This is a genomic window from Pseudomonas sp. CROZ-RG-20F-R04-15, assembly GCF_022662375.1.
In the GTDB taxonomy this organism is placed as follows: Bacteria; Pseudomonadota; Gammaproteobacteria; order Pseudomonadales; family Pseudomonadaceae; genus Aquipseudomonas.
This window is the reverse complement of record NZ_JAKNQL010000031.1, coordinates 1-55,743: the sequence shown is the minus strand read 5'-3', so window position 1 is coordinate 55,743 and position 55,743 is coordinate 1. Positions and strand designations below refer to the sequence as shown.

Sequence of the window (55,743 nt, the reverse complement as noted above, 5' to 3'; positions counted from 1 at the left end):
GTAAGCGTCTTTCTTGTCGAAACTGAACGCGACGATCAAGCGGTGGTTCAGGCATTTGTCTGCAGATTCACAGAGCGGGCCGACCAGATACTTGTCGCCATCTTCAGTCACGGCATTCATCTGTTGGTCAGGCGCGCCGGAGAGATTCATCACCCATTCCGGCAGGCGTTCTTCCTTCCTCACCACGCCTTCCCAGGTCTGTCGATACTGCGGGTCGGAACTCAACAGTTCGTTGACCCGCGTCTGGCCGTCATTGGCCGCCATCGCCATGGCACTACCGCCCAGAAGCAGGGCGGCTGCCAGTGTCTTTAAAACAGTCATCGTTAACCTCGGCCGCGACGGCCAAAGAAGAAGGAAGCGATGAACATCACCAGGAACACGACAAAGAGAATCTTGGCGATACCCGTGGCGGTGCCCGCGATACCACCGAAGCCCAGTACTGCAGCGATGATGGCAATGATCAAGAATGTAATTGCCCAGCTCAACATGGTGATTCTCCTTACTTCTCTATTTAGGGGTGTTACGTGTTCCGGCGCTGCGCGCCCGAATTCATGTGTTCTTTAGAAAACCCAACGCTCTTCACGTGGCAGTTGATCCAGTGGCTGCGCCTGGTCGACGTCCATCATGCGCATCGAGGCGCTCTCAGCCTGGCTGCTGCTGACGGCGCTGAAGTGCGTTTGCGTGCTGTGCTGGATCGAGATCAGCGGCTCAACCTGCTGGCTGTTTTCCCAGCGCAGGTATTGCTGGCAGGCGATCAGGGTGATCAACAGCGCCAATACGCCAAACAGACCTTGCTGGATATGCAGTGGCGAGATACGCACTTGGGCGGCACGTGGGCGAGTCATCCTGGGTTCCTCACTCTTATTCGGTTGGGGCAGTTCATGTTCTGCCCGGGCTGAGTAAGGTATTGCAGCCTGCATGCCAGTTTTTTATTTGAAAAATACTCAATAAAATCAATAAGTTATATCTGTCTCGAAAAGCGATGACGACGCATCCTGCACGATAGGTCATCTTGGATCGTGCGCAATGCACGATTTTTTCGTAGGAGATTTCATTCTTATGGAATTGAGAGCAGGGCGCAGATGTCAGAAATGTATGCAGGGAATGCCCTGCAAGTCGGTGATTGTTTAAAAAATCAACAAAACCAACAACTTGGCCGTAATGGCAGGAGAGAGCTACCCTCCTATGGCTGGCATCGTTCAGAATCAACCATGCAACTTGCCCGATTTTTCCGGGACTAACCCAAGACCAATCACTATGGAGCGTAGGAAAAATGGAATCTGCCACTGAGCATCAAGGCCGCATTCTGCTGGTGGACGACGAATCCGCCATCCTGCGTACTTTCCGTTATTGCCTCGAAGACGAGGGCTATACGGTGGCCACCGCCAACAGTGCGGCTCAGGCCGAAGCATTGTTGCAACGCCAGGTCTTCGACCTGTGCTTCCTTGATTTGCGTCTGGGTGAAGACAACGGTCTCGACGTACTGGCGCAAATGCGCATTCAGGCGCCGTGGATGCGCGTGGTGATCGTGACCGCGCATTCGGCCGTCGACACTGCCGTCGATGCGATCCAGGCCGGCGCTGCCGATTATCTGGTCAAGCCATGCAGCCCTGATCAACTGCGTCTGGCCACTGCCAAGCAACTGGAAGTGCGCCAACTGTCGGCGCGCCTCGAAGCGCTGGAAGGCGAAATCCGTAAGCCGAAGGACGGTCTCGATTCCCACAGCCCGGCGATGAAAGTCGTCCTGGAAACAGCTCGTCAGGTCGCCGGCACCGACGCAAACATTCTTATCCTCGGCGAGTCCGGTACCGGTAAAGGTGAGCTAGCCAGAGCGATTCATGGCTGGAGCAAACGCGAGAAGAAATCCTGCGTAACCATCAACTGCCCGTCATTGACCGCCGAACTGATGGAAAGCGAGCTGTTCGGCCACAGTCGCGGTGCGTTTACCGGCGCCAGTGAAAGCACGCTGGGCCGGGTCAATCAGGCTGACGGCGGTACGCTGTTTCTCGACGAGATCGGCGATTTTCCCCTGACATTGCAACCCAAGTTGCTGCGTTTTATTCAAGACAAGGAATACGAGCGGGTAGGGGATCCGGTCACCCGTCGCGCCGATGTACGCATTCTGGCGGCAACCAACCTCAACCTCGAAGACATGGTCCGCGACGGTCGTTTCCGTGAAGATCTGCTCTATCGCTTGAACGTCATCACCCTGCACTTGCCGCCTCTGCGCGAGCGTGCTGAGGACATTCTGACTCTGGCCGATCGCTTCCTCGCCCGCTTCGTCAAAGAGTACGCGCGCCCGGCACGGGGTTTCAGTGATGAGGCGCGTGAGGCGCTGCTCGGCTACCGCTGGCCGGGCAACATTCGCGAACTGCGCAACGTTGTCGAGCGCGCGAGCATCATCTGTCCGCAGGAACGCGTGGAAATCAGTCACCTCGGCATGGCCGAGCAACCGGCCAACAATGCGCCAAGAGTCGGTGCGGCTTTGAGTCTCGACGAATTGGAGAAAGCCCATATCGGCGCGGTGCTCGCCACCGCCGGCACGCTGGATCAAGCGGCGAAAACCCTGGGCATCGACGCCTCGACCCTGTATCGCAAGCGCAAGCAGTACAACCTGTGAGCGCCGGGCGATGAAACTGGCGATGAAGTTGCGGACCCGTTTGTTCTTGAGCATTTCCGCGCTGATCACCGTGGCCCTGCTCGGACTGCTGCTCGGGCTGGTCAGCGTGATGCAGATGGCCGGCACTCAAGAGGCATTGGTGCGCAGCAACTTCGTCACTCTCGACTTGGGCCTCAAGCTGCGACAGACGCTAGGTGATCAGTTGATCATCATGCTGGCGGAAAAACCTGACCCGGTCGCCTTCGAAGCGTCGAAACAGCATTACTTCAAATTGCTTGATGAGGGCATCGCTCAGGAGCAAGAGGGTGACCGCCGGCAATACGGATTCAGTCAGGCCAAAGCGGATTACCTCAGTTTCCTGCAGGCGTTCGATCTGTCCCGTGACCCGGCCAATTCGATGAGCAGCAGCGCAGAACTCAGAGAGCGCTTCAACACCTTGCGCAACGGTCTCATCGCCGAGCACAAACATGCGCTGGACAACATCAACGCGGTTCAACATGAGGCACGTGATCGCGCTTTGTTGATCGCCGGTCTACTGGGATTTGTCGGATTAGCGGTGCTGATCATCGGTTTCATCACCGCCCACGGGATTGCCCGGCGTTTCGGCGCGCCGATCGAGGCGCTGGCGCAGGCGGCGGACAATATCGGCCAAGGAAACTTTGAAGTGACCCTGCCGATTTCTTCGGCGATGGAAATGAATCAACTGACCAAGCGCTTTGGCCTGATGGCCGAAGCGCTGCGTGAGCATCAAGCGACCAACGTCGACGAATTGCTCGCCGGCCAGCAACGCTTGCAGGCGGTGCTCGACAGCATCGATGACGGCTTGCTGATGATCGACCGTCAGGGGCATCTGGAACACTTCAATCCGGTCGCCCAACGGCAACTGGGTTGGGACGATGATCGTCTCGGCCAAGGGCTGGGTACGGCGCTTGAGCGGCCAGAACTGGATGCGCAACTGCAACTGGTTCTGCGCGGCGGCACTCTCGAGCGGGCGCCGGAAGACCTGGCCATCGAGGTCGACGGCGAATCGCGCCTGCTGACCTACAGTCTGACGCCGGTCAGCCACACGCAAGGTCATATCCTCGGCGCAGTGATGGTCTTGCACGATGTCACCGAGCAGCGCGCCTTCGAGCGGGTGCGCAGTGAATTCGTCCTGCGCGCCTCCCATGAACTGCGCACACCGGTCACCGGCATGCACATGGCGTTCGGACTGTTCCGTGAACGGGCGAAGTTTCCAGCGGAGTCCCGCGAGGCTGATCTGCTCGACACCGTGAATGAGGAAATGCAGCGCCTGATGCAGTTGATCAATGACTTGCTCAACTTCTCGCGTTATCAGAATGGCTTGCAGAAACTCACGTTGGCGCCATGCTCCATCGAGGACTTGCTCGAGCAGGCGCAACTGCGCTTTGCCGACTCGGCGGCGGACAAGGGCATCGCCCTGAATGTCGAAGTGCAGGGGCCGTTGCCGCGTTTGCAGGCCGACCAGACGCAGCTCGATCGCGTACTCGATAACCTGATCGACAACGCTTTGCGCCATACCGCCCGCGACGGTCAGATCCGCTTGCAGGCACGCCGGCATGGCGAGCGGGTGATCATCAGCGTCGAAGACAACGGCGAGGGCATTGCCTATGGCCAGCAAGGGCGGATCTTCGAGCCGTTCGTGCAGGTCGGGCGCAAGAAGGGCGGCGCCGGACTCGGCCTGGCGCTGTGCAAGGAAATCGTCCAGCTGCATGGCGGACGCATGGGCGTTTACTCGCGGCCGGGGCAGGGCACGCAGTTCTATATGGCGCTCGCTGTTTAGGCTTCGTCGTCCATCCGGCGCCCGGCAAGACGTCGCCCGCGAGTGATCAGCTCAATGAACTGAACTGCGCTCAGGGCATGGGCGAACAGCCAGCCCTGGCCGAATTTGACGCCTTCGCTGCTGAGCAGTTGGGCCTGTGACTCCAGCTCGATGCCTTCGGCAATCACCTTAAGATCCAGTGCCTGAGCCATGTGAATGATGTGCGGGGCGACGCCGCTGCTCGCCGCATCGTGGCCGAGCGCATCAATAAAGGCTTTATCGATTTTCAGGCAGTCGACCGGCAGGGTTTGCAGGTAGGCGAGGCTGCAATAGCCGGTGCCGAAGTCGTCGATCAGCACCTGATGGCCGACATCGCGCAAGGCTTGCAGGTTTTCCCGCGCCACCACCACATCAATCAAGCCGCGTTCGGTGACCTCGAAGGCAATCTGCCGGGCGGCAACCCGGTGCAGTGTAAGCAGCCGCGCCATGACCTGGCCGATGCGCGGCACCATCACATCGCATGCTGCCAGGTTGACCGAGATATACAGCTGCGGATTGGCCCGCAGCACCGGACCGAGTTGTTCCAGCAAACGCTGGAGGACAAAGTCGGTCATCTGGCGAATTTGCCCGGTATTTTCCGCCATGGGGATGAACAGGTCCGGGCTGGTCAGTGTGCCGTCGGGGCGGCGCCAGCGCAGCAGCGCTTCGGCGCCGACGCAGTTACGGCTGTCGAGGTCGAAGATCGGCTGATAGAGCACCTGCAGCTCGCCGCGCCGGATTGCACCGTGAAGTTCGGCGTCCAGTGACTGGCGCTGGCGCACCAGTAAAAACACAAAGAATCCTACGAATGCGCCGAGCAATAGACAGGCCGGAACCACCCACCACCAGATCGCAGGGATGTGCATGCCGCTGCGCGGCGTGATCAGCACCAGTTGATATTCCGGGTTGTCAGTGGGCATGCGGTAGATCAGCCGAGTCTGAGTGACCTGTAATGACTCGCGACTTTTCGGTGGCCACTGTTCGGTTGGTGGCCAGGTCTGCGCCGTGCCGAGGACCGGGATCGCCCGGGCACCGTGGTCGAGCACCACCAAAAGGCTGCTGCCTGGGGACAGATCGACCATGTCGGTCAGGTGCCCGCGTGAAGTGGCCACGCGGAAATTGCCGCGCCCGAGCATCAGCGCCGCGCGGTTTTCATCCGGTTCGGTGGTGGTATTCAGCCAATAGCTGTAGGTCGGGCCCTTGATGTCCGGCGCGCGGACCACCGACAGGCCTTCCTGACGCGGACGATTGGAGCAGATCCGCGAGGCGTCCATATAAGCCGCTTCATAGACGAAGCGATAATTGAAGGTGACTTGCTGCAGGGTGGCGATCATTTCATCGTCACAACTGCGTAGTGGCTGGGCTTCGAGGTCGTCGAGACTTTCGCGCAACTGGCCGAACAATTGTTCGAGGCGGGCGAGGAAACGTTCGCCTTGCGCGTTCATTTCCTGACTTTCACTTTGCTCGACCTGACGCATCGCCACGAACATACCGCCGGCGATCAGCAGGATGGCACTGAGGACAGCCGCGATCATCGCCAAAAACCAGGGGCGATAAAACCAGCTACGCAGCGACTCTCGGGTAGCAACCATCATGGAATATCCGAAGAATTACCAATGAGTTATAGCTGCTGATTGCAATTTCGCCCTGACCGTCGGGCGGGCGTCATTATTTTGTCTGATTGAGCACAAGCAAGAGTGCTGCCGTTTGCGCGTCTGGCGTGCCGTCAAAGCGCGAAGGGCGGAAGTGCATCTGGAACGCGGCCAGCACGTGGCGCGTCGCGACATCCAGCTCGCCGGTCTGCGGGGTGTCGTAACCCAGGTGCGCCAGTTGCGCCTGGAACCAGCTGATGCTCGGCAGTTCGCCGCTGTTGAACAGCATTTGCTGACGCGCGACCGCCTGTTCGTTCGGCCATACGCCCAGGCCTTCAGCAGCGAGACGCTTCCAGGGAAACAACGGCCCCGGATCGAGTTTGCGCAACGGCGCGATATCGCTGTGACCGATGATGTGGCGCGGGCTGATGCCGTTGCGTTTGCTGATGTCCTTGAGCAGGACGATCAGCGATTGGATCTGCGCCTCGCTGTACGGATACCACAGGCGCCCGGTCGGTGTGTCCTTGAAGCCCGGATTGACGATTTCAATGCCGATTGAGCTTGAGTTCAGCCAGGTGCGGCCCTGCCATTGGCTTTCGCCGGCGTGCCAGGCGCGCTGGTTTTCGTCCATCAGCTTGTAGATGGTGCCGCTCTTGTCATCGCCGATCAGGTAATGGCTGCTGACCTCGCCGTGGGTCAGCAGTTGCAGCGAGCGCTCCAGCGAGGCCGAGGTGTAGTGCACGATCACGAACTGGACGCGGCTGTCGAAATTGGCCGAAGGATGGCTGGTGTCGTAACGCGGGTTGCTGGCACAACCAGCCAGAACGAGCAACGAAGCGAGGAGGGCAAAGAATTTCATGGCAGAAGGCAATACACGCAAGACAGTAATGCAACAGTGTAACGTACTGCCTTGCGTCTCGACGGTCAGCGGGCGGAATTAAACAAAATGGAACAAATTGCTCAGCCGAGCTCGACCCGATTACGTCCTGCGTTTTTCGCCCGATACAGTGCCTGATCGGCTCTTTTCAGCACCAGATCGCTGTGTTCTCCCGCACGGAATGACGCTAACCCCATGGAAATGGTGATCGTTACTCGCTCGCCCTTGAAGTGAAACGGACACGCTTCGATTGCCGCTCGCAACGTTTCCAGCAATTTCGCACCGAGCGCAGGCGGAGTCGCCGGCAGCAGCAGGACAAATTCCTCACCACCGAAACGCGCAATGAAGTCGGAACCGCGCAGGCGTTTGCGCAGCACCGTGGCGATGATCTTCAGCACCTTGTCGCCGGCCAGATGGCCGTAATTGTCGTTGATGCGTTTGAAGTGATCGAGGTCGAGCATTGCCAGGCTCAGAGTGTTGCCGTGCTGTTGCCACTGCTTGATCTCAAGTTCTAGACGTTCGCTCCAGGCCGCGCGGTTGGGCAGCCCGGTGAGCGGGTCTATCAGGGCTTTCTGCCGCTGTACTTCCAGGTGTTCGCGGAAGCCCTGGGCTTCCTGTTCCATATGCGCCACACGTTCGGACAGGCTTTTGAGCCGCGTGGCGACTTCCTGTTCGCGGGTGTCGCGCTGCTTCTGGTGCTGATCCATGGTGCCGATCAAGCCTTCGAGATGGTTCTCCAGCACTTGCTTGAGGTCATCCAGATCGGCGGCTTCCTGAACGCTGGTCTGCAAGCCGTCGACTTGCTCGCGGATCTGCGTGTCCATCGCTCGCGCCGCCGAGCTGTTGTCGGCATGCCCTTCGCTGGCGGCTTGCAGGTTGCTCTGGAACGCTTCGAGGCGTTCGTTGAGCTGTTGCAAATAGGCTTCGAATTCGTGCTGGCCGCTGTCGGTGATCGCCAGCATCAACGTCGCGAGATCATCGAGGATCGGGATCAGTTCGTACCAGTTCAAGCCGTGCTTGAGGCGCTCGCGCATGGCCTCGGCTTGCGGGCGGTGGCGCTCCGGCAGGGTCAGGTCGTCGAGGAGGCCGATCAGGGTGTCTTCGATGTGCTTGGCCACCGAGCTGTAGGAAGGCTCGGGGGAATCGGGCAGGGCGAAGAGAATGTCGTGCTCGGATTGTTCCGGGTCGATGGCTGCCAGTGCCTGCGCGATAGGTTCGGGCAGGGGCAGGCTGTCGAGGATCAGCGATGTCGGGTCGCCGGGGTGGATCAGTTCATCAGGATTGATGGCGGCAGGCGCGACTTCAGTCTGAGCGGGAACCGGGGCAAAAACAGGCTCAGGTTCGAAGCGTTCAGCCTGCGGTTCGACCGGAGGGCTGATGACCTTGTTGACGACAGTCGGTGGCACAAAGGCAACCACTTCTGCCGGTTCCGGTTCCAACTGAATCTGGGCGGCTGGCGTCGTTGTTTCGACAGGCGTAGGCGGATCGAAGGCGGGAGCTGCCGTCACAGCTTCAATCGCTGCGACTGGGGCAGGCTGCGCGGCCTCTGGCTCGGGTGCCGTTGGGGCAAGCGGTTGCAGTGGCGGCGTGGCTTGAAGCGGCGTGGGTGATTGCGTCGCTGGCGCTTCTTCGCTGTCACGACTGCCGAACAGACGCTGCAACAGTCCCGGCCGTTCCGGCTCAGCGGGGGTATCGAGCTGACTCAACGCCTTGCCCTGCAAACCGCTGAGCTCACTTAACAGCAATGGCATTTCCCGCGCCGACCCGACGCGACTATCCAGTTGTTTGGCGAATTTCTTCAGTGGCTGAGCGACTTCACGCGGCAACGGCAACGCCTGCAGTTGTGTAACCAGCGAGGTCAGCGCGGTACTGACCTGATCGATGCGGGTTTCGCGGCGCTGCTCGGAATCGAGCACGGCTTTTTCCAGGCGCGGCAACAGGGCGGCGAGGCCGGCGTCCATGTCGTCGGTGCGCACCACGTCGCGCATCTCTTTCATGCACTGATCAACGACCTTGTCGGTACCTTCAGCCGCCAAGGTGCTGCGCACCAGGCCGCGACGCAGCAAGTCGAGCCTGGCGGCCCAGCGGCGTTCGAGTTTGTCCTGCTGTTCGATGCTTTTGAGGTACTTCTCTTTCCAGCGCTGGGCGTCGTCGCTCATTCAGGGGTTCCGCGAGGGGCAGGACTCAACGCGGGCAATGCATCGGCCGTGAGCGAACCCGGCAGACGAATCTCTACCGCGACCGGCAGGTGATCGGAAATCGGTTGGGCCAGCACTTCGACCTTTTCCAGGGTCAGGGTCGGGCTGAGCAAAATATGATCAAGGCAACGCTGAGGACGCCAGCTGGGGAAAGTCGCTTCCACCTGCGGGGCCAGCAGGCCGAGATCGCGTAACGGAGAGTGTTGTAGCAGATCGCTGGCGTGGGTGTTCATGTCACCCATCAACACTTGGTGTTTATAACCACCGATCAGCTCACGAATATAGGCCAGTTGCAGGCTGCGGGTTCGCGCGCCAAGGGCCAGGTGCATCATCACCACCACCAGCGCTTCCGGGCCTTCGCCGAAACGCAGCAGAATCGCCCCGCGACCTTTCGGGCCGGGCAGCGGGTGATCTTCAATCGCCGACGGTTTCAGGCGACTGAGCACGCCATTGCTGTGCTGAGCGAGTCGGCCGAGGTTGCGATTGAGTTGTTGATACCAGTAGGGGAAGGCGCCGAGTTGCGCCAGATGTTCGACCTGATTGACGTAGCCCGAACGCAGGCTGCCGCCATCGGCTTCCTGCAGGGCGACCAGATCGAAGTCGCCGAGCAGGTCGCCGATCTTTTGCAGATTGCCTGAGCGGCCGTTGTGCGGCAGCAGGTGCTGCCAGCTGCGGGTCAGGTAATGCCGATAGCGCTCGGTGCTGATGCCGACCTGGATGTTGAAACTGAGCAAGCGCAGACGCTGGTCTGCGGGCAGGCCCGTGGACTCCAGGTGATGCTCGTTGACCTGCGGATCATGCAGGCCAACGATGCGTTCAGACTTCCAGCGGCGCATGGCGGTTGCCGCGCTTAGTTGGCAGCAGCCTTGGTTGCCGCTCGCTCTTTGGCGACCAGTTGGTCAGCCAGTTGCAGCGCTTGCTCGGCACCACCGGCAGAGCCGATGTCGAAACGGTACTTGCCGTTGACGATCATGGTTGGAACGCCAGTGATTTCGTACTTCTTGGCCAGCTCGCGAGCTTTTACGATCTGACCTTTGATGGCGAACGAGTCGAAGGTGGCGAGGAACTTGTCCTTGTCCACGCCCTGGGTGGCGAGGAAGTCAGCCATGTCGTTCTTGTCGGTCAGCTTCTTGTGTTCTTTCTGGATGGCGTTGAAGACCGCCGCGTGGACCTTGTGCTCGACGCCCATCGCTTCGAGGGTCAGGAACATCTGGCCGTGAGCGTCCCACGGGCCGCCGAACATGGCAGGAATACGCACGAAGTTGACGTCCGATGGCAGTTTTTCAACCCATGGGTTGATCACTGGCTCAAAGGCGTAGCAGTGCGGGCAGCCGTACCAGAACAGCTCGACCACTTCGATCTTGCCAGGCTCTGCAACCGGTACCGGGTTGGCCAGTTCCACGTAAGGGGCGGCTGGGGCTTCGGCGGCTTGGGCGGTAACGCCGAACAGGCTGGCAGCGACGAGAGCGGCGCTGATGATCAGATTACGCATGCTTTACTCCTGGACAATTTTGGTCGCCTCGCGCGACCTGTTTTCAGACAGATCCTGGCGGGCATGAGTTCTGTAGTGTAACGGCAGCGGCCACAAAAAAGGGCGGCCAAAGCCACCCTTTTTATACTTGCTGCGACGGATTAATCGAGCGTTAACATTGCAGGAGATGTCCATCCCCTGCACGGCTCGGTCCGCGGGCCTTAGTGCAGGCCTTGAATGTAGCTGGAGACCGCTGCGATGTCTTCGTCGCTCAAGCGTTTGGCGATGGTCTGCATGGTCATGGTGTCGCCGTCGTTGTTGCGGCCACCTTCTTCCTTGCGGAAATCGGTCAGCTGTTTGGCGATGTATTGAGCGTGTTGGCCGCCCAGGTGCGGGAAGCCGGCAGCGGCGTTGCCGGCGCCGTTCGGCGAGTGGCAACCGGTGCAGGCGGGCAGGCCCTTGGCCAGATTGCCGCCACGGAACAGCGCTTCACCGCGAGCGACGATCTTCGGATCGGCGGCGCCGACGCTGCCTTTCTGGCTGGCGAAGTAAGCGGCGATGTCGGCCAGATCCTGATCGCTCAGGTTGGTCAGCAGCCCGGTCATTTCCAGAACGGTGCGTTTGCCCGACTTGATGTCGTGCAACTGCTTGGTCAGGTAGCGTTCACCTTGACCGGCCAGTTTCGGAAAGTTTGGCGCCATGCTGTTGCCGTCCGGGCCATGGCAGGCTCCGCAAACGGCGGCTTTTGCCTGGCCCGCTGCGGCATCGCCGGCAGCATGGGCGAAGCCTGAGATTCCCACGGTCAACAGCAGACTCACGATCAATTTGTTCATCAGCTAATCCAACTACGGCTAAGGGTTAAGTTATGGACCGGGTTTACTCGCTCATCCAAAGGATGATGGCTTGGTAATCCTCGGCACTGCAGTCCATGCACAAACCACGCGGCGGCATCGCCTTGAAACCCTGGGTCACGTGTTGCACCAGCGTCCCCATACCTTTCGCCAACCTCGGCGTCCAAGCTTCCTGATCGCCTCTTTCGGGCGCCATGGGTAGTTGGCCGGAATGACAGGCACCACAAACACGGTTGTACACAGCTTCCGGATCCTGTGTAGCCTGTGCGCTGTAAAGCGGCATCAAGACTCCGGCAGCCAGCAGCCATTTCGTCATAAAACGACCTTTTCAGGGTTGAGAGCGTTCTGCGTTCTAATGCGCAATCAAAGTCTGTCGCTCTCGTGAACTTCATCCTTCGCTGGGACAAAGCACACACAAAATCTGCGGCATTATATACTGGCGTCACTGAAACGGAAGCGACACCGCGTTCCGCGCCCAATCCCGGCGCCGCCCACATCGGAAATCCCATGCAACTCAAGAATCCCATCCTCGGCCTGTGCCAACAGTCCACGTTCATGCTCAGTGCCGCCAAAGTCGATCAATGCCCTGACGACGAAGGCTTCGAAGTAGCGTTTGCCGGTCGTTCCAACGCCGGCAAATCCAGCGCGCTGAACACTTTGACTCACGCCAGCCTGGCGCGAACCTCGAAAACTCCGGGTCGCACACAGCTGTTGAACTTCTTCAAGCTAGACGAAGATCGCCGTCTGGTCGACCTGCCGGGCTACGGTTACGCAAAAGTACCGATCCCGCTGAAGATGCACTGGCAGCGTCACCTTGAGGCTTATCTCGGTGGCCGCGAGAGTTTGAAGGGTTTGATTCTGATGATGGACATCCGTCATCCAATGACCGACTTCGACTTGCTGATGCTCGACTGGGCTGTTGCCGCCGGCATGCCGATGCATATCCTGCTGACCAAGGCCGACAAGCTGACTTACGGCGCAGCCAAGAACACCCTGCTCAAAGTGCAGTCGGAAATTCGTAAGGGTTGGGGTGATCTGGTCACCATCCAGCTCTTCTCCGCACCAAAACGCATGGGCCTGGAAGAGGCCTACACTGTACTGGCCGGCTGGATGGAACTCGCAGACAAAGGCGCCGAGGTGGTAGCCGAGTAAGACAATTTCAAAACTGTCTGTGGTGCTGTCAGGCAAGGCAAAAGCACCGCTAAAAAGCGGAGTTTAGGGTACCTAAATGAGCATTTTTAGCGGTGCTTTTAACGCAGCATGACGGCATCACAGCCAGTTTTGGGGCAAAAAAAGCCCCGGACTTCATTGGGGAGGGAGAAGTTCCGGGGTTTAAGTTCCGAACCGCTAGGGCGGGGTTCAGATATCTGCCAACACTTAACACAACATAGGAGCATCGAAGGGCTTCACCAGCCATTCAGTATCTCTGAGTGGTGTCCTTCCAGATTAGTTCAGATTTTTTTCAAAAAGCTTTGGAATAATCCCAAGCGCTTTTCGAAATAAGCAGGTTTTACTGGCGTTGCCGCGACATCAGGTCGCGGCAAACCGTGTTCAAAAGGCTCAGTGAGCCTCATCCCAATTGTTGCCCACACCCACTTCGACCAGCAGCGGCACATCCAGTTTCGCCGCTTCGCTCATGTGCACGCGGATCTCGGCACTGACCTGTTCGACCAGATCCTCACGAACCTCCAGCACCAGTTCATCGTGCACCTGCAGGATGACTTTGGCGTCGAGTCCGGACGTCGCCAGCCAGTTATCCACCGCCACCATGGCCTTCTTGATGATGTCGGCGGCCGTGCCCTGCATCGGCGCGTTGATCGCCGTGCGCTCGGCGGCAGCGCGTTCCTGCGGCTTGTTCGAGTTGATTTCCGGCAGGTACAGGCGACGACCGAAGAACGTCTCGACATAACCCTGATCCGCCGCCTGCGCGCGGGTGCGGTCCATGTACTCGCGAACCCCCGGATAGCGGGCGAAGTAGGTGTCGATGTAAGCCTTGGCAGTCTTGGTATCGACGCCAATGTCCTTGCCGAGCTTCTGCGCCCCCATTCCGTAGATCAGACCGAAGTTGATCGCCTTGGCGCTGCGGCGCTGGTCGGAAGTCACCTCGTTGAGTTCGACTTTGAACACTTCGGCAGCGGTGGCAGTGTGCACGTCCAGATTGTTGCGGAAGGCGTTCATCAGGCCTTCGTCCTTTGACAGGTGCGCCATGATCCGCAGTTCGATTTGCGAATAGTCCGCTGCCAGCAGTTTGTAACCCTTCGGCGCAACGAACGCCTGGCGGATACGGCGACCTTCAGCGGTTCGCACCGGGATGTTCTGCAGGTTCGGATCACTCGAGGACAAGCGACCGGTCGACGCCACAGCCTGGTGATACGAGGTGTGAATACGCCCGGTACGCGGGTTGATCTGCTCCGGCAGGCGATCGGTGTAAGTGCTTTTCAGCTTGCTCATCGACCGGTGCTCCATCAGCACCTTCGGCAAGCGGTGATCGTCTTCAGCGAGCTTCGCCAACACTTCTTCAGCAGTGGACGGCTGACCCTTGGCGGTCTTCTTCAGCACCGGCAGGCCGAGTTTCTCGTAGAGAATCACGCCCAGTTGCTTCGGCGAGCCAAGGTTGAATTCTTCCCCGGCGATTTCAAAGGCTTCGCGCTCCAGCGCGACCATCTTGTCGCCCAGTTCGATGCTCTGCACGCCCAGCAGCGCCGCGTCGACGTATGCGCCTTGGCGTTCGATGCGCGCCAGTACCGGCACCAGCGGAATCTCGATGTCGGTCAAAACGCTGGCCAGACTCGGGATTGCGCTGAGTTTTTCGAACAGCGTCTGGTGCAGACGCAGGGTGATATCAGCGTCTTCAGCGGCGTACGGCCCGGCCTGTTCCAAGGCGATCTGGTCGAAGGTCAGCTGCTTGGCGCCTTTGCCGGCGATGTCCTGGAAGCTCACGGTGGTGTGATCCAGGTACTTCTGCGCGAGGCTGTCCATGTCGTGGCGGGTGGCGGTGGAGTTGAGCACGTAAGACTCAAGCATCGTGTCGAAGGCGATGCCGCGCACGGTGATGCCGTTGTTCTGGTCGCCACCGATGGCGCAGTTGGCCAGGATGTTCATGTCGAACTTGGCGTGCTGGCCGACCTTGAGTTTGCTCGGGTCTTCCAGAATCGGTTTGAGCGCGCGCAGCACGGTGTCGCGATCCAGCTGCTCCGGCACGCCGATGTAGGAGTGGGTCAGCGGGATGTACGCGGCTTCGTTGGCCTGCACGGCGAACGACAGACCGACCAGTTGCGCCTGCTGCGCGTCGATGCCGGTGGTTTCGGTGTCGAAGGCGAACAGTTTGGCGTTAATCAACTTTTCCAGCCAGACATCAAAACGTGCCTGATCGAGGATCGTCTCGTACGCCGCTTCGGTCGGAGCAGCCGGAGTTTCGATATCTGGCGCGTTGAACAGATCGCCGGCCGGCGCTGGCTCGGCAGTAGCGCTCAGTTCCAGACGCTTGGCGTCGCGATCCAGATCGTTGATCCAGCTTTTGAATTCCAGCAGGGAGTACAGCTCGTAGAGCTTGGCCGGGTCTTCCGCGCCCATCTGCAAATCATCGAGTTCAACGTCCAGCGGCACGTCGACCTTGATGGTCGCCAGTTGATAGGAGAGGAACGCCATCTCCTTGTGCTCTTCGAGCTTGGCCGGCAGGGTTTTCGCGCCGCGAATCGGCAGGGTCGGGACGATGTCGAGATTGGCGTACAGCTCGGTGAGGCCGCCGTTGACCCCGACCAGCAGGCCGGACGCGGTTTTCGGGCCGATGCCCGGAACGCCCGGAATGTTGTCGGACGAATCGCCCATCAGCGCCAGATAATCGATGATCTGCTCCGGTGCGACGCCGAATTTCTCCTTCACGCCTTCCACGTCCATCGAACTACCGGACATGGTGTTGACCAAGGTAATGTGGCCATCGACCAGTTGCGCCATGTCCTTGTCGCCGGTGGAGATCACCACCGGGCGATCCGCCGCCGCGCTGCTGCGGGCGAGAGTGCCGATGACGTCGTCGGCCTCGACGCCTTCGACGCACAGCAGCGGGAAGCCGAGGGCGATCACGCTCTGGTGCAGGGGCTCGATCTGCACGCGCATGTCGTCGGGCATGCTTGGGCGATTGGCTTTGTATTCGGCGTACATCTCGTCGCGAAATGTCCCGCCCTTGGCGTCGAATACCACAGCGAACGGGCTGTCCGGGTACTGCTTGCGCAGACTCTTGAGCATGTTCAGCACGCCTTTGACCGCACCGGTCGGCAGGCCTTTGGAGGTGGTCAGTGGTGGCAGCGCGTGAAACGCGCGGTACAGGTAAGACGAACCGTCCACCAGGACGAGGGGGGCTTGGCTCATGAGCAGGATCAACCTTTTCGGCGGGTCCGGCGCTAGAATAGCGGGACCGTTGACGACAAAGGGACAAGGTTATCATGCGTACGTTAAATCGCTTGCTGCTGGTCGGTCTGATTGCTGCCTCACCGTTGGCCGCGATGGCGGCGGATGATGCGTCGTCAAAGGAGCCGGAAGTTACCATTAACACGCACACGGAAGGCGACAAGGTCATCCAGGAATACAGTCGCAGTGGCTTCGTCTACGCGATCAAGGTCACGCCAAAGGGTGGCAAACCGTATTTCCTGGTGCGCGCCGATGGTACGGACGCGAACTACATTCGCTCCGACCAGCCGGATATGTTGATTCCGTCGTGGGAAATCTTTACCTGGAAGTAAGTTTCCCGACTTTTAATCGGCGTCGCCTGAGCGCGACGCCTGAACTGAGCAGTTTTTAACCATGTCTGTGTTCACTCCCCTGGCTCGGCCCGAGCTGGAAACCTTTCTCGCCCCTTACGGGCTTGGCCGTCTGCTTGATTTCCAGGGGATCGCCGCCGGCAGCGAAAACACCAATTTCTTTATCAGCCTGGAGCAGGGCGAGTTCGTCCTGACCCTGGTTGAGCGCGGTCCGGTGCAGGAGATGCCGTTCTTCATCGAGCTGCTCGACGTGCTGCACGAAGCCAATCTGCCCGTTCCGTACGCACTGCGCACCACCGACGGCGTAGCGCTGCGTGAGCTGAAAGGTAAACCGGCGCTGCTGCAACCGCGCTTGTCCGGCAAGCACATCAAGGTCGCCAATGCTCAGCATTGCGCGCAGGTCGGCGAGTTGCAGGCGCATCTGCATCTGGCAACCCAGGGCGAGCACATGATCAAGCGCAAGACCGATCGTGGTCTGGAATGGATGCTGGAGGAGGGCAACGAGTTGCTCTCGCACCTGAGCGATGAACCGCGCGCGTTGCTGCAAAAGGCGCTGGATGAAATCACCGAGCGCAAAGAGAAGATCCTCGCGCTGCCTCGGGCGAACATTCATGCGGATCTGTTTCGCGATAACGCGATGTTCGAAGGCACGCACCTGACCGGGCTGATCGACTTCTACAACGCCTGCTCGGGGCCGATGCTGTATGACGTGGCGATTGCCCTGAACGACTGGTGCTCCGACGACGACGGTTTGATCGATGGACCGCGAGCCCGCGCGTTTCTCGGCGCCTATGCGGCGCTGCGGCCATTTACGGCTGCTGAGGCCGATTTGTGGCCGACGATGCTGCGTGTGGCGTGTGTGCGGTTCTGGCTGTCGCGGTTGATCGCGGCGGAGCAGTTCGCCGGGCAGGACGTGTTGATTCACGATCCGCAGGAATTCGAGCAGCGCTTGGCGCAGCGGCAGCAGGTGCACACACCGTTGCCTTTCGCCCTCTGAGTTTAATTCTAGAAGCCAACACGAACCTGTGGGAGCAAGCTCGCTCCCACAGGGTTTGAGTTGTTACAACGATTCCAGGCACCCGGCCAAATCGTTACCCAACTTCTCCAGCACCTGCTCATAGCCCTGAGCCGTCGCCGGGGTGTACCCGCCCAACGCGTCCAGCTCAGCCAGTTTCACCGGCAGCCCGGCCACCAAAGTCTCGGCCAGACGCGGGCGCAACGGCGGCTCGCTGAACACACACGTCTTGCCCACTTCCTGCAATCGCTTGCGCATCGCCGCGACATGTTGGGCGCCCGGCTGCACTTCGGCTGCCACGCTGAACACGCCGGTGTGCTTCAGGCCATAAGCCTCTTCAAAGTAATCAAACGCCTCGTGAAAGACGAAGTAAGGCTTGCCTTCAACGCTGGCCAGACGCTTTCTCAAGCGCTGATCCAATGCATCCAGACGCTCATCAAACGCCTTGGCATTGCTCTGATAACGCTCGGCGTTGGCCGGATCGGCGGCGCTGAGGTCAGCGGCCATCTTGTCGGCGATCACCCGCGCATTCACCGGCGATAGCCACAAATGCGCATCCAGCGTACCCGGACGGTGATCGTGATCATGCTCGTCGCCGTCTTCGGCGTGGGAGTGGCTGTCCTCAGCGAAACGCCGCAACTTCATCCCCGGCAGATCCTGCACCGCCACGCTCGGCAGCGTACGACCGTTCAGCACTCGCGGCAGGAAACCTTCCATGTCCGGGCCGATCCAGTAGAGCAGATCCACTGATTGCACCTTCCGTACGTCGGACGGGCGCAAGGCGTAATTGTGTGGCGAGGCACCCGGCGGCAGCAGCACTTCGGGAATCGCCACACCGTCCTGCACGGCCGCTGCAATCAGCTGCAACGGTTTGATGCTGGTGAGGACTTTGACCTCGGCCTGAGCCGAACCGATCAGCAGAAAACTGGCGACAAAAGCCACAAAAACAGAAAAAAGTCGGGACACGATGACCACTCAAGGAGGCGAGAACGGGTAACATAATAACGTCTCTATCAAAACTCGTCGCCGCCCATGCCTATTACACCGATTGCCAGCCGTCCCCACGACCACTCTCATTGCGTGCACAGCGCTTTGTCCGAGGCCGATACCTTGTGCGCCCAGAAAGGCTTGCGCCTGACCGCGTTGCGCCGCCGGGTGCTGGAATTGGTGTGGCAAAGCCACAAGCCGCTGGGCGCCTACGATATTCTCGCGGTGCTGAGCGAGCAGGACGGCCGCCGCGCCGCGCCGCCGACGGTGTACCGCGCGCTGGATTTCCTGCTGGAAAACGGCCTGGTGCACCGCATCTCCTCGCTCAACGCCTTCGTTGGCTGTGTACACCCGGAGCACGCCCATCAGGGCCAGTTCCTGATCTGCCGCGATTGCCACGCCGCCATCGAACTTGAGCAAAAAGTAATCAGCGACGCGATCATCAACAGCGCCAAAGACGTCGGTTTCATCGTCGAAGCGCAGACCGTCGAAGTCGTCGGCCTGTGCTCCGGTTGCCAGGGGGCTTGATGAGCAATGCGCTGATCCGTCTGGAACAGGTCGCCGTCACGTTTGCCGGGCAGACCGTGCTGGACAACATCGAGCTGAGCGTCGAGCCGGGGCAGATCGTCACCCTGATCGGACCCAACGGCGCCGGCAAGACCACGCTGGTGCGCGCCGTGCTTGGGCTGTTGAAACCTAACAGCGGCAGTGTCTGGCGCAAGCCGAAGTTGCGTGTCGGCTATATGCCGCAAAAACTCCACGTTGATCCGACCTTGCCGTTGTCGGTGCTGCGCTTTCTGCGCCTGGTGCCGGGCGTCGATCGTCCGCGTGCGCTGGCGGCATTGAAAGAGGTCGGCGCCGAACATGTTATCGACAGCCCGGTGCAAAGCGTTTCCGGCGGTGAAATGCAGCGCGTACTGCTCGCTCGGGCGCTGCTGCGCGAGCCGGAATTGCTGGTGCTCGACGAGCCGGTGCAAGGCGTCGACGTCGCCGGCCAGGCCGAGCTGTACAGCCTGATCACGCGTCTGCGCGATCGCCATGGTTGCGGCGTATTGATGGTGTCCCACGATTTGCATCTGGTGATGAGCACCACCGACCAGGTGGTCTGCCTCAACCGTCACGTCTGCTGCTCCGGGCATCCCGAGCAGGTCAGCGGCGATCCGGCGTTTGTCGAGTTGTTCGGCAAGAACGCGCAGAGCCTGGCGGTCTATCACCACCATCACGATCACGCTCACGACCTGCACGGTTCGGTGGTCAAAGGGCCGGTTATTGGCCAACCTCACGTTCACGGAGACAACTGCAAGCATGGCTGATTTTCTGTTGTATGCCCTGCTTGCAGGTCTGGCGCTGGCGATCGTTGCAGGTCCGCTGGGTTCGTTTGTGGTCTGGCGGCGCATGGCCTATTTCGGCGACACCCTGTCCCATGCCGCGTTGCTCGGTGTGGCTTTGGGCTTTTTGCTGGATGTCAGCCCGACCGTCGCGGTCACCGTAGGCTGCCTGCTGCTGGCGGTGCTCTTGGTAACCTTACAACAGCGCCAACCGCTGGCGTCTGACACGCTGTTGGGAATTCTCGCACCGAGCACGCTCTCTCTCGGCCTGGTGGTACTAAGCTTCATGCATGAAGTGCGGATCGACCTGATGGCCTATCTGTTCGGCGACCTGCTGGCGATCAGCCCGACCGATCTGGCGTGGATCCTCGGCGGCAGCGCGGCGGTGTTGGTGTTGCTGGTGACGTTGTGGCGGCCATTGCTGGCGATTACCGTGCACGAAGAGTTGGCCAAAGTCGAAGGCCTGCCGGTCGCTGGCCTGCGTATGGCGCTGATGCTGTTGATCGCGGTGGTGATCGCGGTGGCGATGAAAATCGTCGGTGTGTTGCTGATTACTTCACTGTTGATCATCCCGGCGGCTGCGGCACAGCGTCACGCCCGCTCGCCGGAGCAGATGGCGGTAGGCGCGAGCCTGCTGGGCATGCTCGCCGTGTGTGGCGGTCTGGCGTTGTCGTGGTTCAAGGACACCCCGGCGGGGCCGTCAATCGTTGTGACGGCGGCCGCACTGTTTCTTCTGAGTTTTGTTCTGCCCCGTCGTGGGGTGTAGACTTGGCCGCTTTTTGCGCAAATAGAGAGTCGCAGGAATGAAGCCGTTCGCCTCCCGTTATCTGCTCCTTGTCGCATTTTCAGTGCTGCTGGGCGCCTGCCAAAGCACGCCGCCGGTGGCCGAAGTCCCCGATGCGCGGGCTACGGCCATCGCACAGCTGGAGCAAAGTCTGGCCAGCAGCGAACTGGCCACTGCCGAAGATCAATTGGCTGCTTTGCAGAAAGAAACTCCCAATGATCAATCCCTTGAGCAATACCAGCGGCAGCTGGCCGAAGCGTATCTGCGTCGCAGCCAGATCGTGCTGCAGAAAGGTGATGTGAATGCCGCCGCCACCGCGTTGAGCCGTGCCCGCGCATTGATGCCGAAAGCGCCGGCGCTGACCGGTGGCGTCAATGGCGCCATCACTGAAGCGCGCAAGGCTGAGCTGGAAAAGGCTGAAGCCGCATTGCTGGCCGCCGAAGCCAAGCCGAAAGCCAAGGTGATCGATCCGACTGCCGAGAGCACCACGGTTGCGTTGAATATCACCGATAGTCGCAAACTTCGTCGTCAACTGGATGCGATCGCTGCTGATGTGGTGAATTATGAGTGTGCGGTGACCATTCAGGCGCCACGGACCAATGACTATCCATGGTTGGCGACTCTGCTGACCAAGCGGGTGAAGAAACTGAACCCGGATTTTGATCTGCAGATTAAGAAGCAGATCGTGCGTACCGTGCCTGCACAAATGGTCTTGAGTCCGCGTAAACCCTAAAAGCTTCGCGAGCAAGCTCGCTCCCACATTTGATCTCGGTCTGACACAAAATCTGTGTTCACTAGAGATCCCTTGTGGGAGCGAGCTTGCTCGCGAAAGCGTCCTTTCAACCAACGAAGATCTTAAGCTGGAATGGCCTTCGACTTAGGCTCCCGCGCCCAAACCCGATGCTGCCCGATCGCCGCAAAGAATGGTTTGGTCAACGCCGGCACATCCTTGCCTTGCAGCAATCCAGCATCCGCCTCCAGTTTCAGCAGATCCTGCAATTGCTTGGCCTCCCCGTGCAACGCAATCGCCTTCAAATGCTTGTACGCCTCCAGCAGGTAATGCAACGCCACGCCATCACCGCTCAATGCCTTCACCGACGCCGCGCCACCCGGCACGAACACCGCGTCAAAAATCACCGATGGCATGCCTTCCATCGAAGCATCCACTGGCAACATTTTGCCGTCAGCGGTCTTCACCGGCGCTGAAGTTGGGCCGAGCAACTTGGCATGCGCACCCTCAGCCGCCAATGCCTTCTTCATCGCATCAATCGCCGCACCATCGACGCCGTTAGCGGCAAGAATTGCCACTTTTCGCGTTTTGATGTTTTCCGGCAAAAGATTCGCCTGGCTCAACGCCGGCGAGTGATCGAACGACACCTTGCGCACATCGACCGTGCCTTTGCTCGGCGCCGGCAACCCCAGATTGGCCGCCACACGCTTGGCCAGTTCCAGATCGATGTTGGCGAGAATCTCGTTCACCTCCCGCGCGCGGATGAACTCCCGTTCAACCTTGCCCAGCTCGAAGCTGTAAGCGGCAATGATGTGCTCCTTCTCGTGATCGCTCATGCTGTTGAAGAACAACGTAGCCTGAGAGAAGTGATCGCTGAACGACTCGCTGCGCTGACGGATCTTGTTGGCGTCGATGCGCTCCGGATAACTTTCGAAACCACCATCCTGCGCAGCCGGCGGCGTCTCTTTCGGCCAGCCGCCATCGATCGAGTTCGGCTCGTAGGACGCACGACCCTTGTCGATCACTGTGCGGTGCTGCGCGTCGCGCTGGCCGTTGTGGAACGGCGCCACCGGGCGGTTGATCGGCAGCTCGTGAAAATTCGGCCCGCCGAGTCGGCTGATCTGCGTGTCGGTGTAGGAAAACAGCCGACCTTGCAGCAGCGGATCATTGGAGAAGTCGATGCCCGGCACGATGTGGCCAGGGCAGAACGCGACCTGCTCGGTCTCGGCAAAGAAGTTGTCCGGGTTGCGGTTCAGGGTCATCTTGCCCAGCGGTGTGATCGGCACGATTTCTTCGGGGATCAGCTTGGTCGGATCGAGGATGTCGAAATCGAAGTCGTGCTCGTTCTCCTCCTCGATGATCTGTACACCGAGTTCCCACTCCGGATAGTCGCCCATCTCGATCGCTTCCCAGAGGTCGCGACGGTGGTAGTCGGTGTCTTTGCCGGCGAGCTTCTGTGCCTCATCCCACACTAGCGAGCATGTGCCTGCGGTAGGGCGCCAGTGGAATTTGACGAAGCGCGATTTGCCTTCAGCGTTGATCAACCGGAAGGTGTGCACGCCGAAGCCCTGCATACTGCGCAGGCTTTTCGGGATCGCCCGATCGGACATCGCCCAGATGACCATGTGCGCCGATTCCGGCACTAAAGACACGAAGTCCCAGAAGGTGTCGTGGGCCGAACCGCCGGTAGGGATTTCATTGTGCGGCTCAGGTTTCACCGCGTGGACGAAGTCGGGAAATTTGATCGCGTCCTGAATGAAGAACACCGGCATGTTGTTGCCAACCAGGTCGAAGTTGCCTTCATCGGTAAAGAACTTCACCGCGAAACCGCGCACGTCACGTACGGTATCGCCGGAACCACGCGGCCCCTGCACCGTGGAAAAGCGCACGAAAACCGGCGTCTTCTTGCCCGGATCCTGTAGGAAACCCGCCTTGGTCAGCGTCGAATGGTTCTCGTAAGCCTGAAAGAAACCATGCGCGCCAGTGCCGCGCGCGTGAACGATGCGCTCCGGAATCCGTTCATGGTCAAAATGCGTGATCTTCTCGCGCATGATGAAGTCTTCAAGCAGCGACGGCCCGCGCGGCCCGGCCTTCAGGGTGTTCTGGTTGTCGGCAACCTTGACCCCCTGATTGGTGCGCAGGGCCTGGCCGGTGGCATCGGAGCGGAATTTTTCCAGGCTGTCGAGTTTGGCGTTGGTGTTGGCACGATCCGCGGTATCGGTTCCAGCCATCTGGCTTTTATCGGTCGTAGGCTTCTTGCTCATCAGTCGTAAACTCCTCGGTTGACCCCGATGCTTGCCGGGGACTCTTGAGTGGTTCCCAGGCACGGCACCCAGGGTTTTCAAGTCGCTTACTTAGTGACTGATGGGCTGCTTTGGACGTTCCTTTTTTATGACCTTTGATCTTGTTATTGCCAAATCGAAGGTTAATTGCGAAATAAATGCTAAGAACCTCTATACGGACAGGCTAAAATGCGCGCCCGGCTAACCGCTGATCCTTTTCTAACGCGCCCCACAAGGTTCGCTACGTGATCGAGTTTCAAAACGTCCACAAGACTTACCGCGTCGCCGGTAAGGACATTCCCGCGCTGCACCCGACCAGTCTCTCTATCGAGAACGGGCAGGTGTTCGGCCTGATTGGCCATTCCGGCGCGGGCAAAAGTACCCTGCTGCGTCTGATCAATCGCCTGGAAGACTCCAGTGGCGGCAAGATCATCGTCGACGGCGAAGAGGTCACCGCGCTGGACGCCAACGGCCTGCGCCGTTTCCGCCAGCAAGTCGGGATGATCTTCCAGCACTTCAACCTGCTTGCCTCCAAGACCGTGGCCGACAACGTTGCGTTGCCGCTGACCCTGGCCGGCGAACTCTCGGGCAGCGACATCGACCAGCGTGTTGCCGAGTTGCTGGCGCGGGTCGGTCTGTCCGACCACGCCAGGAAGTACCCGGCGCAATTGTCCGGTGGCCAGAAGCAGCGCGTCGGCATCGCCCGTGCCCTGGCGACCAAGCCAAAGATTCTGCTGTGCGACGAGGCCACCAGTGCCCTCGACCCGCAGACCACCGCGTCGGTCCTGCAACTGCTGGCCGAGATCAACCGCGAGCTGAAACTGACCATCGTTCTGATCACCCACGAGATGGATGTGATCCGTCGCGTCTGTGATCAAGTGGCGGTGATGGACGCTGGCGTGATCGTCGAGCAAGGTTCGGTGGCCGATGTGTTCCTGCATCCAAAGCACCCGACCACCAAGCGTTTCGTCCAGGAAAGCGAGCAGATCGACGAAAGCGAGCAGCGTGATGACTTCGCTCACGTGCCGGGTCGCATCGTGCGTCTGACCTTCCAGGGCGAAGCGACCTACGCGCCGTTGCTCGGTACTGTCGCCCGGGAAACCGGCGTCGACTACAGCATCCTCGCCGGTCGCATCGACCGCATCAAAGACATTCCTTACGGGCAATTGACCCTCGCCGTCACCGGTGGCGACATGGAAGCGGCGTTCGCCCGCTTCACCGCCGCTGACGTTCACATGGAGGTATTGCGCTAATGGAAGACCTGATCAGTTTCTTCACCAATATCGACTGGTACGAAATCTGGCTGGCCACCGGCGACACCATGCTGATGCTCGGCGGGTCGCTGCTGTTCACCGTGTTGCTCGGCCTGCCGCTGGGCGTGTTGCTGTTCCTCTGCAGCCCGCGTCAGTTGCTGGAAAGCCGTGGCCTCTACGCGTTCATGTCGCTGGCGGTGAACATCCTGCGTTCGCTGCCGTTCATTATTCTGTTGATCGTGATGATCCCGTTCACCGTGTTGATCACTGGCACGTCGCTGGGCGTGGCCGGTGCGATTCCGCCATTGGTAGTCGGCGCCACGCCGTTCTTCGCGCGTCTGGTGGAAACGGCGTTGCGTGAAGTCGATCGCGGCATCATCGAAGCGACCCAGTCGATGGGTGCGACCACGCGGCAGATCATCATCAACGCCTTGCTGCCGGAAGCCCGTCCGGGCATCTTCGCGGCGATTACGGTGACGGCGATTACACTGGTGTCCTACACGGCGATGGCCGGTGTGGTTGGCGCCGGTGGTCTGGGGGATCTGGCGATCCGTTTCGGTTACCAGCGTTTCCAGACTGACGTAATGATCGTCACCGTGGTGTTGCTGCTGATTCTGGTGCAAGTGCTGCAGATGGTCGGTGATCGACTGGTCGTGCATTTCTCCCGCAAATAAGCGGTTTTGTAATCAAGAGATGAGCCGGCCATTCGCTGGCAGGCGCCAGACGGGCGCCTCATAAGGAGTTAGCTGAATGAAAAAACTGATCGCTGCTTTCGCTGCCGTTGCGGCATTCTCGGCCCACGCCGAAACCCTGACCGTGGCCGCCACTCCGGTGCCGCACGCAGAAATTCTCGAGTTCGTGAAGCCGGCACTGGCCAAAGAAGGCGTGGATCTGAAGGTCAAGGTCTTCACTGACTACATTCAGCCGAACGTACAGGTCGCGGAAAAGCGTCTGGACGCCAACTTCTTCCAGCATCAGCCGTATCTCGATGAGTTCAACAAGGCCAAGGGCACCAATCTGGTCGCTGTGACCGGGGTGCACCTGGAGCCGCTGGGCGCTTACTCGAGCAAACTGAAGAACATCAATGATCTGCCAAGCGGCGCCAATGTGGTGATTCCGAACGACGCCACCAATGGCGGCCGTGCCCTGTTGCTGCTGGCCAAGGCTGGCGTGATCACGCTGAAGGATCCGACCAACATCCTGTCGACCGTCAAAGACATCGCGACCAACCCGAAAGACCTGAAGATCCGTGAACTGGAAGCCGCGACCATCCCGCGCGTGCTGACCCAGGTTGATTTGGCGCTGATCAACACCAACTACGCGCTGGAAGCCAAGCTCGATCCGTCCAAGGATGCGCTGGTGATCGAAGGCAACGATTCGCCATACGTGAACATCCTTGTGTCCCGCCCGGACAACAAGGACAGCGACGCGATGCAGAAACTCGCTGCTGCGCTGCACAGCCCGGAAGTGAAGAAATTCATTACCGAGAAGTACAAAGGCGCGGTATTGCCGGCGTTCTGATTGGGCTGGCTGCAATGAAAAGGGGACGCCATGAGCGTCCCCTTTTTTGTGTCTGGTGTTTGGCTTTAGACCTGCTGTGAAGCTGCCCCTCACCCCAGCCCTCTCCCGGAGGGAGAGGGGGCCGACCGAGGTGTCTGGCGCTATGCATCGACCTGAAAGATCCAGTCGATTATGGATTCGGCACAGCACATCAACCTGAACGACCTTGGCGATTATGGATTCAATGCAGGACGTTCAATTCGGTGTGGCTTCCCAATATTCCCCAATCAGTCCCCTCTCCCTCCGGGAGAGGGTTAGGGTGAGGGGCTCTTGGCTTTTAAACTGTCACTTACGGTTAAGCATCACCGGCAATTGCGCCACCAGTTTGGCGTTGTTCAACGGCGCCCGAATAAACCCACGCTGCGTCCCGTCCGGCCCGATCACCGCCAGATTACCGCTATGGTCAACGGTGTAATTCGGCTTGCTCGTATCCGCCGGAATAAACGGAATACTCACCGCATTCGCGACCTTCTGCAGCTCTTCAATCGAAGTCGGCGTCAAGCCAATGAACTGCGGATCAAAATAGCCCAGATACTGCTTCAACTGCTTCGGGTTATCGCGGTTCGGGTCAACGCTGACCAGCACGATCTGCAACTTGTCCACAGCGTCCTTGGGCAGTTCACTCTTGATCTGCCGCAGCTGTGCAAGCGTAGTCGGGCAAATGTCCGGGCAGAAGGTGTAGCCGAAGAACAACAGACTCCACTTACCCTTCAACTCATTGATAGCCACCGGTTTACCGTCCTGATCGGTCATCGTCACGTCCGGCAGATTACGGCTCTGCGGCAGCAGGATGATGCCGGCGTCGATCAGCGCAGTCGGGTCGCCCTGGCCCTTGCCGCTCAGCACTTTGTTGACGGTCAGGCCGAGGATCAGCGCGATCACGGCGACGAGGATGAAGACGGTTTTCTGGGTTCGAGTCATAGGTTCAACAGTAAGTAGTGGTCTACGAGCAGGGCGATGAACAGCAGGAACAAGTACCAGATAGAGTACTTGAAGGTGTTGATCGCCGCGTGCGGCCGAGTGCCACGGTACAGCACCACGGCCCATTGCAGAAACCTTGCGCCGAGGCCGAGCGCGCAAATCAGGTAGAGCACACCGCTCATGTGGATCACGTACGGCAGCAGACTTACCGCCAGCAGCGCAAAGGTGTAGAGCAGAATGTGCACTTTGGTGTAGTGCTCGCCGTGGGTGACCGGCAGCATCGGGATGTCGGCCTTGGCGTATTCCTCTTTGCGATGAATCGCCAGCGCCCAGAAGTGCGGCGGCGTCCAGGCGAAGATGATCAGCACCAGCAGCAACGGTTCGGCGCTGACGTGGCCGGTTGCAGCCGTCCAGCCGAGCAGCGGTGGTGCGGCGCCGGCGAGGCCGCCGATGACGATGTTCTGCGGCGTCGCGCGTTTGAGGAAACCGGTGTAGATCACCGCATAACCGAGCAGCGAGGCCAAGGTCAGCCAAGCGGTCAGCGGATTGGTGAAGGTCAGCAACAAGGCCTGACCGAGCAGCGCCAGCACCAGCGCAAAGGTCAGTGCCGCCGCCGGCGAAACACGTCCTTCAGCGAGCGGCCGCTTGTGCGTGCGCGCCATCACCGCATCGATGCGCCGATCCACCACATGATTGACCGCCGCCGCGCCGCCGGCACACAGCGCAATCCCCAGATTGCCGAACACCAGCACTGTCCACGGTACCCCGGCACGAGTCGCCAGAAACATGCCGACCAGCGAGGTGATCAGCATCAGCACCACGACTTTCGGTTTGGTCAGTTCCAGATAATCACGCCAGATCGCCTGATGCGGACGTTCGCCTATCAGAATCGCCACGGCGTTTCTCCTTTTATTGTGATGGGCGCGGCCGAGTGTTTGCGCGGGCTCAGACGCCAGCGTGCGAGCACCGGTTGCTTGACCCGAACCAGACTGGTGCGCGCGTGATAGTTGACCAGCACCATCGTCAGCAACAGCGCGGCACCGCCAGCGTTATGCGCGACCGCCACCGGCAGCGGCAGATGGAACAGCACGTTGCTGATGCCGAGGGTGATTTGTGCGGCGAGGGCGACTAGCACCAGACCGGCCAACCGCGTCATGCCGACCACTTTCAGTTGCCACGCCAAACCGAGCAACACCAGGGTCACCAACAACGCGCCGATGCGATGAGTCAGGTGAATCGCCGTACGTGCATCACTGTCGAGTTGTCCGCCCAGGTAATTCGGGCCGATGTGTTGAGTCAGGTGAAATCCATTGGCGAAATCTGCCGGTGGCAGCCATTGCCCGTGGCAGGTCGGGAAGTCGATGCAGGCTACCGCCGCGTAGTTGGAACTGACCCAGCCACCGAGGGCGATCTGGCCGATCACCAGCAACAGTCCCGCCGTCGCCCAATACTGCAAACGCTTGGGCACGGTCAGCGCCGGCAACACCCCGGACAATCGCAACGTCAGCAAAAACAGCAGACTCAACGTCGCAAAACCGCCGAGCAAATGCCCGGTGACCACTTGCGGCCAGAGCTTGAGCGTCACCGTCCACATGCCGAACGCCGCTTGCGCAAACACCACCGCCAGCAGAAACAGCGGCAGCTTCAACGGCTGCCCCGGATGACGCCGGTTGACCCACGCGCGCCCGGCGAGAATCGAAATCAGCATACCGAGGGTGCCGGCAAAGTAGCGGTGGATCATCTCGTTCCAGCCCTTGTGCGCCACCACGGGCGAGTCCGGGTAATGCAGTTCGGCATGAGCCAGTTGGGCTTCGCTTTTCGGCACGCTGATAAACCCGTAGCAGCCCGGCCAGTCCGGACAGCCGAGGCCGGCGTGGGTCAGGCGCGTATAGGCGCCGAGCAGCACCACAATCAGGGCCAGCAGGGTGGCAAACAGCGCGAGGCGAAATCCAGGTTTGGCCATGACGATGCCCTTATCCGATGTTCGACAGTTTCAGCAGATGACGCAGGTCGTTGAGCAGATCCTTGCCTTTCACATTCGGCTCGTAACGCAGCACGAGGTTGCCGTGCGGGTCGATGATCCACAGTTGCGGCGTGGCTTTGTCGCCAGTCGTTTTGCTGAACGTCGTGGCGTCCAGCGGGTAGCGTTGCAGCTGTGGATATTCACGGCTCAGCTTGGCCTCGTAATCGCTGCTCAGCGGTTGCGCTGCGGCGAGGGCATGGCTGGCGCGGCCGGCGTCACGACCGAGACCGATCTGGATCTGCCGCGCCAGATACACCAGTTGCTGGCAATCCACCGCGCAATCTTTCGGCGCGGTGACCAACATCTGCCAGCGCTCTTCGTCGGCCTGCACGCCAAGGTCGGCGCGGGTCTGGCCGTTGCCGATCAGTTCGCCGTGATAACTGCGTCCGTCGGGCACCCAGAACTGCAATTTGTACATGCCGGTGGCGAGCACCATCGGGCCGATCACGCCGAGCACAATCAGCAGCAACTGAATGCGGCCACTGCGCCGGCGGGTGGCGGCAGGTTTCGCCTCAGACATGCTGGGTGGATTCATGGCCGTTCCCATGGTGTTTCTCCTTTGCGTTGTGCAAGCCCAAATAGACATAGAGGCCGAGCAGGGCGGTGGCCATGGCGAACCACTGCACGGCGTAACCGAGGTGTTTTTCCGGGCCCATGGCGATCACCGGCCAATCGGCCTCGTAGCTGGCCGGGCCGGGTTCGGCGCGTAATTCGTAGGCGAAGCCGTCACGCTCAAGGGTTTTCCACAGCTTGGCGGGTTCGACGGCGGTGATGGTTTGCGGCCAGGTGCTGCTGACCGGATCGGCGTGTAACTGGAAGGTCGCGCCGGGGGCGACGTAGACCCAGGCATCGACATTCAACGCATCCGTGGGCGTAGTGAATTGCGGTGGCACGCGGCGATCCGGCCACGGCAACCAGCCGCGATTGACCAGCAGCCATTGGCCGGTGCGTTGATCCTGAAACGGTTGCAGCAACTCGACGCCGACCTTGCCGTTACGTTGGCGGTTATCCAGCAGCAGACTGTGCGTGGCATCGAACTGGCCGTGCAGGTGCACGCGGCGATAGGCCGGATCGGTGCTATTGAGCAGCTCGCTACTGGCCATCGGCTCGGCGGCGCGGCGTTCGGCGTAGCTGGCGAGCAGTGCGGTTTTCTCGGCGCCCCGGCTCAGTTGCCAGAAGCCCAGCGCCACCAGCAGCGGCAGCAACAACGCCACCACCACGGTCGGTATCACGCCCGGACGAAAGCGCTTCATGGCTGGGCCACAAAGTCAGTCGTTGCGATCGCTATACTCAATTGCATCGCCTGTCCCCCGGAGTTCTTCCCATGCTCAAAACAGCGATCGTCCTGATGCTGATTGCCACGGTGATCAGCCTGTTCAGCGGCCTGTTTTTCCTGGTCAAGGACGACAGCAGTTCCAATCGCCTGGTCATCGCCTTGAGTGTTCGGGTGGCATTGGCCGCCGCCACCGTCGGCTTGATCGCCTGGGGCTTTTACAGCGGCCAACTGGTGTCGCATGCGCCTTGGTAGCTCTGGTCCTCAGAGCACATAAACGAAGATAAACAGGCCGATCCACACCACGTCGACGAAGTGCCAGTACCAGCTCGCCGCTTCGAAGCCGAACTGGTGCTCGTTGTCGAAATGGCCCTTCATGATCCGCATCAGCATCACAAACAAAATGATCGTGCCGATGGTCACGTGGGCGCCGTGGAACCCGGTGAGCATGAAGAACGTCGCGCCATAAATGCCCGAACCGAGGGTCAGCCCCAGCTCGTGGTAAGCGTGCATGTATTCCTCGGCCTGGAAACCGAGAAACGCGCAGCCGAGCAGTACGGTGATCGCCAGCCAGATTTTCAGTGCGCCGCGATGGCCCTTCTTCAAGGCATGGTGGGCGATGGTGATGGTCACGCTGGAGCTGACCAGCAGAATCGTGTTGATCAGCGGCAGGCCCCACGGGCTGATGACTTCTTTCGGCGGCGGGAACAGTTTCGGGTCCGGCGTATGCAGCAGCGGCCAGGTGAACTGGAAATTCGGCCAGAGCATGTGGGCGATGCCTTTGGGGCCTTCGCCACCGAGGGCCGGCCCGGAGACATGGCGCACGTAAAACAGCGCACCGAAGAAGGCGACGAAGAACATCACCTCGGAGAAGATGAACCAACTCATGCCCCAGCGGAACGAGCGATCCAGCTGCGAACTGTAGAGCCCCGCGCGGCTTTCCTTGATCACCGCCCCGAACCAGCCGAACAGCATGTAGGCGAGTAACAGGCCGCCGACGAAAAAGATGTAGGGGCCGTGGGATTCCGGGCGCGCTGCCTTCAGATCGTTGAACCAGGTGGCGAGGCCGTACACGGTGATGGCCATGCCGAAGGTCGCGATGATCGGCCATTTGCTTTGCGGCGGAACGTAATAATGCTCATGAGTTGCCATTTATTGTTCTCCTTATCGGGCACGCTCAACCGCCAGTGTTTACAGCCACTGGCGGATGTCGGGCGGTGATATCGAACAGCGTGTAGGACAGCGTCAGGTGCTTCACATCCTTGGGCATGTCGCGGTCAACAATGAAGCGCACCGGCATCTCGATCTGCTGACCGGGCTGCAGCATCTGCTGGGTAAAACAAAAGCATTCGGTCTTGTGGAAATACGCCGCCGCGTTGCTCGGCGCGATACTCGGCACGGCTTGCGCACTCATGGGTTTGTCGGTGGGATTGCGCGCGATGAAGATCATCTCGTTGACCGCGCCGGGGTTGGCAGTGAGTTCGTCATGTTTGGGGTAGAAGTCCCACGGCATGTCGACGTTGTTGGTCGACAGAAACTGCACGCGCACCTGGCGCGAGGTGTCGACCACTTGCTCACCCTCGTACTGCCCGGCGGTCTTGCCATTGATGCCGAAGGCTTTGCACATCACGTCGTAGATCGGCACCAGGGCAAAGCCGAAAACAAACATCGCCACCACCACGCCGAGCAGGCGGGTGACGAGTTTTTTCATCGAGATCGAGTCAGCCATGGTTCATGCCTCTCATCAGATCCCTTGTGGGAGCGAGCCTGCTCGCGAAGCAGACAACTCGGTGCATCAGGTGAACCGCGCCATCGTTCTTCGCGAGCAGGCTCGCTCCCACAGGGAGATCTGTGTTCATTTCACTTCCGGCGGTGTGGTGAAGGTGTGATACGGCGCCGGTGACGGCACGCTCCACTCCAGACCTTCCGCACCATCCCAAGGCTTGGCCGGTGCTGGCGGGCCGCCGCGAATGGTCTTGATCACGATGAACAGGAAGAAAATCTGCGTGGTGCCGAACATGAACGCGCCGATCGACGAGACCATGTTGAAGTCGGCGAACTGCAGGTTGTAGTCCGGAATCCGTCGCGGCATCCCCGCCAACCCCACGAAATGCATCGGGAAAAAGGTCAGGTTCATGCCGACGAACGACAGCCAGAAATGCAGCTTGCCGAGGGTTTCGTCGTACATGTGGCCGGTCCATTTCGGCAGCCAGTAGTAGGTCGAGGCGAAGATCCCGAAGATCGCCCCCGGCACCAGCACGTAGTGGAAGTGCGCGACCACAAAATAGGTGTCCTGATACTGGAAGTCCGCCGGGGCGATGGCCAGCATCAGCCCGGAGAAACCGCCGATGGAGAACAGGATCACGAACGCCACGGCAAACAGCATCGGCGTCTCGAAGGTCAGCGAGCCTTGCCACATGGTGCTGGCCCAGTTGAACACCTTCACCCCGGTCGGTACCGCGATCAGTAGCGTGGCGTACATGAAGAACAGCTCGCCCACCAGCGGAATGCCGACCACGAACATGTGGTGCGCCCAGACAATGAACGACAGGAAGGCGATGCTCGCCGTCGCGTAGACCATCGAGGTGTAGCCGAACAGCGGCTTGCGCGAGAAGGTCGGGATGATCGAGCTGACGGCGCCGAAGGCCGGCAGGATCATGATGTACACCTCGGGGTGGCCGAAGAACCAGAACACATGCTGGAACAGCACCGGGTCACCGCCACCGGCAGCACTGAAGAAGCTGGTGCCGAAGTGGATGTCCATCAGCATCATCGTCACGCACCCGGCCAGCACCGGCATTACCGCGATCAGCAGAAACGCAGTGATCAGCCAGGTCCAGACGAACAGCGGCATTTTCATCAGCGTCATGCCGGGCGCGCGCAGATTGAGGATGGTGGCGATCACGTTGATCGCGCCCATGATCGAACTGATGCCCATCAAGTGGATGGCGAAGATGAAGAAGGTCACGCTTTCCGGTGCATACGTCGTCGACAGCGGCGCATAGAACGTCCAGCCGAAGTTCGGCCCGCCACCGGGGGTGAACAGGGTCGACACGAGGATCAGGAACGCCGCCGGCAACAGCCAGAAGCTGAAGTTGTTCATCCGGGGCAAGGCCATGTCCGGCGCGCCGATCATCAACGGGATCATCCAGTTGGCGAGGCCGACGAAGGCCGGCATCACCGCACCGAAGACCATCACCAGACCGTGCATGGTGGTCATCTGGTTGAAGAACGCCGGCTCGACGATCTGCAAGCCGGGCTGGAACAGTTCGGCGCGAATCACCATCGCGAACGTACCGCCGAGCAGGAACATGGAAAACGCAAACCACAGGTACAGCGTGCCGATGTCCTTGTGGTTGGTGGTCAGCACCCAGCGCATCAGGCCTTTGGCGGGGCCGTGGGCGTGGTCGGCATGACCGTGGTCATCGATTACAGCGCTCATGGCCGGTCTCCTTTACGTGAACAGGCAAGGTGGTTCGCGGCACCGAGCCGCGAACCGTGGCGGGTAGATGCAATAGGGCGGCTCATTTGTCCCCCGCCTGTTTCATCTCCAGCACTTCTTTTGGCGTGACCATGTCGCCCTTGTTGTTGCCCCAGGCGTTACGTTCGTAAGTCACGACCGCTGCGATATCGACTTCCGACAGCTGCTTGCCGAACGCCGCCATGGCGGTACCCGGTTTACCGAAGACCACGCGATGCAGGTGATCGGCCTTGCTGCCTTTCATGATCAGTTCCGAGCCCTTGAGTGCCGGGAACATCGGCGGCAGCCCCTGACCTTCGGCCTGGTGACAGGACACGCAGGTGGTGTGATAGATCTTGTCGCCGCGCTCCTTGAGTTCATCGAGAGTCCAGTCTTTGCTGGTCAGCTCTTTGAGCTGCGCGGCCTCGGCTTTGCGCTCGGCGAGCCACTTGTCGTAGTCGGCCTTGTCCTTGACCTCGACCACGATCGGCATGAAACCGTGATCCTTGCCGCACAGTTCGGCGCACTGGCCACGGTAAATGCCGGGCTTGTCGATGCGCGTCCACGCCTCGTTGACGAACCCCGGGATCGCATCGCGTTTTACCGCGAAGGCCGGCACCCACCACGAGTGAATAACGTCGGCGGACGTGACGAGGAAGCGCACCTTGGCCCCGGTCGGCAGCACCAACGGCTTGTCGACCTCGAGCAAGTAATGCTCACCCTTGGTTTCCTTGTTGTGGATCTGTTCGGCGGGGGTGGCCAGGTTGCTGAAGAACTCGACGTCCTGGCCCAGGTATTTGTAGTGCCACTTCCACTGGTAACCGGTGATCTGGATATCGATATCCGGCTCACTGGTGTCGTACATCTTGATCAGGGTGGCGGTCGCCGGCACGGCCATCGCCACCAGAATCAGGAACGGTACGACGGTCCAGAGAATTTCGACGGTGGTGCTTTCGTGGAATTTTGCGGCGACCTGCCCGGTAGAACGGCGGTGCACCATCATCGACCAGAACATGGCGCCGAAGACGATGATCCCGATCACCACACAGATCCAGAAAATGGTCATGTGCAGGTCGAATACTGCGTGACTGATTTCAGTCGCTCCAGGCGCCATATTCACAGTCCATGCGGCGTGCGCCGGACTGAAAATCGACCACAACAGGAGGCCCATCCAGACGTGTGGATGTCGCATCATTGCGGGTTCCCCTTATCGTTCTTGTTATCCCGCCGGCTTTCGCCTGCGGCAAGGGAGCGGCTGCATCAGACTACGAACTTGAATCGCCGGGCCTTGCTGCGGGTGCAGTCGGGCGTCATCAGCTAACTCCATTCACTGGCGAGTATAGACAGCGACGGGAAATTGCAATGTGTGGACGTAAATGATCTGAAACAGCTGGCACTTGCTTTCAAGGGCACGAATGGAGAAGGATGCAGACGAGTGGTGGCAAATCGATATAACGCAGGTGCATCAAGGATGAAATAATTATGACAAATGCGTCTTAGCATTTTTCGTAAGCCAGCTAAGTTATGTCTTCCCTATTTCATTGCCTTGTTTCCTGGAGTTTTCATGAACACCGCCGCATTGCGCGAGCAGATTAAAAAAGCCCGACAACACGAAAACGAAACCGGACGGCTGACCCGTCAGCTGGAAGAACAACTGCCTCATCTACACCCGTCAATCCAATTGCCGGAGACCGATGCCAAGGCTGTATTGACGCGTTTTGTCGAAGCCTACATCGATGAAGTACCTGACCTGCTGGACGCAGCCAATGAAGTTGCCAGGGAAGCGGGAATCGAGTCACAGATCAAACCGGTGCTGAAAATTGCCGAGCAGTATTTCCTCCAGCCTCCCGTTGGTCTGGAACATCTGCTGGACGAGGCCTATCTGGCGCACCGCTTTGTCGAAGAGGTCAACGACCTGTACATCAAGCATTTCGGCCAGCCACTGATCCCCCTGGACATGACGGTCGCCAATCTGATTGCTCACCAGTTGCTCGGTGAGAAATTTGCCAACGAACTGGATGAAGTCGTCCACCACGCGGTGGACAGCATGCTCGACGATGACAGCTTTGCGCTGGAGTCGGTGGAAGCCTACCGCGAAAAACTCAGCAGCCCGGACACCGGCGCTGCGTGGAAACGCTGGCCGTGCATGGGCCGCCGACTGGGTGTGGGCCTCGAGCTCGACCAGCCTGCTGCATAACCCTCATACGCCGTAGATCCAATGTGGGAGCGAGCTTGCTCGCGAATGCAGTGTGTCATTCACCATCATGGTTGACTGATCCACCGCTTTCGCGAGCAAGCTCGCTCCCACAGGGTCTGTTGCCAGGTCGGGATTTTTAGCCGGCCGCGCCGATTCCGGTATTGGTCCGCACCCTGCCTTCAAGCCTGCGCTTCAACCCGCGCGACTCAATCAACAGCTTCGAACCCTTCGCCGCATTCGCCCGGCCCCATTCCTCCAGCAACTCCAGACACGAATGGTCGATGTAGCTCAGATTGTTCAGCGGCACATGCACCGTCGTCCCCTGCGGAATACTGCCCAGCACTTGCGTCAGCGCCGGCACCTTGAGGAATGTCGCCGCACCGACCAGACGCAACTCCATCTCACCGTCCTGCGGCAGATCGATCAGGCTGATCTTCAAACGCGAAGCCTTGAACGCCAGCTTCAACATCGTCAGACCGAAACCGATCAGCACACCGGTCAGCAGGTCGGTGAAGATGATCGCCAGCGCCGTCGCTGCGTAGGTGAACATCGGCATCCGCCCATAACGACCCAGGCCTCGAAACGCCTTGAGATCGACCAGTTTGAAACCGGTATAGACCAGCACGCCCGCCAGACTCGCCACCGGAATGCTTTGCAGCACGCTCGACAGCAACAGCACGAACGCCAGCAGCCACAGGCCATGGAAGATCGTTGAATAACGCGTGGTCGCGCCGGCCTGGACGTTGGCCGAGCTGCGCACGATCACCCCGGTCATCGGCAGCGCGCCGACCAGACCGCAGAGCATATTGCCGACCCCTTGCGCCGACAGTTCACGGTCGAAGTCCGAGCGTACGCCGCTGTGCATGCGATCCACCGCTGCGGCGGACAGCAAAGTTTCGGCGCTGGCGATAAACGCCACGGCGAAGGCGGCGATCAGCAGCGTCGGGTCGGCCAGGCTGAGCAGGTCCGCAGGCTTGAGCCAATCAATAGCTTCCGCCAGATTCGCCGGCACCTCGACGCGTTTGACCTGCAACGCCAACAGCAGACTGGCGCCTGTTGCCAGACCCACACCGAGCAATGCACCCGGAACGAAGCGCAACGAATGCGGGCGAAACTTCTCCCACAACCACATCACCGCAATCGTCGACAGACCCAACAGCCCGGCCTGCCAGCCAAACGATGGCAAGGCCTGCGCCACGGCCGCCGGGAATGCCGTGAGGTTATCCAGGCCAGAGGGCTTCGGTGACGCATCAAGCATCACATGCACCTGCGACAGCACGATCAAGACGCCAATCCCCGCCAGCATCCCGTACACCACCGCTGGCGCCGTGACCCGAAACCAGCAACCGAGCTTCAAGCGCCCGGCGACCAGTTGCAGAAAACCGGCGAGCAGCAGAATCGGCCCGAGCATCTCGATACCGTGCTGACGCACCAGTTCAAACACCAACACCGCCAGCCCCGCCGCCGGCCCGCTGACCTGTAACGGCGAACCCGCCAGCCAACCGACCACCAGACCACCGATGATCCCGGTGATCAGCCCTTTGGCCGGCGGCAACCCTGACGCGATCGCAATACCCATGCACAGCGGCAGGGCGACCAGAAACACAACCACTGAAGCGAGCAGCTCCCGTGGCAACACCGCTTTCAATTGAGCCGCACGCATGGCGATTCTCCCGAAGTTTTCTTCAGGCATGGCGAGGCCGGGTCGCTGAATCAGCGACCGGCGTCAAACCACACAGATGTTTAGGAGGATTTAGAAGCGCGCTTTAGGCGTCGCCACCGGAATCGGATGGCTGCCGTCGAGCGGCAGGAAACGTCCCTGATCCGCGTCGTAAGCTTTGATTTCGCTGGTTTCGATGTCGTAGACCCAGCCATGGATGAACAAATGACCGTTCGCCATGCGCGAGGCTACCGAAGGATGGGTACGCAAGTGCTGCAATTGGGCGATGACGTTTTCCTCGGTGAGGATCGGCATGCTTTCTTTTTCGTCGGCGCAGTTACAGTTCTCATGCACCATGGTTTTCGCGACTTCAGCGTGGCGCAGCCAGGCTTTGACCGTCGGCATTTTTTCCAGGCTGTCCGGATTGAGCACTGCACGCATGGCACCGCAATCGGAGTGGCCGCAGATGATGATGTGCTGCACGCCGAGCGCCAGTACCGCGTATTCGATTGCGGTGGAAACGCCGCCGTTCATCTGCCCGTAAGGCGGCACGACATTGCCGACGTTGCGGGTCACGAACAGATCGCCGGGCGAGCTGTGGGTAATCAGCTCGGGGACGATGCGCGAGTCAGCGCAGGTGATGAACATCGCCTTGGGCGCCTGAGCGGTGGCGAGTTTCTTGAAGAGTTCTTCCTGCTGTGGGAAGACCTCATGATGAAAATGCAAAAAGCCGTCTACGATCTGTCGCAGCGCTGCATCGGCGGATTCCGCTTCAGGGGTTTGCGCCGACGCAGCCAACGGCTGTTTATCCTTGTCACTCATGATTCATCCTCTTTGGCGGATTAGGGGAGTCATTCCCATGTATTCCGGTATGAAGCCAGTGGCTGTTTAAACATCCGGGTCATCCCGACCCGTCAGTCACTCGATGAACAAGGTAGCCGCCGAAACTTAACTCAAACTGAATCAAACGCTCTAGAACGTGTGTTCCAGGTCACAAAAAACGTGACTGGGTGATTTCGGCGGAAGGATTCCAACCCCTCAACCATAGGCCAATTGTCGCTAAATCAAAGACATCTGGCGACCCGGCGGACAGAAGGCTGTGCAATCGAGGTTATAGCCATCGCGACGATTCATGCCAAGACGCTTGATCGCTTTGGCAAAGCGTTGCGCGAGCAGATCGGCGAACACCCCTTCACCGCGCATGCGCGCGCCAAAACGGCTGTCGTAGAGCTCGCCGCCCCGGCTCTGGCGGATCAGGCTCAACACATGGGCGGCGCGTTGCGGATAGTGCGCGGCGAGCCATTCTTCAAATAGCGGCGCCACTTCCAGCGGCAGGCGCAACATCATGTAGGCCGCGCTTTGTGCTCCGGCCGCATGGGCTTCGCTGAGCAGACTCTCGATTTCGCTGTCGTTGATCATCGGAATCATCGGCGAACACAGCACGCCGACCGGAATGCCTGCTTCGCGCATTACCCGAATAGCGCGCAACCGCGCTTTGGGGGCAGCGGCGCGTGGTTCCAGAATGCGTTTGAGTTCGTCGTCCAGCGTGGTCAGGCTGATCATCACGGCTACTAACCGTTGCTGCGCCAGTTCGGTGAGCAGGTCGAGGTCGCGCAGGATCAGCGAACCTTTGGTGACGATGGTCACCGGGTGCTTATAGCGCAGCAGCACTTCGAGGGTCTGCCGGGTGATTTTGTGTTCACGCTCGATCGGCTGATACGGGTCGGTGTTGGAACCCAGATTGATCGGCGCACATTGATAGCCTTTCTTTCCGAGCTGTTCTTCCAGCACTTGGGCGGCGTTGGTCTTGGCGATCAGCTTCGTTTCGAAATCCAGCCCGGGCGACATGTCCCAATAGGCGTGGCTGGGCCGTGCATAGCAATAGATGCAGCCGTGTTCGCAGCCTCGGTAGGGGTTAATCGAGCGGTCGAAGGGCAGATCCGGAGATGTGTTGCGGGTGATGATGGTTTTTGCGGTTTCGATCATCACCTCGGTGCCTTGGGTCAGCGGCACTTCCTGATACCAGCCGTCGTCCTCGGCCACCGAACGGTTCGGCGCGAAGCGGTTGTGCGGGTTGGTCGCGGTGCCGCGACCGCGGGGTGGGAGAGGGTTGATCATTGGGCGGGCTCCTGATCTGTATATGCATACAGTACCTGAGCGCAGCCGGTGTGATCCAGTACCGTTCAGCGATGGGGCTTTTTGAATTCTAAAGTTTATATAGAGGTGCAAAGTCTAAATACAACCCGAGATACAGTTGTTCCATTGTCGCGACAAGTTATCGAATATAGTCTTGGCCACTTCCATCGGCATTTGTCCGATAACTAAATTAAAAGGATTTAATTCATGTCGTATCTCAATCAACGTGGCGTCTTTATGCAACTGATGCTGCCCAATGCATCGGAGCCCAATACCATTGTTTCGATGCAACTTGCGCGCAAGGAGCTGGGTTGGAACGCCGAGCAGGAACTGCCCACCGAGGCACTGGTCGACTCGATCTACGTGGTGGCGGTGTCCAGCGACCGTGGCAAGACCTTCACCATTCGCACCAACAAGAAAGATGTCGACGGTGATGGCGATATTGATAACGACGACAAAACGAAGTTGATTGCACTGGCCAAGGCTTATGTAAGTATCGTTAATCCGTAATTGAAAATGTAAGAGTCTCACAGCAAATAAAAATAAGTCCTGCATGACGACTCATGCAGGACTTTATTGTTTTAGAAGAAGAGACGGTAAATGACAGGTGGCCAGTAAAAGACTGGCTGGGCATACACCCTGTCAGCTCTGACAGTAGACCGGAATACTCGCCAAACCTAATCTTAAGCACGCAATCAATCTGCAGGGTTTCATCCATGGCTATCAGAATACTGCTGGAAATCGCGGATATGGATCGGGATGCAAGTCCGGAAATCGCTTTTTATCACTACAGCGAAGACGCGACCGAAATGATGGATTACGACTATTCGCTTTTTGCTTCGTCGTCGCAGGCCAATGGTCGTTATGACCTGATCTCCGAAGACGCCGTCGATGCTGACGGTGATGGCGACATCGACAAATACGACGAGAAGCTCTATCTGCAACTGGCCGATGCATTTGCGCAGTTCAAAGGCTTTCAGCCCAAGCGTTGACCGTCCGCTGGCACCGCACGAAAAGTCGAACCGTGCCAGCGGAGTGTCAATCAGGTCCGTCAGTTATGCGTGGTGACTTGCCCCAAATCATCCCCGGAAGTCGTTTGCATATCGTACTTGCGTAGATTGGCTACATCTTCAGCGTCAACCGGCGCGCCTTTGTTGCCCCAACTGCCACGAATGAAACTCACCACATCCGCCACTTCCTGATCCGACAGTCGCCAGGCGAAACCGGGCATGGTGAAGGTCGACGGTGCCGTGTGCGTGGCTGGCAACGTACCGCCCTTGAGCACGATGTGGATCAGCGATGTCGGGTCTTCCGATTGCAGCACCGGATTACCGGCCAGCGCCGGGAATACCCGGTTGTAGCCGTGGCCGTCGGTGCGGTGGCACGCCGCGCAGTTGTCGATGTACACCGCAGCGCCACGCTGACTGTCATCCCCTTTCCACAGCGCCTTGGCTGCTTTTTCATCGTACTGATGCGGTTGATCGTTCGGATCACTGGCTGGCAACGACTTGAGGTAGCGGGCAATCGCTGTCAGGTCGGCATCGGTCATGTATTGCATGCTGTGGGTGACCACGTCGCTCATGCCGCCGAACACCGCGCTGCGGTCGCTGCGCCCGGTTTTGAGGAACTGCACCAGTTGTTCCTCGTTCCAGCCGCCGAGGCCGTCCTTGTGATCGCCGCGCAGGCTTTTGGCAATCCAGCCTTCCAGCGGCGCGCTACCGGCGAGGAAGGTTGTGCCGTCAGCCGCACTCAGGGATTTTTCCTGCATGGTCAGCGCGCGCGGGGTGTGACAGGCGCCGCAGTGGCCGAGGCCTTCGACCAGATACGCGCCGCGATCGATCACCGGGTCGGTACTCGTCGCTTTGTAGTCCTCGACCTTCGGCGCAAACATCCAGCGCCAGCCCATCAGCGGCCAGCGCATGCTCAACGGCCACGGAATGTCGCTGGCCTTGTTTTCCTGCGCCACCGGTTCTACGCCATGCATGAAGTACGCGTACAGCGCCTGCATATCGGTTTCGCTGACACGCGCGTAGGACGGATACGGCATCGCCGGGTACAACGGACTACCGTTTTTAGCGACGCCATGGCGTACGGCCTGATCGAAGTCTTCGAAGCTGTATTCACCGACGCCGGTCTTGTCCGGGGTGATGTTGGTCGAGTAGATCGTGCCGATCGGGGTTTCCATCGGCAGGCCACCGGCGAACGGTTTGCCGCCCTTGGCGGTGTGGCAAGCCACGCAATCACCGGCGCGGGCGAGGTATTCGCCCTGTTTGATCAGACTTTGATCAACTTCAGCCGCATGAATCGAGGCGCTGCCGAGCAGCGCCAGAGTCGCGATAACGAGATTTTTCATGGTCATCGCTCCTTAAGCCTGAACCAGCGGGCCGGGGTTTTTCAGGTACTGCTCGCGGATCGCCTTCGCCGACCAGTAGGTCAGTGCCGCAACCAGCCCGGTCGGGTTGTAACCGAGGCCTTGCGGGAACGCCGAGGCGCCCGGAACGAAGACGTTGTGCACGTCCCAGCTCTGCAAGTAGCGGTTCAGCGCGCTCTTCTTCGGATCGGTGCCCATGATCGCGCCGCCGTTGAGGTGGGTGGTCTGGTAAGAGGCGGTGTTGAAGTGGTCGCCGACTTTCTTGCCGATCACCGCGATGGCTTTCGGGCCCATCGCCTCGGCAACCTTGCCCATTTTCTCAACCATGAAGCGGTTCATCTTGATGTCGTTTTCCTGCCAGTCGAAGGTCATTCGCAGCAGCGGCAAGCCGTAGGCATCGCGGTATACCGGGTCGAGATCGAGGTAGTTGCCTCGGTAAGACTGATGCGCGCCGTGGGCGTCCATCGACACCTGGTGGGTGTAGTAATCGGCGGTCGCGCGTTTCCACGCACTGCCCCAAGCTGGGGTGCCCGGCGGGTTCGAAGTGCCGGCAATCGGCCGGCTGCCAGCCTGGTTGACCCACATCGGCGAGCCGCCGACGAAGCCGTGTGGGCCGTGATCGAAGTTGTCGGCGTTGAAATCGTCCAGCGCCACGCCGTTGCCGCCGGCGCCGATGAAGTTGTTGGTGTGGGTGTCCTTGTCGAAGAACGCCTTGATGGTCGCCATGTTCTGGTAGGCGAAATTACGCCCGACCACGCCTTCGCCAGTGATCGGGTCGTACGGCTTGCCAATCCCGGACAGCAGCATCAGGCGCACGTTGTGCAACTGGAACGCGCCGAGGATCACCAGATCCGCCGGCTGCTCGATCTCGCGACCCTGCGCGTCGATGTAGGTCACGCCGGTGGCTTTGCTCTTGGTGCTGTCGAGGTTGATGCGCAGCACGTGGGCGTTGGCGCGCAGCTCAAAATTCGGCAGCGGCTTCAGCGCCGGCAGAATGTTCACGTTCGGCGACGCCTTGGAATACATGTAGCAGACATAGCCGCTGCAGAAACCGCAGAAGTTGCACGGGCCCATTTGTGCGCCGTAAGGGTTGGTGTACGGCCCGGAGGTGTTTGCCGAAGGCAGGTTGTAAGGCTTGTAACCGACCTCTGTAGCCGCTTTGCCGAACAGCTGTGCGGACACCGTGTTCTTCTGCGCTTCCAGTGGGAACGGGTTGGAACGATCCGGCGCGTAGGGGTTGCCACCCTTGCCCTGACCGACCAGTTGGCCTTTCACCGTCCAGGCCTGGCCCGAGGTGCCGAAGACTTTTTCAGCAAAGTCGAAGAACGGCTCCAGCTCTTCATAGCTGACGCCGAAGTCCTGGATGGTCATGTCCTTGGGGATAAAGCTTTTGCCATAGCGCTCCTCGTAGTGGCTGCGCATGCGCAACTCGATCGGGTCGACGCGGAAGTGCACACCCGACCAGTGCAGGCCGGCGCCGCCGACACCATTGCCCGGCAGGAACGCGCCCAACTGGCGGTTCGGCAGAGCAATGTCGTTGACGCTGTGACGGATGGTGACGGTTTCTTTCGAGATGTCCTGAAAGAGTTTTTTGCGCACGCTGTAGGTGAGTTCGTCGATCACCTGCGGATAGTTGCCGTCGGGGTAGGTGTCCTGCATCGGCCCGCGCTCCAGCGCCAGCACGTTGAGACCCGCTTCGGTCAATTCCTTGGCCATGATCGCGCCGGTCCAGCCGAAACCGACGATGACTGCGTCAACCTTCTTCATTACCGTAGCCATGCTTACGCCCTCTCGCCGCGAATCGAAACTGCCGGGAAGGGGTATTGCTCGTTGCGTTCCACCCAATCCATGAAATCGGCGCGGGCGCCGGGGAAGCCGATCATGGTCCAGCCGACCATGCCTTTGTTGCCGCCATGGATCGGGTCGCAGAAGAACCCTTCCTTGGTGTTTTGCAGCAGCAGGTTGAAGAAGATCTTCGCCGGAACCGCGTCAAACTGAGGTTTGCCGGCTTCGAGTTGCTTGAGCAAATCGTCTCGGGTAGCGCTGTCTTGCTCGGCAAATACTTTACCGTTGAGGGATTTTGCCCACTGGTCCGTGGCGGCGATGCCGAGGCGATAGATCTCTTTGGGCACCAGTTTGCTTTGCCAGCCCATTTCCGGAGCGGCGTCGGCGTTGAATGGGCCTTGCATGTACCACAGGGCACCGGCGGCGTACGGCGTGTTCATCTGGCGGTCGATGTATTCCGGCACACCGGCCTCGAGCGCGCCCGGGCCTTGGGCATCGTTGGGAATCAATTGCGCGACCGCAGCATTGATGAACGCCCATTCTTCGGCGGTGAAGTAGTTCGGCTGATACACGCCGACGTCAGCACGACCCGGTTGCGATGCCGGCGCAACGGGCGCGGCTTCGGGTGCCGCTTGCAGGACGCTGCTGCCCAGGCTGGTGCCAGCCAGGGTGACCACCGGAATCAGGGTCAGGGATTTGCGCAAAAACTCACGCCGCGGGTTGTCTCGATCTTCAGACATGGAGAAGCACCTCATCAGGGCATTAGGGGTGGCCGCTTCTGTGAGCGACTTGAAGATTTCTTGTCGAGACGGAACCGGTCTGACCCGGAGAAAAGGGACACGTCTGCAACATCATGTGACAAATGGTAGCAGGCTAAGGATCCAGACGAACCGATTCGGCGGAAAAAAGATTGATTTTTCGCACTGACGCGAGATGAAACAACGCCGATTCACATTTCTTTGACAAGCGGCTCACGCGGCTTTGACCGCTAAACCTCGAAGCTGCGATTCCTTTCATCGATCAATCTCGAAACGGTCGCCCCAGCATGTCCCGAGTGCGTTTTCTTTGTGTTTTGTGCCTGTCGCTTTTCGCTCTGTTGCCGCTGATGCCAGCCCAGGCTGCTGTCGGCGCCGTCACTGGCCGTCCGGCCGATTGGGCACAGCCGGTCGAAGTGCAATACAACTTGTTCCAGATGTCGCCGACCCTGTTCCGCAGCGCTTTGCCTGACGGCGGCGCGGTGCCGCTGCTGAAAAATCTCAAAGTCGCCACGGTGATCAACTTTCTCCCGGAAGCCGATAGCAGTTGGCTGTCCGAACCTGGCATCAACCAGGTGCAGTTGCCCTACCGCACCAACCATGTCGACGATGCTGATGTGCTTAAAACCCTGCGTGCGATTCAGGCTGCCGAAGCCAATGGCCCGGTGCTGATGCATTGCAAGCACGGTTCCGACCGCACCGGCCTGATGGCGGCGATGTATAGAGTGGTGATTCAGGGCTGGAGCAAAGAGGATGCCTTGAGCGAAATGACCCAAGGTGGTTTCGGCGACAGTACCCACTTCAAGGACGGTATTCGCTACATGATGCAGGTAGATGTCGACAAATTACGCACGGCGTTGGCCAATGGCGATTGCAGTACCAGTGCTTTCGCCACCTGTTCGATGAAAAGCTGGTTCAAGTCCGCCCACGTCGAGTGATCGGCGCGTCAGTCCGGTTGCGCTGCCAGAGCTGTCTGAACCGGCTGGCCGACGAAGATTTCCAGCGCGGCCACCAGTGAAATCGAATCGCCGGAGAAGAACGCTTCACGCAATTTCCGGCCGGTTTGCGCATTGAATACCCCATCGCGCTCGATGCGCTTGAACGCTTCGCTGGCCAGTACGCCTGACCATTTGTAGGCGTAGACCGAGGCTTCGTAACCGGTCACCAGATAATCGAAACTGTTGGCAAAGCGGCAATAGGCGGGGAGTTGCAGTTGCGGTATTTGTTGCAGCACCGCTTCGAAGCACTGTTGCGCATTGCGGCCATTTTCTTCGCTGCGATGCAATTCCAGATCGAGTAACGCCTCAAGCAGCAGCGTGGCGGTATCACGACTGGTGTGGGTCGCGATGGCGGCCAGCGCTGACATCAGCTGTGTGCGGCTTAGCGGCGCGCGGGTTTTGTAGTGTGCTGAAAGCCACTGAAGCAGCTCCGCTGAAAGGCTGAATTGTTCAAACAGTTGCCCGGCGAACTCACCGGTATCACGCCCCAGTTGCGAGATACCCGACAGGTTGTGGTGGGGCGAGCGGGTCAGCACCTGTTGCAGGCAATGCCCGAACTCATGGAACAGCACGCGCAGATCCTTGTGTGAAAGCAGGCAGGGATGTTCGCTGGTCGCGGCAGGGAAGTTGCAGTGGAGGATGGCGATCGGCAGGGCCGGCCGGCCCTCGGCATTGATGCGTCGGTTGCGCACGGTATTGGTCAAGGCAAAGTCGGGGGCATCCTCGCGATGAAAGGGGTCAAAGTAGATGTACCCCATCACCTGATCGTATTCGCTGACTTCCAACAGGCGTACATCCTCGTGCCAATGGCTGAGGTCTTGCTGCTCGGCGAGTTTGATAGCGAACAGATGTTCATTGAACTGGCAGAACCGGCGCAGCGTTTCATCCAGCGGAAAATACTCGCCAAGCCTTTCCAATATGCTCGCCGAGCGTTGCTGACGTAATTGCTCAGCGAAAAACTCGAAATCCCAGGCCTGCAGTTCTGCGACGCCATGCGTTGCGGCAAATGCCTGCAAAGCCTGGATGTCCTGCTCCAGTGATGCGCGAGTGTGCTCGATTTGTTGCTTCAGAAAATATTCGACCTGAGCGGGCGAGTTGGCCATGTGATTTGAAAGCCGCAAGTGGGCAAAGCTCTCGAAACCCAGCAACTCGGCTTTTTCATGGCGTAACCCGAGTAACTTTTGCAGGACCGGACCGTTGTCGTACTGAGAAGCATGCGGTCCTTGGTCCGAGGCCCGGGTGCAATAAGCGCGGAAATACTCTTCGCGCAAATCCCGGTCTCGCGCATTTTTCATGATGTATTCGTAAGTGTTGCGATCCAGCGTCAATAACCAGCCGCTTTTCCCCGCTCGACGTGCATTGAGCGCCAGCCGATCCTTGAACGCGGCTGACAAGCCGTCGAGCGTCGCCGTCTGGTCAATCTGCTTGCTCCAGGCGGCGTTGCTGCGCTCCAGATTGATTTGGAACAATTGCTCCTGAAGCTCGATGTCGAGGTTTATCGCGGTTAACCGCAGTCGCGGTCCGGCAGGCAACTCGATGCCCGACAGACGAAAACCGCGCAGGGTCTTGGCCAACGACGCTTTGCGAAAGCCATCGAAGCTGTCGGCGATCGGGCTCTGCTGCAGACGTTGATAAGTGTGATAGAGCTCCAGATTGGCAGACTTCTGCATCCGATAGCGTGCCGCAGTGATGCTGCACAGGGCGCTTTGTTCTATCCAGTCGACATCAGCACTTTTGACCGTCGAGAGCACATCGATGACGCCCATGGTTTCAGCGAGCCGTGCGTCGGCTTCGGCGATGGCAATCACCAGATCATCCCAATTGGGGTGGTCGGTCTGGGTGGCGATCACTTCGGCGATGATCCGCTGATTATCGGCCACGATGGCATCGATGGCGGGTGCCAGGTGCTCGGCCTTTATGTCGGACCAGGCCGGCAGCTGCCAGCGTTGTAGCAGGGGATTGGTAGGGGGCATCGCGTCTTCCTTGACCGTAGGTTGAAAAATTCAGCCTACGGAGAAAGCGCAAGGGCAAGGCATTAGATAGATACCACCTCGCACCGTTGATTCGGTGCGAGGTGGTCACGGCTCAATTTGGCTGGTCAGGCTTCTTTTTCAGTTTCGGGTTGGGGAAAAACTGCACGGCTTGTACAGTTTTGTCCGGCGCAGGCTTGTTGATTGCGCTGGTATTGACTCGCGTGCCCAATTCTTTCGGTACCGAAAGTCCTTGCTCGTTGAGTGTGTCGGAGTAACCGCAAGCCACACATTCACGATGCGGCACGCTGTCTTCGTTCCACATCATCAATTTGTCCGGCTCGCTGCACGCCGGGCAGACCGCCCCGGCGATAAAGCGTTTCTTGGTAATCACAGGCCCGTCACTCATGCTGCCGCGTCCTCACTCAGGCCGCTGTGGCGCAACAGTGCGTCAATCGACGGCTCACGGCCACGGAAGTCGACGAACAGCACCATCGGTGCCTGCGAACCACCGCGCGCCAGAATCGCTTCGCGGAATGCACGACCGGTTTCTGCGTTGAGCACGCCGTCTTCTTCAAACTTCGAGAAGGCATCCGCCGACAGCACTTCCGCCCACTTGTAGCTGTAGTAACCCGCCGCGTAACCGCCGGCGAAGATGTGCGCGAAGCTGTTCGGGAAGCGGTTGTAGGCCGGTGGGCGCATGACAGACACTTCGTCACGCACGCCTTCGAGCACCTGCGCAACGCTGCGGCCGTCACCGTGGGTGGCGTGCAGTTCGAAGTCGAACAGCGAGAACTCCAGCTGACGGACCATCATCAGGCCGGACTGGAAGTTTTTCGCCGCGAGCATTTTTTCCAGCAGGTCCTGCGGCAGCGGCTCGCCGCTTTCGTAATGGCCGGAAATCAACGCCAGGCCTTCCGGCTCCCAGCACCAGTTTTCCATGAACTGGCTTGGCAGCTCGACCGCATCCCACGCCACGCCGTTGATGCCGGAAACACCGGCGTGATCAACGCGGGTCAGCAGGTGATGCAGGCCATGACCGAACTCGTGGAACAGCGTGGTCACTTCATCGTGGGTCAGCAGCGCAGGCTTGCCACTGTCAGCCGGGGTGAAGTTGCACACCAGATTGGCCACCGGGCTTTGCAGCACGCCGTCGACGGTGCGGCGACGGTCACGGGCACCGTCCATCCAGGCACCGCCACGCTTGTTGGCGCGGGCATAGAGGTCGAAAAAGAAGCGACCGACGTGCTGGCCGTTTTCCTTGATTTCGAACAGGCGCACGTCCGGGTGCCAGGTGTCGAAGCCTTTCTGCTCGGCGATTTCGATGCCGTACAGACGCTGCACGATGGCGAACAGACCGCCCAGTACTTTATCGATCGGGAAGTAGGCGCGCAGGGTTTCCTGAGCAACGCTGTAGCGCTGTTCACGCAACTTCTCGCCGTAGAAACCGCTGTCCCAGCTTTGCAGATCGGCGCAGCCCTGTTCCGCGGCATAGGCGCGCAGTTGTTGCAGATCCTGCGCGGCGAACGGTTTGCTGCGCTTGGCCAGATCGCGCAGGAAGCTCAGCACCTGATCACTGGATTCGGCCATTTTGGTGGCCAGGCTCAGCTCGGAGAAACTGGCGAAGCCCAACAATTTGGCCAGCTCCTGACGCAGGTCGAGGATTTCTTCCATCACAGGGCCGTTGTCGTTCTGGCCGGCATTCGGGCCTTGATCCGAGGCACGGGTGCAGTAGGCGGCGTAGACTTCTTCACGCAGCGCACGGTCTTGCGCGTAGGTCATCACCGCGTAGTAGCTCGGGAATTCCAGGGTGATCAGCCAGCCATCGAAGCCTTTGGCCTGCGCGGCGGCAGCCATTTGCGCCTTGGCCGAATCGGTCAGGCCGGCGAGGGCGGCTTCGTCGCTGACGTGCTTGGTCCATGCCTGAGTGGCGTCGAGCAGTTGGTTGGAGAAGCGGCTGCCCAGCTCGGACAGTTTGCTTTGCACTTCGGCGTAGCGTTTCTGCTCGGCTTCCGGCAGGTCGATACCCGACAGACGGAAGTCACGCAGGGCGTGTTCCAGAATAGTCTTTTGCGCCACGTCGAAACCGGCGGCTTCCGGGCTGTTGGCCAGCGCTTCATAGGCCTGGAACAGCTCGCGGTTCTGGCCCATCTCGGTGGAGTAGGCGCTCAGGGCTGGCAGGCACGACTCGTAGGCTTCGCGCAATTCGGCGCTGTTGCACACGGCGTTGAGGTGACTGACCGGGCTCCACGCAGCGCCGAGGCGGTCATTGAGTTCGTCCATCGCCAGAACCAGGCCGGCCCAGGTCGGGTTCTGGACCTGGCTCTTGAGAATTTCGGCGATGGCGGCGCGGTTGTCGGCCAGGATCGTTTCGATGGCGGGCAGGACGTGTTCGGCACGGATCGTGGAGAACGGTGGCAGGTCATAGGACTGCAGCAGAGGGTTGTTCACGCTCACGGTTGGCACCTTGGCTGGGGAAACATTGCCCCATCTTAATTACAATCGGCATCATCCGCAGCTATCGGCGACAGAGAGAGAAATTATCGTGTCCGTTCGCAAGTACCAGAATCACACCCCGCGCTTGAGCAAAGGCGCGTTTGTCGACGGCTCGGCGGTGGTTATCGGCGACGTCGAAATCGGCGAAGACAGCTCCGTGTGGCCGCTGACCGTGATCCGCGGCGACATGCACCGTATCCGCATCGGTGCGCGCACCAGCGTCCAGGACGGCTGCGTGTTGCACATCACCCACGCCGGCCCGTTCAACCCGGACGGTTTCCCGCTGCTGATCGGCGATGACGTGACCATCGCCCACAAAGTCATGTTGCACGGCTGCAGCGTTGGCAGCCGCGTGTTGATCGGCATGGGCAGCATTGTCATGGACGGTGCGGTGGTCGAGGACGACGTGATCATCGGCGCCGGCAGCCTGGTGCCGCCGGGCAAGCGACTGCAAAGCGGCTTCCTCTATGTGGGTAGCCCGGTGAAACAGGTGCGAGAACTCACCGACAAGGAAAAAGCCTTCTTCACCTACAGCGCGGCGAATTACGTGAAGCTCAAGGACCTGCATCTGGCCGAAGGCTACGACACACTCTGATTCGAATTGGCGACTGCCCAGGAATTCCCATGCATTACCAAACCGTACTGTTCGACCTCGATGGCACCCTGACAGACCCACGTGAGGGCATCACCCGCTCCATTCAGTTTGCCCTCGCCAAGCTCGGCATTGATGAGCCGGACCTGACCAAACTCGAACACTTCATTGGCCCGCCGTTGTTGCAGGCGTTTATGCAGTTCTACGGCTTTGATGAGGCCAAGGCGTGGCAGGCGGTGAATTTCTACCGCGAGCGCTTCAAGGTCACTGGCCTGTATGAAAACCGCGTGTTCGACGGCGTTACGCCGTTGCTGGAAACCCTCAGCGGCCAAGGCCGCCAGCTGTACATCGCCACGTCGAAGCCGTGGGAATTTGCCCGCGAGATTGCCCGGCACTTTGATTTCGCCCGGCATTTCAAAGTGATCTACGGCAGTGAGCTGGATGGCACGCGGACCAACAAGGTTGAGCTGATTGCGCATTTGATGGCGGAAGAAGGGCTGGACCCGGCGAGTACGCTAATGATCGGCGACCGTAAGCACGACCTGATCGGTGCCCGGAGCAATGGGCTGGATGCGGCGGCGGTCGGTTATGGGTTTGGCAGTTTTGAAGAGTTGAGTGCCGAGGCGCCGGCTTATCACTTTGAAACGCTGGACGCGTTGCATCAGGCGTTTTTGCAGCTCTGATTAAATTGCCTTCGCGAGCAAGCTCGCTCCCACATTTGGAATGCATTCCCCCTGTGGGAGCGAGCTTGCTCGCGAAGGGGCCGGCTCAGCCAATGCGAAATCAGGATTTTGCCAATGCTTTCAGTGCCGCCTTACGCTCAGCCACCGGCAACCGACCCAACCGCTCAACCTCCGCATAAAACCTCAGCCAATCCCCCCCGTTGTTTTTGAACAACGCCGCAAACGCCGGCACCCACTGGTCATACAGCCCGAACGGCAGCAACCGCGCATTGTTCAGCGGCGCATTCACCCACGCGTCATAACGCTTGTCGCCAGCCCACTGGCTGTCCCTCATCAACCGATAATCCCGGCGAAACCGTTCGAACTCGGCCGCTTTGCGTTCGCGCATCTGTTCCGCCGGCAATGGCTGCGCATACAACTTCTCCAGCCGTGAGCGGGTATCGAGCACCAACTCAATAAACTGATCACGCTGCTGCAACCGTGAATCGGTATCCGCTGGCATCCCCCGAAACGCTCGCCACTGCCGCGTGCCTTGCTGCTCGACAAACGTGGCGAAGGACTCGTTGAATTCGGTGTCGTCCTTTACATAAAAGCGTTGGTGCGCCAGTTCATGAAAGATCAGCGTGGCCAGGCGCTCATCACCCCAGCCCATCATCGAATTAAGAATCGGGTCGTTGAACCAGCCCAGTGTTGAATAAGCCTCAACGCCGCCAATCGACACGTCCATGCCCTGCAGGCGCTGGATCGCCGCTTCACCGCGTGCGGCGCTCTGGTTGTAATAACCGCGATAAGCCACACACCCGGCAATCGGGAAGCAGTGGTTTTGCGGCGTCAGGGAGAACTCCGAAGTGGCGAACACATTCCACACCACGTACGGGCGATGGATGTCGGCGTAAAGCCGATAGCTCTGGTTGTCCGGCAGGTGCAAATGCTCGCTGGCAAAGGCGCGAGCCTTTTGTGACTGGGCCAGGTGCTTGCGCAGTGTCGCGTCGCGGCTCGGGTCGGCAATGACTTTTTCCACCGGCTCACGCGCGCGCAGCAATTGCAGCTGGCCGCTGGCCAACTGGCCGTAATAGCTGACGCTGGCGCAACCGTTGAGCAACAAAAACATCACAGCCGGAAACAAAACCCGAAAAACGCGATCAAGTAACCCAAGGCTTGGAAACGGCCTGCTCAAAATAAGAAATCCCCCGGAGAGTCTGCCCGCAAGACTATCCCGCCTTAAGGAGCACCGCTATGCGCATGTTGATGCTGTCAGGAGGCCTGCTGACGCTGGCCGGTTGTGCCGGATTCGGAATGCCCGATCCTGATCCCTCGCAAGCCTGGGTCGATCTCGATGCCCGGCAGCAGGACACGACGTTGCAAGCGTTGAAGGTCGATAGCAGCGTGACCGTCGACAAACGCTACTTCGAAGTGCAGCCCGGCAGCCATGAGTTGAAGGTGCGTTATCAGTTTCCGGTGGCGGCGACCAACATCGGTCCTGATGCTGAGCCGCTGTGGCGCGATTGCCAATTGAACGTGAAATTCAAGGACTTCAATGCCGGCCAGCGTTATCAGTTGCAGGCTGGCAGCATTGGTTTTCGGCCATGGGCGAAGCTCTATGACGAGCAGCGCAAAGTGGTAGGCCAGGGCACGCCGGCGGGCTGTCAGAGCAGCTGATCGGCGCTATGCTGAATATTCAGATCTGTGGATATCCATCATGCGCCAGTTGCTGTTGTTGCTCGTTGCCAGTCTTGTGGGCGGTTGTCAGACGCCGCTGCCACCGGTCGATCCGCAGATGGCCTGGGTCGATTTTTCGACGCCGACACCCGGCGGTAAAGTGCTGATGGCCGAGCGCCTCGACAAACAACGACTGAATGACGGGCGCTTCTTTCAGGTCACCCCCGGCAGTCACGAATTGCGCGTGCGGTTCGATTTCGAAGTGTTTGGTGGTGGCGGCAGCTTGATGAACGGCCCGGTAGAGCGGTTGTGTTACATGTACATCCGCTACGACCATTTCGAGGCCGGTCAGCGTTACACGCTGGAGGGCCGTTCGCTGGCTTTCACCCCGAGTGCCCGGCTGTACAACGCCAAGCGCGAAATCGTCGCCGAGGATTACGACTACGACTGCATTATCTGAGGCGACTTAGCTGTCGTTCTTCTGATAGATGATCGCTTTGGTGCCGTTTTCACATGAACCGACCACCATGGCGATGTCATGTTTTTCGGCTTCTTCCTTGGTTACGATTTCCAGTGTGTAGGACGGTACTGCTTTAGCCTGAATCTTGACTTCGATCTCTTTCTTGAGTTCTTCGCAGTCTTTGGGTGCCGCAAAAACCGAGGTGGCCAGTGCACTGCAAAGGATCGCCAAGCCAATACGTTTCATGAGTGAAGCTCCCTGAGGCAGCGCGCACGGGTGTGCGCAGAAGCTGCTGTCATTTATTCGACCACATTTTTACAGCGAGGGTTCTGACTTCGCTCACAAGTTGTGTTTTCGGTTTCAAGCTCCGGGTTGATTGTGAAATCGCCTTCGCGAGCAAGCTCGCTCCCACAATGAACGGGTCTAGCCAGAACCAATGTGGGAGCGAGCTTGCTCGCGAAGGCGTCGGCAAAGCCAACGCCTGATTCGAACCTTAAGAAATCAGTGAAGCCTCAAGCGTAATCTTCGCATTCAGCACTTTCGACACCGGGCACCCTTCCTTGGCTTTGTTGCTTAGCTCTTCGAACTGCGCTTGCGTCGCCCCGGGGATTTTCGCCTTGAGGATCAGCTTCACGGCGGTGATCGCAAAGCCGCCCTCTACCTGATCGAGCGTGACTTCAGCCTGAGTATCAATGCTGTCAGCCTTCAAGCCCGCATCGCCCAGAATCATCGAAAACGCCATGGAGAAACAGCCGGCATGCGCCGCGCCGATCAACTCTTCCGGATTGGTGCCCTTGCCGCCCTCGAAGCGCGCCTTGAAGCCGTACGGAGCTTCTTTGAGGACGCCGGTTTCGGTGGAAATCGAGCCGATACCGGTTTTCAGATCACCTGCCCAATGTGCGGATGCTTTCTTCACGATAGCCATGTCTTCCTCCTCAATCTCTGGCGCGGAAACGCCGCGTCGTCGTGGTTTTTGCTTGCAAGGCTTCTGAGGATAGACGCCAGAACAAAGTTCAGCCCGGGTTAATCGTTGACTTTTTTAGTAGGAAATTTCGACTCGGCTATTGAAACTCGGGTATATGCCCTCATTGCACAAAACACGCTTATGGATTTGGCAGGTTTTCGTTTGCAAGAAAAACCTGCCTCCTCACTCGGAGACGCAGGTTTATGAAGCAACTGTCCGACGTAAAATTTTCCACCCTCGATCTGGTGCCGGTGCGCGAGAACGGCAGCCCGGCGCAGTCGCTGCGCAATTCACTGGACCTGGCGCAGCATGTCGAGAAATTCGGCTATACGCGGTTCTGGGTGGCCGAACACCACAACATGGACGGTATCGCCAGCTCCGCGACGTCTGTATTACTCGGTTATCTGGCTGGCGGTACGTCGAGCATTCGTGTTGGCTCCGGAGGCGTAATGCTGCCCAACCATGCGCCGCTGGTGATCGCCGAGCAGTTCGGCACGCTGGAAAGCCTGTATCCGGGCCGGATCGACCTCGGCCTGGGCCGTGCGCCCGGTTCCGATCAGATGACTGCCCGCGCCTTGCGCCGCGAGCGCTCCGGCAGCGCTGACGATTTCCCCGAAGACGTTGCCGAACTGGTGCGCTACCTCGGTCCGCGTACCCCGGACCAGCGCGTGATCGCGATGCCTGGCACCGGCACCAATGTGCCGATCTGGCTGCTCGGTTCCAGTCTGTTCAGCGCGCAATTAGCCGGTGAGCGCGGTTTGCCGTATGCCTTCGCCTCGCATTTCGCTCCGCGCTTCATGCACGAGGCGATTCGCGTCTATCGCAATCACTTCAAGCCGTCGGCAGTGCTCGACAAGCCGTACGTGATGCTCGGCGTACCGCTGGTGGCGGCGGATACCGATGAACAAGCCGATTATCTGGCGACGTCGGTGTATCAGCGCATTCTGGCGTTGATGCGTGGGCAGAGCCTGGTGCAGCGTCCGCCGGTGAAAACCATGGACGGGCTGTGGCTACCGCATGAGCGTGAGGCGGTGGGGGATTTCCTGGGGCTGGCGATGGTGGGGAGTCCGCAGAAGATCCGCGCCAAGCTGGAAGTGCTGATTGAGCAGACCCAGGCGGATGAGCTGATTTTTACCAGTGACCTGTATGAGCATGCTGATCGGGTGCATTCGTACGAGTTGTTGGCGCAGGTCATGACGGGCTAAAAGGCCAAAAACCA

The 55,743-nt window shown here is 59.5% G+C and carries 56 protein-coding genes and 1 pseudogene (1 of these 57 only partly in view); 22 read left to right on the top strand and 35 right to left on the bottom strand.

Features of this window, described 5'->3' with window-relative positions:
• The 3 genes from L8H52_RS27855 to L8H52_RS27845 all read right to left on the bottom strand — a co-directional run.
• Positions 1–321, bottom strand: the 5' portion of a protein-coding gene (locus L8H52_RS27855; RefSeq protein WP_242209731.1) for an inhibitor of vertebrate lysozyme family protein. Its footprint begins 144 nt before the window's first position; 321 of the gene's 465 nt are visible here — the first part of the coding sequence; the start codon lies at positions 319–321; the stop codon falls past the left edge of the window.
• Between the two features lie 2 nt (positions 322–323).
• Positions 324–488 (bottom strand): DUF1328 domain-containing protein, encoded by a 165-nt coding sequence (locus tag L8H52_RS27850; protein ID WP_003177151.1) that lies wholly within the window; start codon positions 486–488, stop codon positions 324–326.
• A 72-nt stretch (positions 489–560) separates the two neighbouring features.
• Positions 561–845, bottom strand: a complete 285-nt coding sequence (locus tag L8H52_RS27845; protein WP_242209730.1) for a hypothetical protein — start codon at positions 843–845, stop codon at positions 561–563.
• A 428-nt stretch (positions 846–1,273) separates the two neighbouring features.
• On the opposite strand from L8H52_RS27845, the gene algB reads away from it, so the two are divergent.
• Positions 1,274–2,620 (top strand): sigma-54-dependent response regulator transcription factor AlgB, encoded by a 1,347-nt coding sequence (gene algB / locus L8H52_RS27840; protein ID WP_047297450.1) that lies wholly within the window; start codon positions 1,274–1,276, stop codon positions 2,618–2,620.
• A 10-nt stretch (positions 2,621–2,630) separates the two neighbouring features.
• On the top strand, positions 2,631–4,421 hold the full coding sequence (locus tag L8H52_RS27835) for a KinB sensor domain-containing domain (RefSeq protein WP_242209729.1): 1,791 nt from the start codon (positions 2,631–2,633) through the stop codon (positions 4,419–4,421).
• Here L8H52_RS27835 and L8H52_RS27830 read toward each other — a convergent pair.
• The 7 genes from L8H52_RS27830 to L8H52_RS27800 form a co-directional block, all read right to left on the bottom strand.
• On the bottom strand, positions 4,418–6,031 hold the full coding sequence (locus L8H52_RS27830) for an EAL domain-containing protein (protein WP_242209745.1): 1,614 nt from the start codon (positions 6,029–6,031) through the stop codon (positions 4,418–4,420). The two genes, L8H52_RS27835 and L8H52_RS27830, sit on opposite strands and share 4 nt — an antisense overlap.
• Before the next feature lie 76 nt (positions 6,032–6,107).
• Positions 6,108–6,890, bottom strand: coding sequence for an N-acetylmuramoyl-L-alanine amidase (locus tag L8H52_RS27825; RefSeq protein WP_242209728.1), 783 nt, complete (start codon positions 6,888–6,890; stop codon positions 6,108–6,110).
• A 101-nt stretch (positions 6,891–6,991) separates the two neighbouring features.
• Positions 6,992–9,067, bottom strand: coding sequence for a GGDEF domain-containing protein (locus tag L8H52_RS27820; RefSeq protein ID WP_242209727.1), 2,076 nt, complete (start codon positions 9,065–9,067; stop codon positions 6,992–6,994).
• Positions 9,064–9,942: an endonuclease/exonuclease/phosphatase family protein gene (locus tag L8H52_RS27815; RefSeq protein WP_007911779.1), complete on the bottom strand. Its 879-nt coding sequence runs from the start codon at positions 9,940–9,942 to the stop codon at positions 9,064–9,066. Before L8H52_RS27815 ends, L8H52_RS27820 begins: the two co-directional genes overlap by 4 nt.
• 14 nt (positions 9,943–9,956) lie before the next feature.
• Complete coding sequence (locus L8H52_RS27810; RefSeq protein ID WP_034152237.1) at positions 9,957–10,598, bottom strand: thiol:disulfide interchange protein DsbA/DsbL; 642 nt, start codon at positions 10,596–10,598, stop codon at positions 9,957–9,959.
• A gap of 200 nt (positions 10,599–10,798) precedes the next feature.
• A complete protein-coding gene (locus tag L8H52_RS27805) occupies positions 10,799–11,410 on the bottom strand; it encodes a c-type cytochrome (protein WP_016986443.1) in 612 nt (203 codons plus the stop codon).
• 43 nt (positions 11,411–11,453) lie between these two features.
• Positions 11,454–11,744, bottom strand: coding sequence for a c-type cytochrome (locus L8H52_RS27800; protein WP_016986444.1), 291 nt, complete (start codon positions 11,742–11,744; stop codon positions 11,454–11,456).
• Between the two features lie 191 nt (positions 11,745–11,935).
• On the opposite strand from L8H52_RS27800, the gene yihA reads away from it, so the two are divergent.
• Positions 11,936–12,580, top strand: a complete 645-nt coding sequence (gene yihA, locus L8H52_RS27795) for a ribosome biogenesis GTP-binding protein YihA/YsxC (protein ID WP_242209725.1) — start codon at positions 11,936–11,938, stop codon at positions 12,578–12,580.
• Between the two features lie 408 nt (positions 12,581–12,988).
• On the opposite strand, the gene polA is transcribed toward yihA, so the two are convergent.
• The gene (gene polA / locus L8H52_RS27790) at positions 12,989–15,793 is read right to left on the bottom strand and encodes a DNA polymerase I (protein WP_242209724.1); all 2,805 of its coding nucleotides are present in this window, start codon (positions 15,791–15,793) and stop codon (positions 12,989–12,991) included.
• A gap of 74 nt (positions 15,794–15,867) precedes the next feature.
• Here polA and L8H52_RS27785 point away from each other — a divergent pair, with 74 nt between their 5' ends.
• Together L8H52_RS27785 and L8H52_RS27780 are read left to right on the top strand one after the other, a co-directional pair.
• A complete protein-coding gene (locus tag L8H52_RS27785; RefSeq protein WP_137218422.1) occupies positions 15,868–16,164 on the top strand; it encodes a DUF2782 domain-containing protein in 297 nt (98 codons plus the stop codon).
• A gap of 61 nt (positions 16,165–16,225) precedes the next feature.
• Entirely contained in the window at positions 16,226–17,179 is a 954-nt protein-coding gene (locus L8H52_RS27780; RefSeq protein ID WP_242209723.1) for a homoserine kinase, read from the top strand.
• 63 nt (positions 17,180–17,242) lie between these two features.
• Here L8H52_RS27780 and L8H52_RS27775 read toward each other — a convergent pair whose 3' ends face one another.
• Positions 17,243–18,163, bottom strand: a complete 921-nt coding sequence (locus tag L8H52_RS27775; protein ID WP_242209722.1) for a zinc ABC transporter substrate-binding protein — start codon at positions 18,161–18,163, stop codon at positions 17,243–17,245.
• Positions 18,164–18,229: 66 nt separating this feature from the next.
• Between L8H52_RS27775 and L8H52_RS27770 the strand changes: the two genes are divergently transcribed.
• Genes L8H52_RS27770 through L8H52_RS27755 form a run of 4 tightly spaced genes read left to right on the top strand, consistent with a single transcriptional unit; the run spans position 18,230 to position 21,029 of the window.
• Positions 18,230–18,712 (top strand): Fur family transcriptional regulator, encoded by a 483-nt coding sequence (locus L8H52_RS27770; RefSeq protein WP_007911760.1) that lies wholly within the window; start codon positions 18,230–18,232, stop codon positions 18,710–18,712.
• On the top strand, positions 18,712–19,497 hold the full coding sequence (gene znuC, locus L8H52_RS27765; protein WP_053125416.1) for a zinc ABC transporter ATP-binding protein ZnuC: 786 nt from the start codon (positions 18,712–18,714) through the stop codon (positions 19,495–19,497). Before L8H52_RS27770 ends, znuC begins: the two co-directional genes overlap by 1 nt.
• A complete protein-coding gene (gene znuB, locus L8H52_RS27760; RefSeq protein WP_242209721.1) occupies positions 19,490–20,278 on the top strand; it encodes a zinc ABC transporter permease subunit ZnuB in 789 nt (262 codons plus the stop codon). The genes znuC and znuB overlap by 8 nt, the downstream gene beginning before the upstream one ends.
• Before the next feature lie 37 nt (positions 20,279–20,315).
• Complete coding sequence (locus L8H52_RS27755; protein ID WP_242209720.1) at positions 20,316–21,029, top strand: PA5502 family lipoprotein; 714 nt, start codon at positions 20,316–20,318, stop codon at positions 21,027–21,029.
• Between the two features lie 122 nt (positions 21,030–21,151).
• On the opposite strand, the gene katE is transcribed toward L8H52_RS27755, so the two are convergent.
• The gene (gene katE, locus L8H52_RS27750; protein WP_242209743.1) at positions 21,152–23,293 is read right to left on the bottom strand and encodes a catalase HPII; all 2,142 of its coding nucleotides are present in this window, start codon (positions 23,291–23,293) and stop codon (positions 21,152–21,154) included.
• A gap of 260 nt (positions 23,294–23,553) precedes the next feature.
• On the opposite strand from katE, the gene L8H52_RS27745 reads away from it, so the two are divergent.
• The 3 genes from L8H52_RS27745 (at position 23,554) to L8H52_RS27735 (ending at position 26,082) form a co-directional block, all read left to right on the top strand.
• Positions 23,554–24,561: a methionine ABC transporter ATP-binding protein gene (locus L8H52_RS27745; RefSeq protein WP_242209719.1), complete on the top strand. Its 1,008-nt coding sequence runs from the start codon at positions 23,554–23,556 to the stop codon at positions 24,559–24,561.
• Positions 24,561–25,235: a methionine ABC transporter permease gene (locus L8H52_RS27740; RefSeq protein ID WP_242209718.1), complete on the top strand. Its 675-nt coding sequence runs from the start codon at positions 24,561–24,563 to the stop codon at positions 25,233–25,235. The genes L8H52_RS27745 and L8H52_RS27740 overlap by 1 nt, the downstream gene beginning before the upstream one ends.
• Positions 25,236–25,311: 76 nt before the next feature.
• Positions 25,312–26,082, top strand: coding sequence for a MetQ/NlpA family ABC transporter substrate-binding protein (locus L8H52_RS27735; RefSeq protein ID WP_242209717.1), 771 nt, complete (start codon positions 25,312–25,314; stop codon positions 26,080–26,082).
• A gap of 324 nt (positions 26,083–26,406) precedes the next feature.
• Here L8H52_RS27735 and L8H52_RS27730 read toward each other — a convergent pair whose 3' ends face one another.
• Genes L8H52_RS27730 through L8H52_RS27710 form a run of 5 tightly spaced genes read right to left on the bottom strand, consistent with a single transcriptional unit; the run spans position 26,407 to position 30,318 of the window.
• A complete protein-coding gene (locus tag L8H52_RS27730; RefSeq protein WP_008081211.1) occupies positions 26,407–27,042 on the bottom strand; it encodes an SCO family protein in 636 nt (211 codons plus the stop codon).
• Entirely contained in the window at positions 27,039–27,938 is a 900-nt protein-coding gene (gene cyoE, locus L8H52_RS27725; protein ID WP_160054517.1) for a heme o synthase, read from the bottom strand. The genes L8H52_RS27730 and cyoE overlap by 4 nt, the downstream gene beginning before the upstream one ends.
• Positions 27,926–29,005, bottom strand: coding sequence for a COX15/CtaA family protein (locus L8H52_RS27720; RefSeq protein ID WP_242209716.1), 1,080 nt, complete (start codon positions 29,003–29,005; stop codon positions 27,926–27,928). Before L8H52_RS27720 ends, cyoE begins: the two co-directional genes overlap by 13 nt.
• Positions 29,006–29,015: 10 nt before the next feature.
• Positions 29,016–29,612, bottom strand: a complete 597-nt coding sequence (locus L8H52_RS27715; protein ID WP_242209715.1) for a hypothetical protein — start codon at positions 29,610–29,612, stop codon at positions 29,016–29,018.
• Positions 29,578–30,318 (bottom strand): SURF1 family protein, encoded by a 741-nt coding sequence (locus L8H52_RS27710; protein WP_242209714.1) that lies wholly within the window; start codon positions 30,316–30,318, stop codon positions 29,578–29,580. The genes L8H52_RS27715 and L8H52_RS27710 overlap by 35 nt, the downstream gene beginning before the upstream one ends.
• Before the next feature lie 71 nt (positions 30,319–30,389).
• Here L8H52_RS27710 and L8H52_RS27705 point away from each other — a divergent pair, with 71 nt between their 5' ends.
• The gene (locus L8H52_RS27705) at positions 30,390–30,593 is read left to right on the top strand and encodes a twin transmembrane helix small protein (RefSeq protein WP_007911731.1); all 204 of its coding nucleotides are present in this window, start codon (positions 30,390–30,392) and stop codon (positions 30,591–30,593) included.
• A 9-nt stretch (positions 30,594–30,602) separates the two neighbouring features.
• Here the strand turns inward: L8H52_RS27705 and L8H52_RS27700 are convergent, their stop codons facing one another.
• The 4 genes from L8H52_RS27700 to coxB form a co-directional block, all read right to left on the bottom strand.
• Positions 30,603–31,490, bottom strand: a complete 888-nt coding sequence (locus L8H52_RS27700) for a cytochrome c oxidase subunit 3 (RefSeq protein WP_242209713.1) — start codon at positions 31,488–31,490, stop codon at positions 30,603–30,605.
• Between the two features lie 25 nt (positions 31,491–31,515).
• Positions 31,516–32,067: a cytochrome c oxidase assembly protein gene (locus tag L8H52_RS27695; protein ID WP_242209712.1), complete on the bottom strand. Its 552-nt coding sequence runs from the start codon at positions 32,065–32,067 to the stop codon at positions 31,516–31,518.
• 126 nt (positions 32,068–32,193) lie between these two features.
• Entirely contained in the window at positions 32,194–33,780 is a 1,587-nt protein-coding gene (gene ctaD, locus L8H52_RS27690) for a cytochrome c oxidase subunit I (protein WP_242209711.1), read from the bottom strand.
• Positions 33,781–33,862: 82 nt separating this feature from the next.
• Entirely contained in the window at positions 33,863–34,993 is a 1,131-nt protein-coding gene (coxB, locus tag L8H52_RS27685) for a cytochrome c oxidase subunit II (RefSeq protein ID WP_242209710.1), read from the bottom strand.
• A gap of 369 nt (positions 34,994–35,362) precedes the next feature.
• Here coxB and L8H52_RS27680 point away from each other — a divergent pair, with 369 nt between their 5' ends.
• Positions 35,363–35,995 (top strand): hypothetical protein, encoded by a 633-nt coding sequence (locus L8H52_RS27680; RefSeq protein ID WP_016986468.1) that lies wholly within the window; start codon positions 35,363–35,365, stop codon positions 35,993–35,995.
• Between the two features lie 24 nt (positions 35,996–36,019).
• On the opposite strand, the pseudogene L8H52_RS27675 reads toward L8H52_RS27680, so the two are convergent.
• From L8H52_RS27675 to L8H52_RS27660, 4 genes and pseudogenes are all read right to left on the bottom strand, one after another.
• Positions 36,020–36,121: pseudogene (locus L8H52_RS27675) on the bottom strand (metal ABC transporter ATP-binding protein); the annotation flags it as partial.
• A gap of 10 nt (positions 36,122–36,131) precedes the next feature.
• Positions 36,132–37,658: a SulP family inorganic anion transporter gene (locus tag L8H52_RS27670; protein WP_242209709.1), complete on the bottom strand. Its 1,527-nt coding sequence runs from the start codon at positions 37,656–37,658 to the stop codon at positions 36,132–36,134.
• Positions 37,659–37,748: 90 nt separating this feature from the next.
• Positions 37,749–38,477, bottom strand: a complete 729-nt coding sequence (locus L8H52_RS27665) for a carbonic anhydrase (protein WP_007911720.1) — start codon at positions 38,475–38,477, stop codon at positions 37,749–37,751.
• 237 nt (positions 38,478–38,714) lie between these two features.
• The gene (locus L8H52_RS27660) at positions 38,715–39,773 is read right to left on the bottom strand and encodes a PA0069 family radical SAM protein (RefSeq protein WP_242209708.1); all 1,059 of its coding nucleotides are present in this window, start codon (positions 39,771–39,773) and stop codon (positions 38,715–38,717) included.
• A 225-nt stretch (positions 39,774–39,998) separates the two neighbouring features.
• Between L8H52_RS27660 and L8H52_RS27655 the strand changes: the two genes are divergently transcribed.
• The gene (locus L8H52_RS27655; protein WP_242209707.1) at positions 39,999–40,301 is read left to right on the top strand and encodes a hypothetical protein; all 303 of its coding nucleotides are present in this window, start codon (positions 39,999–40,001) and stop codon (positions 40,299–40,301) included.
• Between the two features lie 206 nt (positions 40,302–40,507).
• Positions 40,508–40,783: a hypothetical protein gene (locus L8H52_RS27650; RefSeq protein WP_242209706.1), complete on the top strand. Its 276-nt coding sequence runs from the start codon at positions 40,508–40,510 to the stop codon at positions 40,781–40,783.
• Between the two features lie 59 nt (positions 40,784–40,842).
• Here the strand turns inward: L8H52_RS27650 and L8H52_RS27645 are convergent, their stop codons facing one another.
• From L8H52_RS27645 to L8H52_RS27635, 3 genes are read right to left on the bottom strand one after another with little or no spacing between them, the layout of a single operon-like run.
• Positions 40,843–42,144 carry a cytochrome c gene (locus tag L8H52_RS27645; RefSeq protein WP_242209705.1) on the bottom strand — a complete coding sequence of 434 codons (1,302 nt, stop codon included), beginning with the start codon at positions 42,142–42,144 and terminating at the stop codon, positions 40,843–40,845.
• A gap of 12 nt (positions 42,145–42,156) precedes the next feature.
• Complete coding sequence (locus L8H52_RS27640; RefSeq protein ID WP_242209704.1) at positions 42,157–43,941, bottom strand: GMC family oxidoreductase; 1,785 nt, start codon at positions 43,939–43,941, stop codon at positions 42,157–42,159.
• A 2-nt stretch (positions 43,942–43,943) separates the two neighbouring features.
• On the bottom strand, positions 43,944–44,687 hold the full coding sequence (locus L8H52_RS27635; protein ID WP_242209703.1) for a gluconate 2-dehydrogenase subunit 3 family protein: 744 nt from the start codon (positions 44,685–44,687) through the stop codon (positions 43,944–43,946).
• Positions 44,688–44,992: 305 nt separating this feature from the next.
• On the opposite strand from L8H52_RS27635, the gene L8H52_RS27630 reads away from it, so the two are divergent.
• A complete protein-coding gene (locus L8H52_RS27630) occupies positions 44,993–45,640 on the top strand; it encodes a dual specificity protein phosphatase family protein (RefSeq protein ID WP_242209702.1) in 648 nt (215 codons plus the stop codon).
• 8 nt (positions 45,641–45,648) lie between these two features.
• On the opposite strand, the gene L8H52_RS27625 is transcribed toward L8H52_RS27630, so the two are convergent.
• The 3 genes from L8H52_RS27625 to prlC form a co-directional block, all read right to left on the bottom strand.
• A complete protein-coding gene (locus tag L8H52_RS27625) occupies positions 45,649–47,673 on the bottom strand; it encodes a M3 family metallopeptidase (protein ID WP_242209701.1) in 2,025 nt (674 codons plus the stop codon).
• A gap of 112 nt (positions 47,674–47,785) precedes the next feature.
• Positions 47,786–48,079, bottom strand: a complete 294-nt coding sequence (locus tag L8H52_RS27620; RefSeq protein WP_242209700.1) for a YheV family putative zinc ribbon protein — start codon at positions 48,077–48,079, stop codon at positions 47,786–47,788.
• Positions 48,076–50,127: an oligopeptidase A gene (prlC, locus tag L8H52_RS27615; RefSeq protein ID WP_242209699.1), complete on the bottom strand. Its 2,052-nt coding sequence runs from the start codon at positions 50,125–50,127 to the stop codon at positions 48,076–48,078. The genes L8H52_RS27620 and prlC overlap by 4 nt, the downstream gene beginning before the upstream one ends.
• Before the next feature lie 88 nt (positions 50,128–50,215).
• On the opposite strand from prlC, the gene L8H52_RS27610 reads away from it, so the two are divergent.
• Positions 50,216–50,761 carry a gamma carbonic anhydrase family protein gene (locus L8H52_RS27610; protein ID WP_242209698.1) on the top strand — a complete coding sequence of 182 codons (546 nt, stop codon included), beginning with the start codon at positions 50,216–50,218 and terminating at the stop codon, positions 50,759–50,761.
• A gap of 29 nt (positions 50,762–50,790) precedes the next feature.
• Entirely contained in the window at positions 50,791–51,441 is a 651-nt protein-coding gene (locus L8H52_RS27605; protein WP_242209697.1) for an HAD family hydrolase, read from the top strand.
• A gap of 100 nt (positions 51,442–51,541) precedes the next feature.
• Here the strand turns inward: L8H52_RS27605 and L8H52_RS27600 are convergent, their stop codons facing one another.
• Complete coding sequence (locus L8H52_RS27600) at positions 51,542–52,618, bottom strand: aminopeptidase (RefSeq protein WP_242209696.1); 1,077 nt, start codon at positions 52,616–52,618, stop codon at positions 51,542–51,544.
• Between the two features lie 59 nt (positions 52,619–52,677).
• Here L8H52_RS27600 and L8H52_RS27595 point away from each other — a divergent pair, with 59 nt between their 5' ends.
• Together L8H52_RS27595 and L8H52_RS27590 are read left to right on the top strand one after the other, a co-directional pair.
• Positions 52,678–53,100, top strand: coding sequence for a hypothetical protein (locus L8H52_RS27595; protein ID WP_242209695.1), 423 nt, complete (start codon positions 52,678–52,680; stop codon positions 53,098–53,100).
• 40 nt (positions 53,101–53,140) lie between these two features.
• Entirely contained in the window at positions 53,141–53,560 is a 420-nt protein-coding gene (locus tag L8H52_RS27590; RefSeq protein WP_242209694.1) for a hypothetical protein, read from the top strand.
• A gap of 6 nt (positions 53,561–53,566) precedes the next feature.
• Here the strand turns inward: L8H52_RS27590 and L8H52_RS27585 are convergent, their stop codons facing one another.
• Both L8H52_RS27585 and L8H52_RS27580 read right to left on the bottom strand, forming a co-directional pair.
• Positions 53,567–53,806, bottom strand: coding sequence for a DUF1161 domain-containing protein (locus L8H52_RS27585; RefSeq protein ID WP_242209693.1), 240 nt, complete (start codon positions 53,804–53,806; stop codon positions 53,567–53,569).
• Positions 53,807–54,053: 247 nt separating this feature from the next.
• Positions 54,054–54,485, bottom strand: coding sequence for an OsmC family protein (locus tag L8H52_RS27580; RefSeq protein ID WP_242209692.1), 432 nt, complete (start codon positions 54,483–54,485; stop codon positions 54,054–54,056).
• Positions 54,486–54,727: 242 nt separating this feature from the next.
• Between L8H52_RS27580 and L8H52_RS27575 the strand changes: the two genes are divergently transcribed.
• On the top strand, positions 54,728–55,729 hold the full coding sequence (locus tag L8H52_RS27575) for an LLM class flavin-dependent oxidoreductase (RefSeq protein ID WP_242209691.1): 1,002 nt from the start codon (positions 54,728–54,730) through the stop codon (positions 55,727–55,729).
• Positions 55,730–55,743: the final 14 nt, after the last annotated feature.

Excerpts from the sequence above, each read along its gene's own strand:
- L8H52_RS27655 (WP_242209707.1), top strand. The coding sequence starts at position 39,999 with ATGTCGTATCTCAATCAACGTGGCGTCTTTATGCAACTGATGCTGCCC.
- L8H52_RS27640 (WP_242209704.1), bottom strand. The coding sequence starts at position 43,941 with ATGGCTACGGTAATGAAGAAGGTTGACGCAGTCATCGTCGGTTTCGGC.
- L8H52_RS27695 (WP_242209712.1), bottom strand. The coding sequence starts at position 32,067 with ATGGCTGACTCGATCTCGATGAAAAAACTCGTCACCCGCCTGCTCGGC.
- algB (WP_047297450.1), top strand. The coding sequence starts at position 1,274 with ATGGAATCTGCCACTGAGCATCAAGGCCGCATTCTGCTGGTGGACGAC.
- L8H52_RS27720 (WP_242209716.1), bottom strand. The coding sequence starts at position 29,005 with ATGGCCAAACCTGGATTTCGCCTCGCGCTGTTTGCCACCCTGCTGGCC.
- L8H52_RS27805 (WP_016986443.1), bottom strand. The coding sequence starts at position 11,410 with ATGAACAAATTGATCGTGAGTCTGCTGTTGACCGTGGGAATCTCAGGC.
- polA (WP_242209724.1), bottom strand. The coding sequence starts at position 15,793 with ATGAGCCAAGCCCCCCTCGTCCTGGTGGACGGTTCGTCTTACCTGTAC.
- L8H52_RS27580 (WP_242209692.1), bottom strand. The coding sequence starts at position 54,485 with ATGGCTATCGTGAAGAAAGCATCCGCACATTGGGCAGGTGATCTGAAA.
- L8H52_RS27605 (WP_242209697.1), top strand. The coding sequence starts at position 50,791 with ATGCATTACCAAACCGTACTGTTCGACCTCGATGGCACCCTGACAGAC.
- L8H52_RS27820 (WP_242209727.1), bottom strand. The coding sequence starts at position 9,067 with ATGAGCGACGACGCCCAGCGCTGGAAAGAGAAGTACCTCAAAAGCATC.
- L8H52_RS27735 (WP_242209717.1), top strand. The coding sequence starts at position 25,312 with ATGAAAAAACTGATCGCTGCTTTCGCTGCCGTTGCGGCATTCTCGGCC.
- L8H52_RS27815 (WP_007911779.1), bottom strand. The coding sequence starts at position 9,942 with ATGCGCCGCTGGAAGTCTGAACGCATCGTTGGCCTGCATGATCCGCAG.
- L8H52_RS27700 (WP_242209713.1), bottom strand. The coding sequence starts at position 31,490 with ATGGCAACTCATGAGCATTATTACGTTCCGCCGCAAAGCAAATGGCCG.
- L8H52_RS27645 (WP_242209705.1), bottom strand. The coding sequence starts at position 42,144 with ATGAAAAATCTCGTTATCGCGACTCTGGCGCTGCTCGGCAGCGCCTCG.
- L8H52_RS27595 (WP_242209695.1), top strand. The coding sequence starts at position 52,678 with ATGCGCATGTTGATGCTGTCAGGAGGCCTGCTGACGCTGGCCGGTTGT.
- L8H52_RS27585 (WP_242209693.1), bottom strand. The coding sequence starts at position 53,806 with ATGAAACGTATTGGCTTGGCGATCCTTTGCAGTGCACTGGCCACCTCG.
- L8H52_RS27665 (WP_007911720.1), bottom strand. The coding sequence starts at position 38,477 with ATGAGTGACAAGGATAAACAGCCGTTGGCTGCGTCGGCGCAAACCCCT.
- L8H52_RS27650 (WP_242209706.1), top strand. The coding sequence starts at position 40,508 with ATGGCTATCAGAATACTGCTGGAAATCGCGGATATGGATCGGGATGCA.
- L8H52_RS27660 (WP_242209708.1), bottom strand. The coding sequence starts at position 39,773 with ATGATCAACCCTCTCCCACCCCGCGGTCGCGGCACCGCGACCAACCCG.
- L8H52_RS27620 (WP_242209700.1), bottom strand. The coding sequence starts at position 48,079 with ATGAGTGACGGGCCTGTGATTACCAAGAAACGCTTTATCGCCGGGGCG.
- L8H52_RS27575 (WP_242209691.1), top strand. The coding sequence starts at position 54,728 with ATGAAGCAACTGTCCGACGTAAAATTTTCCACCCTCGATCTGGTGCCG.
- L8H52_RS27680 (WP_016986468.1), top strand. The coding sequence starts at position 35,363 with ATGAACACCGCCGCATTGCGCGAGCAGATTAAAAAAGCCCGACAACAC.
- L8H52_RS27785 (WP_137218422.1), top strand. The coding sequence starts at position 15,868 with ATGCGTACGTTAAATCGCTTGCTGCTGGTCGGTCTGATTGCTGCCTCA.
- L8H52_RS27635 (WP_242209703.1), bottom strand. The coding sequence starts at position 44,687 with ATGTCTGAAGATCGAGACAACCCGCGGCGTGAGTTTTTGCGCAAATCC.
- L8H52_RS27740 (WP_242209718.1), top strand. The coding sequence starts at position 24,561 with ATGGAAGACCTGATCAGTTTCTTCACCAATATCGACTGGTACGAAATC.
- L8H52_RS27670 (WP_242209709.1), bottom strand. The coding sequence starts at position 37,658 with ATGCGTGCGGCTCAATTGAAAGCGGTGTTGCCACGGGAGCTGCTCGCT.
- coxB (WP_242209710.1), bottom strand. The coding sequence starts at position 34,993 with ATGATGCGACATCCACACGTCTGGATGGGCCTCCTGTTGTGGTCGATT.
- L8H52_RS27710 (WP_242209714.1), bottom strand. The coding sequence starts at position 30,318 with ATGAAGCGCTTTCGTCCGGGCGTGATACCGACCGTGGTGGTGGCGTTG.
- L8H52_RS27800 (WP_016986444.1), bottom strand. The coding sequence starts at position 11,744 with ATGACGAAATGGCTGCTGGCTGCCGGAGTCTTGATGCCGCTTTACAGC.
- L8H52_RS27755 (WP_242209720.1), top strand. The coding sequence starts at position 20,316 with ATGAAGCCGTTCGCCTCCCGTTATCTGCTCCTTGTCGCATTTTCAGTG.
- L8H52_RS27590 (WP_242209694.1), top strand. The coding sequence starts at position 53,141 with ATGCGCCAGTTGCTGTTGTTGCTCGTTGCCAGTCTTGTGGGCGGTTGT.
- znuC (WP_053125416.1), top strand. The coding sequence starts at position 18,712 with ATGAGCAATGCGCTGATCCGTCTGGAACAGGTCGCCGTCACGTTTGCC.
- L8H52_RS27810 (WP_034152237.1), bottom strand. The coding sequence starts at position 10,598 with ATGCGTAATCTGATCATCAGCGCCGCTCTCGTCGCTGCCAGCCTGTTC.
- yihA (WP_242209725.1), top strand. The coding sequence starts at position 11,936 with ATGCAACTCAAGAATCCCATCCTCGGCCTGTGCCAACAGTCCACGTTC.
- L8H52_RS27625 (WP_242209701.1), bottom strand. The coding sequence starts at position 47,673 with ATGCCCCCTACCAATCCCCTGCTACAACGCTGGCAGCTGCCGGCCTGG.
- L8H52_RS27630 (WP_242209702.1), top strand. The coding sequence starts at position 44,993 with ATGTCCCGAGTGCGTTTTCTTTGTGTTTTGTGCCTGTCGCTTTTCGCT.
- L8H52_RS27705 (WP_007911731.1), top strand. The coding sequence starts at position 30,390 with ATGCTCAAAACAGCGATCGTCCTGATGCTGATTGCCACGGTGATCAGC.
- L8H52_RS27830 (WP_242209745.1), bottom strand. The coding sequence starts at position 6,031 with ATGGTTGCTACCCGAGAGTCGCTGCGTAGCTGGTTTTATCGCCCCTGG.
- L8H52_RS27770 (WP_007911760.1), top strand. The coding sequence starts at position 18,230 with ATGCCTATTACACCGATTGCCAGCCGTCCCCACGACCACTCTCATTGC.
- ctaD (WP_242209711.1), bottom strand. The coding sequence starts at position 33,780 with ATGAGCGCTGTAATCGATGACCACGGTCATGCCGACCACGCCCACGGC.
- L8H52_RS27780 (WP_242209723.1), top strand. The coding sequence starts at position 16,226 with ATGTCTGTGTTCACTCCCCTGGCTCGGCCCGAGCTGGAAACCTTTCTC.
- L8H52_RS27715 (WP_242209715.1), bottom strand. The coding sequence starts at position 29,612 with ATGGGAACGGCCATGAATCCACCCAGCATGTCTGAGGCGAAACCTGCC.
- L8H52_RS27730 (WP_008081211.1), bottom strand. The coding sequence starts at position 27,042 with ATGACTCGAACCCAGAAAACCGTCTTCATCCTCGTCGCCGTGATCGCG.
- L8H52_RS27850 (WP_003177151.1), bottom strand. The coding sequence starts at position 488 with ATGTTGAGCTGGGCAATTACATTCTTGATCATTGCCATCATCGCTGCA.
- znuB (WP_242209721.1), top strand. The coding sequence starts at position 19,490 with ATGGCTGATTTTCTGTTGTATGCCCTGCTTGCAGGTCTGGCGCTGGCG.
- L8H52_RS27835 (WP_242209729.1), top strand. The coding sequence starts at position 2,631 with ATGAAACTGGCGATGAAGTTGCGGACCCGTTTGTTCTTGAGCATTTCC.
- L8H52_RS27845 (WP_242209730.1), bottom strand. The coding sequence starts at position 845 with ATGACTCGCCCACGTGCCGCCCAAGTGCGTATCTCGCCACTGCATATC.
- L8H52_RS27825 (WP_242209728.1), bottom strand. The coding sequence starts at position 6,890 with ATGAAATTCTTTGCCCTCCTCGCTTCGTTGCTCGTTCTGGCTGGTTGT.